General features: G+C 65.5%; 47 protein-coding genes and 1 pseudogene (1 of these 48 running past the window's edge). 27 read left to right on the top strand and 21 right to left on the bottom strand.

Annotated features, from left to right (window positions below):
- Nucleotides 1–303: pseudogene (locus ACUJB0_RS09180) on the bottom strand (TonB-dependent receptor); the annotation flags it as partial.
- 193 nt (nt 304–496) lie between these two features.
- Nucleotides 497–1,993, bottom strand: coding sequence for an AMP nucleosidase (locus ACUJB0_RS09175; RefSeq protein ID WP_161083279.1), 1,497 nt, complete (start codon nt 1,991–1,993; stop codon nt 497–499).
- 144 nt (nt 1,994–2,137) lie between these two features.
- Here ACUJB0_RS09175 and ACUJB0_RS09170 point away from each other — a divergent pair, with 144 nt between their 5' ends.
- Genes ACUJB0_RS09170 through ACUJB0_RS09160 form a run of 3 tightly spaced genes read left to right on the top strand, consistent with a single transcriptional unit; the run spans nt 2,138 to nt 7,571 of the window.
- Nucleotides 2,138–6,268 (top strand): Pls/PosA family non-ribosomal peptide synthetase, encoded by a 4,131-nt coding sequence (locus tag ACUJB0_RS09170; RefSeq protein WP_444844944.1) that lies wholly within the window; start codon nt 2,138–2,140, stop codon nt 6,266–6,268.
- Nucleotides 6,268–6,855, top strand: coding sequence for a 4'-phosphopantetheinyl transferase family protein (locus ACUJB0_RS09165; protein ID WP_444844943.1), 588 nt, complete (start codon nt 6,268–6,270; stop codon nt 6,853–6,855). The genes ACUJB0_RS09170 and ACUJB0_RS09165 overlap by 1 nt, the downstream gene beginning before the upstream one ends.
- Nucleotides 6,852–7,571, top strand: a complete 720-nt coding sequence (locus tag ACUJB0_RS09160; protein ID WP_444844942.1) for a polysaccharide deacetylase family protein — start codon at nt 6,852–6,854, stop codon at nt 7,569–7,571. The genes ACUJB0_RS09165 and ACUJB0_RS09160 overlap by 4 nt, the downstream gene beginning before the upstream one ends.
- Here ACUJB0_RS09160 and ACUJB0_RS09155 read toward each other — a convergent pair.
- Genes ACUJB0_RS09155 through bla form a run of 3 tightly spaced genes read right to left on the bottom strand, consistent with a single transcriptional unit; the run spans nt 7,568 to nt 9,815 of the window.
- Nucleotides 7,568–8,083, bottom strand: a complete 516-nt coding sequence (locus ACUJB0_RS09155; protein ID WP_444844941.1) for a hypothetical protein — start codon at nt 8,081–8,083, stop codon at nt 7,568–7,570. The genes ACUJB0_RS09160 and ACUJB0_RS09155 overlap by 4 nt on opposite strands.
- Nucleotides 8,084–8,112: 29 nt before the next feature.
- The gene (locus ACUJB0_RS09150; protein ID WP_444844940.1) at nt 8,113–8,934 is read right to left on the bottom strand and encodes a hypothetical protein; all 822 of its coding nucleotides are present in this window, start codon (nt 8,932–8,934) and stop codon (nt 8,113–8,115) included.
- Nucleotides 8,931–9,815 carry a class A beta-lactamase gene (bla, locus tag ACUJB0_RS09145; RefSeq protein WP_444844939.1) on the bottom strand — a complete coding sequence of 295 codons (885 nt, stop codon included), beginning with the start codon at nt 9,813–9,815 and terminating at the stop codon, nt 8,931–8,933. The genes ACUJB0_RS09150 and bla overlap by 4 nt, the downstream gene beginning before the upstream one ends.
- A 103-nt stretch (nt 9,816–9,918) precedes the next feature.
- Here bla and ACUJB0_RS09140 point away from each other — a divergent pair, with 103 nt between their 5' ends.
- From ACUJB0_RS09140 to ACUJB0_RS09125, 4 genes are all read left to right on the top strand, one after another.
- Complete coding sequence (locus ACUJB0_RS09140) at nt 9,919–11,448, top strand: FAD-dependent monooxygenase (protein ID WP_444844938.1); 1,530 nt, start codon at nt 9,919–9,921, stop codon at nt 11,446–11,448.
- 67 nt (nt 11,449–11,515) lie between these two features.
- Nucleotides 11,516–13,375, top strand: coding sequence for a DUF885 domain-containing protein (locus tag ACUJB0_RS09135; RefSeq protein WP_444844937.1), 1,860 nt, complete (start codon nt 11,516–11,518; stop codon nt 13,373–13,375).
- Nucleotides 13,376–13,568: 193 nt separating this feature from the next.
- Nucleotides 13,569–14,381, top strand: coding sequence for an alpha/beta fold hydrolase (locus tag ACUJB0_RS09130; RefSeq protein WP_444844936.1), 813 nt, complete (start codon nt 13,569–13,571; stop codon nt 14,379–14,381).
- Between the two features lie 173 nt (nt 14,382–14,554).
- Nucleotides 14,555–14,995, top strand: a complete 441-nt coding sequence (locus ACUJB0_RS09125; protein WP_444844935.1) for an acetyltransferase — start codon at nt 14,555–14,557, stop codon at nt 14,993–14,995.
- 31 nt (nt 14,996–15,026) lie between these two features.
- Here the strand turns inward: ACUJB0_RS09125 and ACUJB0_RS09120 are convergent, their stop codons facing one another.
- Both ACUJB0_RS09120 and ACUJB0_RS09115 read right to left on the bottom strand, forming a co-directional pair.
- Nucleotides 15,027–15,419, bottom strand: coding sequence for a hypothetical protein (locus ACUJB0_RS09120; RefSeq protein WP_444844934.1), 393 nt, complete (start codon nt 15,417–15,419; stop codon nt 15,027–15,029).
- 255 nt (nt 15,420–15,674) lie between these two features.
- Nucleotides 15,675–16,169 (bottom strand): hypothetical protein, encoded by a 495-nt coding sequence (locus ACUJB0_RS09115; RefSeq protein ID WP_444844933.1) that lies wholly within the window; start codon nt 16,167–16,169, stop codon nt 15,675–15,677.
- 195 nt (nt 16,170–16,364) lie between these two features.
- On the opposite strand from ACUJB0_RS09115, the gene ACUJB0_RS09110 reads away from it, so the two are divergent.
- Nucleotides 16,365–16,958 carry a YdeI/OmpD-associated family protein gene (locus ACUJB0_RS09110; RefSeq protein ID WP_444844932.1) on the top strand — a complete coding sequence of 198 codons (594 nt, stop codon included), beginning with the start codon at nt 16,365–16,367 and terminating at the stop codon, nt 16,956–16,958.
- A 3-nt stretch (nt 16,959–16,961) separates the two neighbouring features.
- On the opposite strand, the gene ACUJB0_RS09105 is transcribed toward ACUJB0_RS09110, so the two are convergent.
- Nucleotides 16,962–18,566 (bottom strand): Lcl domain-containing protein, encoded by a 1,605-nt coding sequence (locus ACUJB0_RS09105; protein WP_444844931.1) that lies wholly within the window; start codon nt 18,564–18,566, stop codon nt 16,962–16,964.
- Between the two features lie 121 nt (nt 18,567–18,687).
- Here ACUJB0_RS09105 and ACUJB0_RS09100 point away from each other — a divergent pair, with 121 nt between their 5' ends.
- Together ACUJB0_RS09100 and ACUJB0_RS09095 are read left to right on the top strand one after the other, a co-directional pair.
- Nucleotides 18,688–19,959, top strand: coding sequence for a D-amino acid dehydrogenase (locus ACUJB0_RS09100; protein WP_444844930.1), 1,272 nt, complete (start codon nt 18,688–18,690; stop codon nt 19,957–19,959).
- A 41-nt stretch (nt 19,960–20,000) separates the two neighbouring features.
- The gene (locus ACUJB0_RS09095; RefSeq protein WP_444844929.1) at nt 20,001–20,918 is read left to right on the top strand and encodes a tetratricopeptide repeat protein; all 918 of its coding nucleotides are present in this window, start codon (nt 20,001–20,003) and stop codon (nt 20,916–20,918) included.
- 7 nt (nt 20,919–20,925) lie between these two features.
- Here ACUJB0_RS09095 and ACUJB0_RS09090 read toward each other — a convergent pair whose 3' ends face one another.
- On the bottom strand, nt 20,926–21,897 hold the full coding sequence (locus ACUJB0_RS09090) for a LysR family transcriptional regulator (RefSeq protein ID WP_444844928.1): 972 nt from the start codon (nt 21,895–21,897) through the stop codon (nt 20,926–20,928).
- Nucleotides 21,898–22,009: 112 nt separating this feature from the next.
- On the opposite strand from ACUJB0_RS09090, the gene ACUJB0_RS09085 reads away from it, so the two are divergent.
- Together ACUJB0_RS09085 and ACUJB0_RS09080 are read left to right on the top strand one after the other, a co-directional pair.
- A complete protein-coding gene (locus ACUJB0_RS09085) occupies nt 22,010–22,963 on the top strand; it encodes an MBL fold metallo-hydrolase (protein WP_444844927.1) in 954 nt (317 codons plus the stop codon).
- A 10-nt stretch (nt 22,964–22,973) separates the two neighbouring features.
- Complete coding sequence (locus tag ACUJB0_RS09080; protein WP_444844926.1) at nt 22,974–23,612, top strand: response regulator; 639 nt, start codon at nt 22,974–22,976, stop codon at nt 23,610–23,612.
- A 19-nt stretch (nt 23,613–23,631) separates the two neighbouring features.
- Here ACUJB0_RS09080 and ACUJB0_RS09075 read toward each other — a convergent pair whose 3' ends face one another.
- The 5 genes from ACUJB0_RS09075 to ACUJB0_RS09055 all read right to left on the bottom strand — a co-directional run bounded on the left by ACUJB0_RS09075 (nt 23,632) and on the right by ACUJB0_RS09055 (nt 27,651).
- The gene (locus tag ACUJB0_RS09075) at nt 23,632–24,288 is read right to left on the bottom strand and encodes a YoaK family protein (RefSeq protein ID WP_444844966.1); all 657 of its coding nucleotides are present in this window, start codon (nt 24,286–24,288) and stop codon (nt 23,632–23,634) included.
- Nucleotides 24,288–24,692, bottom strand: a complete 405-nt coding sequence (locus ACUJB0_RS09070) for a DoxX family protein (RefSeq protein WP_161095659.1) — start codon at nt 24,690–24,692, stop codon at nt 24,288–24,290. Before ACUJB0_RS09070 ends, ACUJB0_RS09075 begins: the two co-directional genes overlap by 1 nt.
- Entirely contained in the window at nt 24,692–26,605 is a 1,914-nt protein-coding gene (locus ACUJB0_RS09065; RefSeq protein WP_444844925.1) for an amidohydrolase, read from the bottom strand. The genes ACUJB0_RS09070 and ACUJB0_RS09065 overlap by 1 nt, the downstream gene beginning before the upstream one ends.
- Nucleotides 26,602–26,871 carry a DUF1427 family protein gene (locus tag ACUJB0_RS09060; protein WP_117013781.1) on the bottom strand — a complete coding sequence of 90 codons (270 nt, stop codon included), beginning with the start codon at nt 26,869–26,871 and terminating at the stop codon, nt 26,602–26,604. Before ACUJB0_RS09060 ends, ACUJB0_RS09065 begins: the two co-directional genes overlap by 4 nt.
- Before the next feature lie 114 nt (nt 26,872–26,985).
- Nucleotides 26,986–27,651, bottom strand: a complete 666-nt coding sequence (locus ACUJB0_RS09055; RefSeq protein ID WP_444844924.1) for a response regulator — start codon at nt 27,649–27,651, stop codon at nt 26,986–26,988.
- A 177-nt stretch (nt 27,652–27,828) separates the two neighbouring features.
- Between ACUJB0_RS09055 and ACUJB0_RS09050 the strand changes: the two genes are divergently transcribed.
- The 11 genes from ACUJB0_RS09050 (at nt 27,829) to ACUJB0_RS09000 (ending at nt 39,586) form a co-directional block, all read left to right on the top strand.
- Nucleotides 27,829–28,515 carry a response regulator transcription factor gene (locus tag ACUJB0_RS09050; RefSeq protein WP_444844923.1) on the top strand — a complete coding sequence of 229 codons (687 nt, stop codon included), beginning with the start codon at nt 27,829–27,831 and terminating at the stop codon, nt 28,513–28,515.
- Nucleotides 28,516–28,633: 118 nt separating this feature from the next.
- Entirely contained in the window at nt 28,634–28,903 is a 270-nt protein-coding gene (locus tag ACUJB0_RS09045; protein ID WP_444844922.1) for a hypothetical protein, read from the top strand.
- 136 nt (nt 28,904–29,039) lie between these two features.
- The gene (locus ACUJB0_RS09040) at nt 29,040–31,211 is read left to right on the top strand and encodes a TonB-dependent receptor (RefSeq protein ID WP_444844921.1); all 2,172 of its coding nucleotides are present in this window, start codon (nt 29,040–29,042) and stop codon (nt 31,209–31,211) included.
- A gap of 50 nt (nt 31,212–31,261) precedes the next feature.
- The gene (locus tag ACUJB0_RS09035; protein ID WP_444844920.1) at nt 31,262–31,915 is read left to right on the top strand and encodes a MarR family winged helix-turn-helix transcriptional regulator; all 654 of its coding nucleotides are present in this window, start codon (nt 31,262–31,264) and stop codon (nt 31,913–31,915) included.
- A 78-nt stretch (nt 31,916–31,993) separates the two neighbouring features.
- Nucleotides 31,994–32,536: a carboxymuconolactone decarboxylase family protein gene (locus ACUJB0_RS09030; protein WP_444844919.1), complete on the top strand. Its 543-nt coding sequence runs from the start codon at nt 31,994–31,996 to the stop codon at nt 32,534–32,536.
- Nucleotides 32,537–32,648: 112 nt separating this feature from the next.
- Nucleotides 32,649–33,479 carry a rhombotarget lipoprotein gene (rhlP, locus tag ACUJB0_RS09025; RefSeq protein ID WP_444844918.1) on the top strand — a complete coding sequence of 277 codons (831 nt, stop codon included), beginning with the start codon at nt 32,649–32,651 and terminating at the stop codon, nt 33,477–33,479.
- Entirely contained in the window at nt 33,472–33,993 is a 522-nt protein-coding gene (gene rrtA / locus ACUJB0_RS09020) for a rhombosortase (protein WP_444844917.1), read from the top strand. The genes rhlP and rrtA overlap by 8 nt, the downstream gene beginning before the upstream one ends.
- Nucleotides 33,994–34,138: 145 nt before the next feature.
- Nucleotides 34,139–36,535 (top strand): TonB-dependent receptor, encoded by a 2,397-nt coding sequence (locus ACUJB0_RS09015; RefSeq protein WP_444844916.1) that lies wholly within the window; start codon nt 34,139–34,141, stop codon nt 36,533–36,535.
- Nucleotides 36,536–37,927 carry a serine hydrolase domain-containing protein gene (locus ACUJB0_RS09010; RefSeq protein WP_444844915.1) on the top strand — a complete coding sequence of 464 codons (1,392 nt, stop codon included), beginning with the start codon at nt 36,536–36,538 and terminating at the stop codon, nt 37,925–37,927.
- Nucleotides 37,924–38,946, top strand: a complete 1,023-nt coding sequence (locus ACUJB0_RS09005) for a MaoC family dehydratase (RefSeq protein ID WP_444844914.1) — start codon at nt 37,924–37,926, stop codon at nt 38,944–38,946. The genes ACUJB0_RS09010 and ACUJB0_RS09005 overlap by 4 nt, the downstream gene beginning before the upstream one ends.
- A gap of 64 nt (nt 38,947–39,010) precedes the next feature.
- Nucleotides 39,011–39,586 carry an NnrU family protein gene (locus ACUJB0_RS09000; protein WP_444844913.1) on the top strand — a complete coding sequence of 192 codons (576 nt, stop codon included), beginning with the start codon at nt 39,011–39,013 and terminating at the stop codon, nt 39,584–39,586.
- A gap of 4 nt (nt 39,587–39,590) precedes the next feature.
- On the opposite strand, the gene ACUJB0_RS08995 is transcribed toward ACUJB0_RS09000, so the two are convergent.
- Nucleotides 39,591–40,007, bottom strand: a complete 417-nt coding sequence (locus tag ACUJB0_RS08995; RefSeq protein ID WP_444844912.1) for a hypothetical protein — start codon at nt 40,005–40,007, stop codon at nt 39,591–39,593.
- Nucleotides 40,008–40,105: 98 nt separating this feature from the next.
- Here ACUJB0_RS08995 and ACUJB0_RS08990 point away from each other — a divergent pair, with 98 nt between their 5' ends.
- The gene (locus ACUJB0_RS08990; RefSeq protein ID WP_444844911.1) at nt 40,106–41,641 is read left to right on the top strand and encodes a methyltransferase regulatory domain-containing protein; all 1,536 of its coding nucleotides are present in this window, start codon (nt 40,106–40,108) and stop codon (nt 41,639–41,641) included.
- On the opposite strand, the gene ACUJB0_RS08985 is transcribed toward ACUJB0_RS08990, so the two are convergent.
- From ACUJB0_RS08985 to ACUJB0_RS08960, 6 genes are all read right to left on the bottom strand, one after another.
- Nucleotides 41,618–42,655, bottom strand: coding sequence for a GGDEF domain-containing protein (locus tag ACUJB0_RS08985; protein ID WP_444844910.1), 1,038 nt, complete (start codon nt 42,653–42,655; stop codon nt 41,618–41,620). The two genes, ACUJB0_RS08990 and ACUJB0_RS08985, sit on opposite strands and share 24 nt — an antisense overlap.
- 20 nt (nt 42,656–42,675) lie before the next feature.
- On the bottom strand, nt 42,676–45,789 hold the full coding sequence (locus ACUJB0_RS08980; protein WP_444844909.1) for an efflux RND transporter permease subunit: 3,114 nt from the start codon (nt 45,787–45,789) through the stop codon (nt 42,676–42,678).
- A gap of 13 nt (nt 45,790–45,802) precedes the next feature.
- Nucleotides 45,803–46,948: an efflux RND transporter periplasmic adaptor subunit gene (locus tag ACUJB0_RS08975; RefSeq protein ID WP_444844908.1), complete on the bottom strand. Its 1,146-nt coding sequence runs from the start codon at nt 46,946–46,948 to the stop codon at nt 45,803–45,805.
- Between the two features lie 37 nt (nt 46,949–46,985).
- Nucleotides 46,986–48,506 (bottom strand): efflux transporter outer membrane subunit, encoded by a 1,521-nt coding sequence (locus ACUJB0_RS08970; RefSeq protein ID WP_444844965.1) that lies wholly within the window; start codon nt 48,504–48,506, stop codon nt 46,986–46,988.
- A 208-nt stretch (nt 48,507–48,714) separates the two neighbouring features.
- The gene (locus tag ACUJB0_RS08965; RefSeq protein ID WP_444844907.1) at nt 48,715–49,326 is read right to left on the bottom strand and encodes an EF-hand domain-containing protein; all 612 of its coding nucleotides are present in this window, start codon (nt 49,324–49,326) and stop codon (nt 48,715–48,717) included.
- Between the two features lie 168 nt (nt 49,327–49,494).
- Nucleotides 49,495–51,060: a S53 family peptidase gene (locus tag ACUJB0_RS08960; protein ID WP_444844906.1), complete on the bottom strand. Its 1,566-nt coding sequence runs from the start codon at nt 51,058–51,060 to the stop codon at nt 49,495–49,497.
- 128 nt (nt 51,061–51,188) lie between these two features.
- On the opposite strand from ACUJB0_RS08960, the gene ACUJB0_RS08955 reads away from it, so the two are divergent.
- From ACUJB0_RS08955 to ACUJB0_RS08945, 3 genes are all read left to right on the top strand, one after another.
- Nucleotides 51,189–51,749 (top strand): helix-turn-helix domain-containing protein, encoded by a 561-nt coding sequence (locus ACUJB0_RS08955; protein ID WP_444844905.1) that lies wholly within the window; start codon nt 51,189–51,191, stop codon nt 51,747–51,749.
- Nucleotides 51,737–52,255 carry a GNAT family N-acetyltransferase gene (locus ACUJB0_RS08950; protein WP_444844904.1) on the top strand — a complete coding sequence of 173 codons (519 nt, stop codon included), beginning with the start codon at nt 51,737–51,739 and terminating at the stop codon, nt 52,253–52,255. Before ACUJB0_RS08955 ends, ACUJB0_RS08950 begins: the two co-directional genes overlap by 13 nt.
- A gap of 224 nt (nt 52,256–52,479) precedes the next feature.
- Nucleotides 52,480–52,804, top strand: partial view of a PEP-CTERM sorting domain-containing protein gene (locus ACUJB0_RS08945; RefSeq protein WP_444844903.1) — the 5' portion only. 260 nt of this gene lie beyond the right edge of the window; the window shows 325 of its 585 coding nt (coding positions 1–325); its start codon is at nt 52,480–52,482; its stop codon lies beyond the right edge, outside the window.

Raw genomic sequence — 52,804 nt, 5'->3', positions numbered from 1 at the left:
GACCTGGATGCCCGTCACGCGCTGCAGCGCTTCGACGACATTATTATCGGGGAGCTTGCCGATGTCTTCGGCGACGATCGATTCCACCACCTGGTCGCTGGTGCGCTTGATGGCCAGGCTCTTGATCAGCGACGCCTTCACGCCGGTGACCACCACGGTCGCGGCTTCGGCCGGTTCGGTCTTTGCGGCGGCCTCTTGCGCCCACACCGAGGCGCTGCTGAGCAGGCCGGCGGCGGCCAGCACGGCGACGCCGGTTTTCAGGGCAAAGCGGTGCTTCGCCTGGGACTCTACAGTCCCGGTCATTTGCTTGTTCATATGTCTCCAGTGTTATCTTTTTTATGGTTTTGCTGCTACCTCGGAATTCATCTTATGGGCTGGCAAAAAAACAAACCAATCAATTTTTTCCGGTTTTTGATATCAAAAAAGGTATCACCAAAGGCGGAGGAAACGAAAAAAAAGCCCGCACACGGCGGGCTTCATGCATTTTTTGCATGACTTACTGGAACGCGACCTCCGTGAAGCTGCGTAACTTGCGGCTGTGAAGCTTGTCCACGCCCAGCGCGCGCAGTAATTCCAGCGCCCGGATGCCGATGCGTAAATGCTGGTCAACACGCTCGCGATAAAACTGGTTAGCCATGCCGGGCAATTTGATCTCGCCGTGCATGGGCTTGTCGCTCACACACAACAAAGTCCCGTACGGCACGCGGAAACGGAAGCCGTTGGCGGCGATGGTGGCGCTTTCCATGTCCAGCGCGATCGCCCTGCTCTGGCTGAAACGGCGCTCAGGCGTGCGCTGCGGCAGCAGCTCCCAGTTGCGGTTGTCGGTGCTGGCGACGGTGCCGGTGCGCATCACACGTTTCAAATCGTGGCCGGTGAGCTGCGTGACCTCGGCCACGGCGGCCTCGATCGCCACCTGCACCTCGGCCAGCGGCGGGATCGGCACCCACAGCGGCAGGTCCTCGTCGAGCACGTGGTCCTCGCGCACATAGCCGTGCGCCAGCACGTAGTCGCCCAGCTGCTGGGTGTTGCGCAGGCCGGCGCAGTGGCCCAGCATCAGCCAGGCATGCGGGCGCAGCACGGCGATGTGGTCGGTGATGGTCTTGGCGTTGGCCGGGCCGACGCCGATGTTGACCATCGAAATGCCGGTGCCGTCGGCGCGGACCAGGTGGTAGCCCGGCATCTGCGGCAGGCGCGGCAGCGGCGCGCCGTGCGCGTCGGCCGCCTGCACCGCCTGGCCGACGCGGCGCGTGACCATATTGCCCGGCTCGATGAAGGCGATGTAGTCGTCGCCCGGCGCGCCGGACGCCTGGCCCATCAGCTCGTGGCCCAGCTTGACGAACTCGTCGATATAAAACTGGTAGTTGGTGAACAGCACAAACTTCTGGAAGTGTTCGCAGGAGGTGCCGGTGTAGTGGCGCAGGCGCTGCAGCGAATAGTCCACGCGCGGCGCCGTGAACAGCGACAGCGGCTGCGCCTCGCCCGGCGGCGGCTCGTGGGTGCCGTTGGCGATGCCGTCGTCCATCGCGGCAAGGTTGGGTAGATCAAAAACGTCGCGCATCAGCAGGCGCCGTTCCGCGCTCATATTGCCTTCGATGTGCTCGTGTTCGGCAAACGAGAAATGGATCGGGATCGGCTGCGAGCTGGTGCCCACCTCGATGCGCAGGTGGTGGCTGCCGTGGTTCTTCAGCAGCAGCTTGAACTGTTGCTGGTAGTAGCGCGCGAACAGGTCGGGCCGGGTCAGCGTGGTTTCGTAGGTGCCGGGGCCGGCCACGAAGCCGAACGCCAGCGTCGAATCGGCGCGCGCCACGGTGTCGGTATGGACCCGCACGAAGGGATAGCAGCCGCGCACGTGCTCGCCGACATCCTCGCCGGCCACAAAGCGTTTCATGGCGTCGCGCAGGTGGGCGACGTTGGCCTCGTAGATGGCCAAAACCTGTTCATAAGCGGCAATCGGATCGTCAAATTGCATGGGGGCGATAAACGGACGGTTCATTGACATGCGGCTCCTCTGTGACACAGGAAAATCTCCCTATATTTCCCATTGTAAAGGCTGGCAGCGGAACTTGCATTCTTCCTCTATTGGAACGCACATCCGTACCGTACAATGACACCCGCCAACACAAAATAAAGTACCAGCATGAACGACCCAGTATCGCCGCACATTCCGCAATCGCATCCGGACATCCTTTACGGGAAGCCGCAAGGGGAGCTGCTGCGCGAGGAAATCCTGGCGGACCTGCTGGAAGCAAGCGCCGCCCGCACTCCCGACCACACCGCACTGATCTTCGGCGCCCGCAGCCTCAGCTATAGCGAACTGAACGCCCAGGCCGACCTGGTGGCCGCTCGCCTGATCGACGCCGGCGTGCGGCCGGGCCAGATCGTCGGCCTGTGGCTGCCGCGCGGCATCGAGCTGCTGGTGCTGCAGGCCGGCATCGCCAAGGCCGGCGCGGCCTGGCTGCCGGTCGACGAGGACATCCCGGTCGAGCGCCTGCAAGTGTGCCTGGACGACGCCGACGGCGCCGGCGTGCTGACCTGCGCCGCCTTCGCGCCGCGCCTGGCCGCGCTGCCCACCTTCGGCCGTCCCGTGTGGACCGCCGAGGCGCTGCTGGCCGCGCCGCCGGCCGGCGCGACGCTGTCGCGCCGCGGCGCGGTCTCGCCCGACGTGCCGGCCTACGTCATCTACACCTCCGGCTCGACCGGCAAGCCGAAAGGCATCCTGATCACCCAGCGCAGCATCTGCCACTTCCTGCGCAGCGAGAACGCGGTGCTCGGCGTGACCGCGCAGGACAAGGTCTACCAGGGCTTCTCGGTGGCCTTCGACATGTCATTCGAAGAGATCTGGATCGCCTACCTGGTTGGCGCCACGCTGTGGATCGGCCCCAAGGAAATCAGCGGCGACCCCGAAACGCTGCCGCGCATGCTGGACGAGAACCAGGTCACGGTGCTGCACGCGGTCCCCACCCTGCTGGCGCTGTTCAATCAGGAAGTGCCCAGCCTGCGCCTGATCAACCTGGGCGGCGAGATGTGCCCGGAATCGCTGGTGGAGCGCTGGTCGCGCCCCGGCCGGCAGATGTTCAACACCTACGGCCCGACCGAGGCGACGGTGTCGGCCAGCCTGGCGCGTTTGCAGCCCGGCCATCCGGTCACCATCGGCACGCCGCTGCCCAACTACGGCCTGCTGGTGATCGACACCAGCACCGAACCGGCCATCGCGGCGGCAGCCGTCGCGCAGGGTCCCGACGCGCCGGCCGGCATCGACGCCGACAACCCGCTGGCGCAAGCGGCCGTGGCGCCGCACGAGCCGGCGCTGCGCCTGCTGCCGCGCGGCGAGATCGGTGAGCTGTGCATCACCGGCCCTGGCCTGGCGGCCGGCTACCTTGGCCGCCCCGACCTGACGGCGGAAAAATTCCTGGTCAATCCATGGTCCAGCGGCGCGCACGACGCACGCCTGTACCGCACCGGCGACCTGGCCCGCATCGACGCCGACGGCGAGGTGCTGTGCCTTGGCCGGGCCGACGACCAGGTGAAGATACGCGGCTTCCGCGTGGAGCTGGGCGAGATCGAAGCAGTGCTGGCGCAGCAGGAAGGCGTGGGCACGGTGGCCGTATTGCTGCGCAAGGACGACGGCATCGACCAGCTGGTGGCCTACATCGTGCCCGAAGCCGGCGCCACATTGGACGCCAAGACACTGCGCGCCAGCCTGGCCGCCACGCTGCCGCCGTACATGGTCCCCGGCCGCTACGAAATGCAGGAAGCCATGCCGCGCCTGACCTCTGGAAAAATCGACCGCAAGGCGCTGAAGGCCATGCCGCTGAGCGCCCCGCCGGCCGGCGGCAACGAGGAATCCGACCTGCCCGAAACCCCGGCCGAGGAAGCGCTGTTCGCCGCGCTGGCCGCGCTGTTCCCCGGCCAGCCGGTGCTGCGCCAGGCCGACTTCTTCACCGACCTTGGCGGCCACTCGTTCTTCGCGGCGCGCCTGGCCTCGGCCCTGCGCGCCGATCCGCGCTTCGCCCACGTCACCGTGCGCGACATCTACCAGCAGCGCCAGGTCGGCAAGATCGCCCTGGTGCTGGCCGACGCGCCCAAGGCCGCCGAGGCGGAAGCCGACTGGACGCCGCCCTCCTCGCTCAAGCGCTGGACCTGCGGCGCGGCGCAACTGGCCGCGATGCCGGCACTGGTGGCGCTGCGCATGGCGCAGTGGCTGGCGCCGTTCTTCACCTATCACTTCTTCACCGGCGATCCCGGCGACTCCGTGGCGCGCGCCATCACCGCCTCGGTCGGCGTGTTCCTGCTGGCGACGATCGGCGAATTCGGCATCGCCATCGCCGGCAAATGGCTGATCGCCGGCCGCCTGAAGGCTGGCGACTATCCGCTGTGGGGCATCACCTACTACCGCTGGTGGCTGGCCGACCGGCTGGTGGAAGCGGCGCCGGCCTACCTGCTGAGCGGCTCCTCGCTCAACGCCTGGTGGCTGCGCGCGCTGGGCGCCAAGGTGGGCAAGGACGTCATCATCGGCTCGATGACCCTGCGCTCACCGGACCTGCTCAGCATCGGCGACAACGTCAGCATCGGCAACGCCGTCAACTTCGAAAACGCCCGCGTGCAGCGCGGCCGCCTGCTGCTGGGCCAGATCACGCTGGAAGACGACACCTGCGTCAGCTCCTTCGCCGTCATAGAGGGCAATACGCATATCGAAGCGCTGGGCCACCTGGAAGGCCAGTCGGCGCTGGGCGACGGCGCGCGCGTGCCGGCCGGGCGCGTCTGGGCCGGCTCGCCGGCGCGCGACACCGGCGCCTTCGACACCACCCGCCTGCCACCGCGCCCACAAGCCAGCGCCGCGCGCAGCCTGGGCGAAGGCTTGTTCTTCGTCTTCGGCATCCTGCTGATCGTCACGCTGTTCTTCATGCCGGTGTTCCCGAGCTTCGTGCTGATCGACTGGTTCGATGAACAGGGCTGGCTGCCGTGGATACAGGGCGACGACGTGCGCATCCAGCTGCTGCGCTACTTCCTGCTGGCCTTCCCCGCCAGCACGGTGCTGATCGTGTTGACCGCACTGCTGTCGGCCGGCATCCGCTGGAGCGTGCTGCCACGCCTGCAGCCGGGCCGCTCGGCCATCCATAGCAATACCTACTGCGCCAAGTGGCTGGTGAGCCAGATCCAGGAATCGAGCCTCAACGTCCTGCATGGCATTTACGCCACCGTGTTCGCGCCGTACTGGTATCGCCTGCTGGGCGCCAAGGTCGGCAAGGACGCCGAGATCTCCACCGCGCTGGGCGTGGTACCGGACATGCTGACCCTGGGCGACGAAACCTTCATCGCCGACGCGGTCATGCTGGGCGACGAGGAGATCGACGGCGGCTGGATGATCATGAAGCCGACCGTGATTTCGCACCGCAGCTTCGTCGGCAACGGCGCCTACATCCCGGACGGCACGGTGCTGCCCGAGCATGTGCTGATCGGCGTGCACTCGCGCGCGCCGGACAACGAGCAAATGAAGAGCGGCGACACCTGGCTAGGCTCCCCGCCGATCAACCTGCCCGCGCGCGAGCAGACCAGCGGCTATCCTGAAAACCTGACCTTCCATCCGTCGCCCTTGCGCCGCCTGGGCCGCGGCCTGATCGAAGCGTTCCGCATCGTCGCGCCGCATGCGCTGGTGATCGCGGTCGGCTACACGCTGGTGCTGGCGGTGATGCCGGCCGCCGGCGCCGGGCGCTGGGCCGAGGTGACCTGGGACCTGACCTTGGCGGGCCTGGGCTACGGCATCGGCAACTACATCTTCGTGGTGCTGCTCAAATGGCTGCTGATAGGCCGTTACCGCAAACAGTCGGAGCCGATGTGGACACCGTTCGTGTGGCTGTCCGAAGGCGTGACCAATCTGTACGAAGGTATCGCCGTGCCGAACTTCATGCGCTACCTGCGCGGCACGCCGTGGCTGCCGCTGGCGTTCAACATGCTGGGTTCCCGCATCGGCAAGGGCGTCTACCTGGACACCACCGACATCACGGAATTCGACTGCGTCCACATCGGCGACCACAGCGAACTGAATGCGCTGACCTGCCCGCAGACCCACCTGTTCGAGGACCGCGTGATGAAGATCGACCGCGTCACCATCGGCAAGAACGTCTACATGGGACCGCGCAGCGCGGTGCTGTACAGCGCCGTCGTCGGCGACAACGCCCGCCTCGGCGCGCTGACGCTGGTGATGAAGGGCGAGCAGATTCCCGCCAATGGCTACTGGGCCGGCTGTCCCGCCGCGCCGGCGCGATGATGGAGCTGATCGTCCATCCCTGGCCAGGGCCCGTGCCGACGCCGCAGGACGGCGTCGTGGCGATATCCATAGCGGTCGCGCACGACATGCCGCGAGCGCACCAGCGGGCTGAAATCCGACATGCGATAGCTGACGTGCTGGCCGCGCTGACCGGCAAGCCAGCGGCAAGCTTCGGCATCCACTCGCTCCCTGGCCATCCGCTGAAAGTCGTCGTGGACGGACATGACAGCGATATCGGCTGCTCCTTCAGCCACGAGGATGGATGCTCTATCGCCGCCATCAACCTGCACGGTGCGGTCGGCGTCGACTTGATGCGCATTTATGAAGTATTCAACTGGCAGGCCGTGGCGCGCGACTATCTCGGCCCGGAGGCCTGCGCCGCGCTGGCCGCCACGCCCGCCGCCGACAGTACGCTGGCGTTCGTGCTGGCGTGGACCCGGCACGAGGCCACGCTCAAATGCCACGGCATTCAGCTTGTCGAATGGTCGGAGGATCTTGCGGTGCTGGCGACGGTCACGGCGTCCACCATGCTGCCGAATAATCTGGTAGCCTCGTTGGCACTCCCACTTCAGGATCAAGCACAATGAGAATCGCGATAGCAGGCCTGCTGGTCACGCTGACCGGCTTGGCCCATGCCGCCGACTGCGGCCCCGACAAGCTGGGTACCGCCCGCACCCTCACGCTCAAGCGCGAGGCCGCGCTGTACGGCGCGACGCAGCATGCGCCGCTGCCGCTGCAAAAGAACGAAATCGTACTGACCTTCGACGACGGCCCGCAGCCGGAAACCACGCCGCTGGTGCTCAAGGCGCTGGCGGATCAATGCGCGCGAGCCACGTTCTTCATGGTCGGCACCAATCTGGAGAAATCGCCCGAACTGGCGCGGCGCGTGGTGGCGGAAGGCCACTCGACCGGAGTGCACAGCCAGACGCACACGAACCTGACCACGATGAGCGAGCCGGCGCAGCTGGCCGATCTCCGCCAGGTGCAGGCGGCCTACCAGGCGGTCTTCGGAAAGGCCACGCCGGCCTACCGCTTCCCTTACCTGGCCGAGTCGCCAACCACGCTGGCCGCGCTCAAGGACGCCGGCATCACCGTGATGTCGATAGACCTCGGCATCAACGACTGGCTGCCGGAGGACACCACGGACATCCTGGTCGAACGCCTGGCCAAGAGCCTGGACACCACCGGCGGCGGCATCCTCCTCATGCACGACGTGAACGTGCCGACCGCAAAAGCGCTGCCGTCGCTGCTCAAACTACTCAAGCAGCGCGGCTACAGCATCGTCCATCTGGAGTGGAATTAGGCAGGAGCGTCAAGGAAGAAGATGGCGGTCAGCTTGGCCGGCGTCTTCTCGGTGGGCTTGTCGATCTGGACCTGCGCGCAATCCTCGGCCACCAGGCTGCGCCAGTTGCCGACGCCGGCGGCGGAGAAAATCGTATGCGCCTTGGAGCTCATGCTCATGTCGATCGCCAGGCGCGCATTGCGCTCGCCGGTCTTGGCGTAGTTCACGCCGCGCAGTTCGATGCCATAGGCCGCCAGCCAAGGCTCCCACAGGCCCGACTCCACACCCTGCACGATGCGGTTCAACATGACCTCCAGCGCCAGGCCCTTCTTGACCGTGGCGCGCAGCACCTGCAGCGAAGGCGCATGGCGCGCATCGGTACTCTGCTTGCCGGCGCCGCTCTCGGCGATCGCCTTCGCTTCCTTGGAAAAGGCCGCGTCGCGCTCCGTGTAGTCGCGCATGCGCGCATAGAAGTCGGCGTTCAGGAAAGGATTCGCTACCCGGCCCGCAGGCGCTTGTTTTTGGTTCGTCATGATCAGGCCTTAAAGTGTAAGGCCGTAGTTTAACACCCGCCAATGCGTTTCAATGAGCACCAGGCGACACACCAGGTATCGGTTTCGTGATTGCCCAACGTCGATTCATACATTCCAGGCTCAAGCCAAAGCCGTGCACCGCTACCGCTGGTGGCCATATCCAGCAATTTGCAGTCCCGCTCCGCGTTGAGAATGTCCTCATTCAGATCGTCCGCACTGTTCGGCGACCAGGCTACCACCACAGGCCCGCCGGAGATGCAGTAACGCTGACCCGATTCGCCGGACGAAAAAATCTGCGATTGCGCATATTGATAGCCATCCGCCACGGCCGCCTCGTCATCCGCGAATTCGACTTGCGCCAAGTGTACGAGTCCGCGCTGCGGATCGGTCGCGATACGAACCCAGCCCGGCGCAACGCTCCAGAAATAGGCCGAGCGGCCGTCAGCAAAGGCATGCACAGCTTCGTTATCGAGATGGCGTATCATCCGGTCGTACTCGCTGGACGGCGATAACTCCGCGTTCAGCTTACGGCCATCCGGGCGCGTGGCGACCCACGTGACGCCGCGACGGTCGATCGTCGTTTCCGGCCAAAGCGACTCGACCGTCTGCATCAGTTGGTCGCGCAATGCGGCGGGGTTGGCGCTGCTGATGTATTGATGCCCTGCCGGACCATCGGGCTGGAATTCCAGCGGCAGCTCGGACGTGAACTGCGACCAGTAATGCAGTTCGTTCGCCTGTTCGCAACCAAATGGTTCTGCGCCCCGCCACTGTAAGAAGTCCTCGACGTTCGCGACGACGACCGGGCCGCCTTCGCACTCTATCTCTTCCACCCAAGGGTTCATGACGATCAAGCCCTGAAGGCTTCGACGACGATCCTGGTCGCCTCGGCGATGACTTCGCTGCGCGCCTTGTCGTCCTTGCCCGGCTGGGTGAAGTAAACCACCAGCGCCACCGGCGCCTTACCCTGCAGCCAAATGACGCCGATATCGTTGGTGGTGCCGTAGTCGCCGGTGCCGGTTTTATCGGCCACCTGGCTGCCGGCCGGTACGCCGGCGCGAATGCGGGTGTCGCCGGTGGTGTTCCCCAGCATCCAGTCCTTGAGCTGCTTGCGCTGCACTGCGCCCAGGCCATCGCCCAGCACCAGCTTGTGCAGCGACTCCACCATCGACGCCGGCGTCGTGGTGTCGCGCGGATCGCCGGGCAGCGCGGTGTTGAGCTCCGTCTCCATGCGGTCCAGGCGGAATTCCATGTCGCCGATCGAGCGCGCGAACGCCGTCACCGCGGCCGGCCCGCCGATCTGCTTCATCAGCAGGTTGGCCGCCGTGTTGTCGCTGGTCTGGATGGTCGCCTCGCACAGCGCCGCGACGGTCATGCCCCGGCCGATATGCTTTTCGGTGACCGGAGAATAAGTCACCATGTCCGCCTTCGAATACCGCACGTGCTTCTTCAGCAGCGCCGGCCCCTTGGCCAGCACCGCCGCCGACAGCATCATCTTGAACGTGCTGCAGAACGGGAAGCGCTCATCGGCGCGATGCAGCAGGCGGCGGCCGTCGGCCGTGTTCATCGCGGCCACGCCCAGCCGGCCGCCGGAATCGGTCTCCAGCTTGGCCAACAACGCCGCCGCCGACAGCGGCATGGATGACGGCGCGTTGTCCAGCAGGTCGGCGGCGTTGGCGAAAGGAGTGACGGCAAGCGCCAGCAAGAGGGTACGGCGAGTGGCGGAAACGGTCATGGGCATAGGTGCAAGTTAAACAATATTTGCATCTTACCAGCCGTTTCTTAAGCCCGTATTCAATCGAACGCACCCCGTCCTGCGGCGGATGTAGACTCATTATATGGCTCCTCAAGTCCTCATCGTCGGCGCCGGTCCCACCGGCTTGGTGCTCGCCATCTGCCTGGCGCGGCATGGCGTCGCCCTGCGCATCATCGACAAGAACAGCGGCCCAGGCCAGGCTTCGCGCGCCATGGCGGTGCATGCGCGCACGCTGGAGTTCTACCGGCAGCTGGGCTTCGGCGATGTCGTCGTCAACCTCGGTATCAAGGTCGAAGCCATCCACCTGCGCGAAGGCGGCGAGGATGTGATCGAGCTGCCGTTCAAGGACATCGGCGCGGGGCTCAGCCCCTACCCCTTCGTGCTGGCCTTCCCGCAGGACGACCATGAACGCTTCCTGGTCGAGCAGCTGAAGGCGCTCGGCGTGGAGGTCGAATGGAACACCGCGCTGGTATCGTTCACGCAGGACGAATGGGGTGTGCGCGCCATGCTGGAGCGGGACGGTACTCATGTGGCCTGCAACAGCACCTACCTGTGCGGATGCGACGGCGCCCATAGCCGGGTGCGCGAATCGCTCAAGCTGGATTTCGCCGGCGGCACCTACGACCATCTGTACTACGTGGCCGACGTCAAGACCTCGGGTCCGGACAACCGCGACCTGGTCGGCCATATCAGCGCCAACACCTTCGCGCTGATGCTGCCGGTGCGCTCGCGCGGCATGCAGCGCCTGATCGGCATCATGCCGCCGCAGGCGGAGGCCACGGCGGAGCCGGGGTTCGAGGACGTCCGCCCGGTGCTGGAGCCGCTGCTCGGCATCAAGGTGGAACAGGTCAACTGGTTCTCCACCTACCGCGTGCATCATCGCGTGGCGTCGCAGTTCCATTCCGGCCGCTGCTTCCTGAGCGGCGACGCCGCCCACGTCCACAGCCCCGCCGGCGGCCAGGGCATGAACACCGGCATCGGCGACGCCATCAACCTGTCGTGGAAACTGGCCCAGGTGCTGCAAGCCCGCGCCGATCCCGCGCTGCTCGACACCTATCAGGCCGAACGCATCGTCTTCGCGCGCAAGCTGGTGGCGACCACCGACCGCGTGTTCCAGCTGGTGGTGTCGCAGGGCGCCAGCGGGCAGCTGCTGCGCAAATGGCTGGTGCCGCACCTGCTGCCCATGCTGGCCGGTTTTGCGGCCGCGCGCCGCACGGCGTTCAAGACCTTGTCGCAAGTGCAGATCCATTATCCCGACAGTCCCCTGAGCGCGGGCCGCGCCGGCGACGTGATCGGCGGCGACCGTCTGCCGTGGGTACCGCAGGCGGACGGCGGCGACAACTTCGAAGCGCTGCAATCGCTGGAGTGGCAGCTGCACGTCTACGGCACGGCCTCGCCCGCGCTGGACGCGACGGCATGCGGGCTGTCGCTGCCGCTGCACGTCTATCCGTGGACCGAGGCGGCCGCTGACGCCGGCCTGCTGCGCGACGCGGCCTACCTGATCCGGCCGGACATGCACGTGGCACTGGCCATGCCGCGCCAGGAACTCGACACCCTGCACGACGTGGCGGCGCGCCACCACTTGCGATTCGCCCACCGCAAAAATGATTGACACGCTTCCCGGCATCAGGCTAAGGTCGTCACCGCACGAATTTTTCGCCAGCCGATAAAAGGAAGCCATGAACCACCAGCCCCAGAATTTCTCCCGCCGCCAACTGCTGTTGTCCGCGCTGTCCGCCGCCACCGTCACCGCGCTGCCCGGCTTCGCGCTGGCGCAGGCCGCGCCGGCCGACGCCAAGTTCTCCACGCTGCTGGAGAACTTCGCCGACGAAATTCTGCGGCTGTCGCCGACCAGCGCCACCTCGCTGGGACTGGACAAGGACGCGCGCGCCGGCCTGAAATCGCGGCTGGACGACCTCTCGCCCGCCGGCGATGCCGCTTGGGCCGCGCAGGTCAAGTCCATGCTGGAGCGCCTGTCCACGCTGGACCGCGCCGCCCTCGGCGCCGACGCGCAACTGCGCTACGACACGGTGCGCTATGCCGCAAACGAAGGCGTGGCCGGCTTGCGCTTCCCGTTCGGCGGCGCCGCCAGCGGCTTCTTCGGCGGCACCGCCCCCTTCCCCGTCACCCAGCAGGACGGAGCGCTGACCCGCATCCCCGAATTCCTCGACTCGCAGCACCAGATCGCCAACGCCGCCGATGCCGAGGCCTATCTGGAACGCGTGGCCGGCATGGCGCGCATGCTGGACCAGGAGACCGCCCGCATCGTCGAACAGGCAGGCCACGGCATCATGCCGCCGGACTTCATCGCCCGCACTGCGCTGGGCCAGTTGAAAGACTACCGCAAGACCGCCGTCGCCGCGCAAAAGCTGGTGACGTCGATCAGCGAGCGCACCGCGAAACTGGGCATCGCCGGCGACTGGAACGCGCGCGCGGCCAAGCTGGTGGACGGCATGGTCTATCCGGCGTTGGACCGGCAGATCGCCGCCTTCGCCAAGGCCACCGCCAAGGCGACCAGCGTCGCCGGCGTGCACCGCCTGCCCGATGGCGCGGCGTACTACGAATGGGCGCTCAAGCTGGGTACCTCGACCAGCCATACCGCCAAAGAGATCCACGCGATCGGCCTGGAACAGAACAAGCAGCTGCAGGCGCGCATCGACACCATCCTCAAGGCGCAGGGCATCACGCACGGCACGGTGGGCGCGCGCCTGACGGCGCTGGCCAAGGACCCGAAGCGCTTCTATGCCGACAACGACCAGGGCCGCGAACAGCTGATCGCCTACTGCAATGAGCGCATCCAGGCCGTGCGCGGCCTGATGCCGAAGATCTCGCACATGGATTTGAAGGTGCCACTGCAGGTCAAGCGCGTGCCCGCCGATATCGAAGCGGGAGCGGCGCTGGGCTATATGAACTTCGCCTCGCTGGACGGCTCACGCCCTGCCATCTACTACATCAATTTGAAATCGACCAAGCTATGGCCGAAATCCGAGCTGGCCACGCTGACCGCGCACGAAGGCCTGCCGGGCCACGCCTTCCAGGGCGCCTACCTGGCCGAGCACCACGACGAGCTGCCGCTGATCGCATCGCTGATGGGCTTCAACGCCTTCGTCGAAGGCTGGGCGCTGTATGCGGAGCAGCTGGTCGACGAATTCGGGTTGTACGCCAACGATCCGTTCAGCGAGATCGGCTATCTCCAGGCGCAGCAGTTCCGTGCGTGCCGGCTGGTGGTCGATACCGGCATCCACGCGATGAAGTGGACGCGCCAGCAAGCGATCCGCTTCCTGGTCGAGAACACGGGTCGCGGCCTGCAGGCGATGACGAGCGAGATCGATCGCTATTGCGTGTCACCGGGCCAGGCGTGCGGCTACAAGATGGGCCACAACGAAATCCTGCGCCAGCGCGAACGCGCCAAGGCCGCGCTGGGCGGCAGCTTCGACTTGGCCGCATTCAACGATGCGCTGGTGCAAAGCTGCGGCGTGCCGCTGACCGTGCTGCCGACGGTGGTGGACCGCTACATGAACGGCGCGAAGAAGGCCTGAGTTGTAGTAGCTCAGGTTTGACTTCGAACCTGAATAAGGTAATGCGGCAGGCGTCGGTCACGCTCGTCGCTGTAACTGAGCGTTGACGCCGGGCGGTTTGGTTGATAGGATGTGGCTACTTTGAAAACGCCCTCCCGGTGACCCGGCGAGGGCGTTTTATTTTGGTTCCACTCACAACGAAAGGAACCATCATATGAAACTCGAAATCCAAGGCAGCACTGGCTCTGCGACTGTTCTCGGACACGTTCGCTACGGACGCGGGCCCGTCAACGTACTTGTTTTGCACGACTGGCTAGGCGATCACACCAACTACGACGAACTGATGCCGCTGCTGGATGGCAGCGCATTCACTTACGTGTTTGCCGATCTGCGGGGCTATGGCTTATCGATTGATTTGTCACCCACATGCACCGTCGATGAAATTGCGTCGGATTGTCTGCGACTCGCGGACACCCTAGCTTGGCGTCGTTTCCACGTTTTGGGCCATTCGATGACTGGAATGATTACCCAGCGTCTCGCTGCGGTAGCGCCTGGACGCATCGCTAGTGCGATCGCCGTTTGTCCCATCTCTGCCGCTGGGAACCGCTTAAGCACCGAGGCATTTGCGTTCTTTGCCGACACGACGCACAACGATAACGCCTTGTGGAGGCTGTTTCAATACGTCACAGGACTTGGAGCAGTATGGGCTGAGCGCAAGGTTAGGCAGAACCGCATGACGGTAGCGCCGGGTTGCAGGATGCGCTATCTCGACATGCTTGTGAATGCGGACTTTGTCGACCAGATACAAGGGCTTACCACGCCCTTCATGATACTCGTGGGCGATAAGGATCCGGGACTTGAAGCGTCGACCATGGAACGTACGTTCCTCGCGTGGCATCCGAACGCGACGCTGCACGTGATTGCCAACAGTGGGCATTACCCCATGCAAGAGTGCGCGCCGTATTTTGCCAAGGTAATTGAAGACTTCCTCAGCCGGCATGCCGACAAAACCTTCTCTGGTGCATAACAAACCTGACGGAGACGGTAAGGACGCTCACAGTTCTGGTATGGGGCAGGCCCGGATGGCGAAGTTTTGGGCTTCCGCCCCGTTGCCATCATTAACTTATGAGCTTTGCCGCTCTTGGGCGGCATTTCCGATGCTAGAATGTTCCCGCTTTTTCTAACGCCTACGTCTACATAATGACTACTATTCGACTTTCTCGTCCTGAAGAAGGCATGCGCGCTGTCGAAATCTGGCGCAGCGCAGTGGATGCCACACATGATTTCTTGACGCCAGAGGACCGCCAAGCCATTGAGGAACTGGTTTGCGATTTTCTCCCTAAAGCTGCGCTCTGGTTCGCAGTGGACGCTAACGATTATCCTCAAGCGTTCATGCTTATTGATAACGGCCACATGGAGGCACTATTCGTTGACGCTACCGTCAGAGGACTGGGCATTGGTGCGGCTCTAGTCCGTCACGGCCTAACGCTCCATCCCGCAATGACAACGGATGTCAATGAGCAGAACAGTCAAGCTATTGGATTTTACGAAAAAATGGGCTTCAACCGGACAGGCCGCTCTCCACTGGATGGACAGGGAAAACCTTATCCACTAATTCACTTGGCTCACAACAGTTTCTGAATGTCTGCTGTTGGGTGAATGTGCAGGCCATTTAGACTGGCGAGTACTCTGCGACCAAGGGCGACAATCCTTCGTCAGAAAGCAATGCAGCTGAAAATACCGCCAATCCGAAATATAAACCTGTGCTGCCCTCCCAAGATACGAACCAAGCAATTAAGCCTGCCATTGCCAAAACAACAAGTGCCACTAACGTAAAACCGTTTACCCATGCTGATGAATCAAAGACTGGAAATTTTTTCTTTCTCAGGCATGTAATTAAGAGTCTCGCGGTCTCCTTTCCGAACAGCGCATATGTGCCGATAAAGAATCCAGCAAGAAACTTATGCAGAGGAGAACCATTTGCGGCAATCACTGAATTTAGAAGCCCAATACATAGAAGAACAAGAGTCATATGGATAATGACAAACCAATAGGCACGTTTCATTTTTTATCCAATAGCAGGGTCAAATATATAATTAACGAGGTAGCACACCGACGCGTGCAGGCATCGATAGCGGTTAAAAAATGCGAATAAAGCACGCCAGTCCGTTGGATGTCTGCTTTTGGCCGTTTGCGACCGATTAGGAAAACGAACCCATACTCAGGCCTTCAATCTTTCATATCTTAAGCAGGGGCCGAGTGAATAGCTCTTCATTGCTGCCAACTGCTGCGAACAAGTTCCTGCGACTGCTGCTGGCGGTCATCGGCATTGTGCCTGGATATCCTGAGCGAAGCCGGGAAACTCGGCCCGAGCGTCTTGCAGCACCTGCGCAGCTGTGCGAGCGGGAGCGGAATTCCTCAAAGCAAACGCCTCCAATTTGGACTGTACTACACGCGGCGCATCCGGAAATAACGTCGCTTCGGAAGGCCCCAATCCCGCAGCAAGAAGCCAAAGGTAATCGTAGAAATTGCGAGCCAAGATTGCAGTCTCGCCTTCAGACCCCATGAACGCAATCGGTTGCGCCAACAAATCAGGAGTATCTCGCACGGTCCAAAATGCGGCGTAACCGCCGGAACCGTCCTGGCCAAACACACGGAATTTTGTTGCATCGGCGCTCGGATTACCGGTCCAAGCCTTGAACCAATGTGCCGTTTCGTCAGCAGATAGAAACTCGTCATACGGCTCGAAGTCAATGCCATCTCCATCGGCGTATTCATATGGCAGCTGATTTGCTTGCCTCACCAGCTCTGGCAAAGGTTCTCTAACACACGACGACATTTATGCTCCAGTTTAACTTGGGGGCTTTCGAGACCGCTTATGACGATAGCGGCATCAGAGCATAGCTGATCGTCACGTAAAAAAGTTCACACATTATCACCTCCCCCCATGCCCTTGGCGAAGAGCCGGGTATAATTATTTTTTTGCCACTGTTGACCAGCGAGGTACACCATGACAGAGAAGACTTTGAATTCGAAGGCTGATGCCTACGTCGACAAGCCTGGCCAATGGCAGGACGCATTCAAGAAGCTGCGCGCCATCGCGCTCGATTGCGACCTGACCGAGGAATTCAAATGGGGCCATCCCTGCTACACGCTGGACGGCCAGAACGTCGTGCTGATGCACGGCTTCAAGGAATACTGCGCGCTGCTGTTCTTCAAGGGCTCGTTGATGCAGGACCCGAAAGGCATCCTGGTCCAGCAGACCGAGAACGTGCAAGCAGGCCGCCAGATCCGCTTCACCAGCGCGGAAGAAATCACCAAAATGGCTTCGACGTTGAAGAGCTACATCCGCGAGGCCATCAAGGTGGAGAAGTCCGGCGCGCAGGTGGAGTTCAAGAAGACCGCCGAATTCGACATGCCGGAGGAATTCCTGAACAAGCTGGAGGAATCGCCCGCGCTGCAGGAAGCCTTCGCCGGCTTGACGCCAGGTCGGCAGCGCGGCTACCTGCTCCACTTCTCCTCCGCCAAACAAGCCAAGACCCGCGAGTCGCGTGTGGAGAAATGCATCCCTCACATCCTCAAAGGAAAAGGCTTGGATGACTAGGCCTCATCGAACCGCCAGCGCATAGCCGGCATTCCCCTTGGGGACGTTGTAGACGCCAAAGTCGCAGCTGAACACGCTCCACGCATCGCCGGGACTGGCCGCATCGGTGGTGGAAGTCCAATAGTATTTAAACTGCGCAAAATTGGAAAAGCTGGCGGGCTGGGAGGCGATACCGGCCGTGGAACTGTTGAACGACTCGTTAAAATAGTCGGCCATATTGCCCTGCCCACGATCCGCCAGGCTCTGCATCTCCTTCCGGTTCGGCATTCTCCACGCCCCCGCGACCGAGCCGTCCGTCAGGCCGCACTGACCGCTTGCGAGCGTGCTGATGGCGCCGATGGCCGCCGTCCAGTTCTGCTGGATGCAATCCGCCTTCTTCAACCAGATCAAGCCGGTGGCCGTGTCGGTTACCGTGCCGTTGCCGTTGTCGCGCATGCGCGGCGCGGGAAGCGGTGCGCCCTTCTCCAGCGAACCATCATCACCGTTGGCGTAGAAAACGTAGAACCCCGTTGCCTGCAACCTGCCCGCCCCGGTGCTGGTCCCCTTGACCGCCCACACCGCGTTCGTCGATGTCGTCTTGATGTTGAGATTAGAACTGGCGTTGTCGTTGATGTAGCGCCCGTCCTGCATACGGACCGCCCATGCGTTCGACGAGCCACCCTGCCCGCCGTAGTAGCTGGTCGATGTCCAGTAGATTCCCGCCGATACGGCAGTGAACGGGTGGCCGGCGGTGAGCGCCGGATTGGTGGCCGATACGTCGACCAGGCTTTCAAGCTCCACCAGGTTGGGCAGCCGCCAATCGCCGGCCTTGGAGCCATCTGACAATCCGCACGCTCCGCTCGCCAACTGGTTGGCCTCCGCCAGCGCGTTCGCCCATAGCGCCGGGCTGAGGCAACCGGCGTTCTTCAACCAAACCAGGCCGGTCAAGTTGTCGGTGACCGTGCCGTCCTGATTGTCGGTGTAACGCCTGCCCGGCCAGGCCACGCCTTTTTTCAGTGCCCCATCGTCACCGGCAACGTAGCTGCTCGATTGCCCCGTCGAGGCGATGCTCACCAGTGGATTGCTGCCGTCGTAGGCATTGAAGTTGGCGCCAGTGACGGAATTATTCGTTGTCGAAATCAAGTTAACGACGTTGAACATGATCCCGGAACCGCCATCGGGATTTGAAAACGAATCGTTGTATTCGCTCCGCGTAACGGAGGCGCCGCTGTTGACGTACCAATGCTTGCCCGAGGAGTCCCACAGGTAGCCGGCGCGGTCGCCCGCCACATTCGCCGCCATGAAGGGATTGAACGCGTATCCGGCTTTCGACGCGAAGAACTGGTAATCGATCGTGCAGGACATGGTGCAGGAAGTCCCCAGGCCGCTCACGCTGTAGTTCCCGTTGGCGTCGGTGGTGAGGCTCGCGAACACGCGGTGGGTATTGGTCTCGTAGACGGTCACGGTGGCGCCGGCCAGCGGCGCGCCTTTAAACATCACCGTGCCGGCGGCGGTATTGGTCGGCACAGGAACAAACGGTTGGGTATTGCCCCCTGAACCGCCGCCGCCTCCACCGCAAGCGTTGACCAGGCCGACACCAAGCACCAGCAGCAAACGGACGCGCCCCATGGGTTTCTCCCTGTTTCTTCTTAGTCTAGCCCGCTTCCAGGGCCGGCGCCACTTCAAACTGGTTTACCGACGTTTAGATGCTAAACTCTTGCCTCTACGCGGGAAAATTTTAGACATTTGGATGAAAACCATAGCCATCATCGGCGGCGGCATCACCGGCGTCACTACTGCCTACGCGCTTGCCAAACGCGGCTTCGCTGTCACGCTGCTGGAACGCCATCGCTACGCGGCGATGGAGACGTCGTTCGCCAACGGCGGCCAGCTGTCCGCCTCCAATGCCGAGGCGTGGAATCACAGGGACACCGTCGCCAAGGGCCTGAAGTGGATGTTGAGGAACGACGCGCCGCTGCTGGTCAATCCGAAACCCAGCTGGCATAAGCTGTCGTGGTTCGCGGAGTTCATCGCCGCCATTCCCCACTATCGCGACAACACCATCGCCACCGCCAAACTGGCCGTGGCCGCGCGCCGGCATCTGTTCAGCTGGGCCGAGGAGGAAGGCATAGACTTCGACCTCAAGCGCGAAGGCATCCTGCACATCCATCGCGACCGCGCCGACTTCGAACACGCGGCCGAGGTCTCGAAGCTGCTGGCGCAAGGCGGTCTGCCGCGCCGCGCCGTCACGCCGGACGAGATGCGCGCCATCGAACCGACATTGACCGGCCAGTTCTACGGCGGCCATTACACCGAGAGCGACAGCTCGGGCGATATCCACAAGTTCACCACCGGCCTGGCGCAAGCGGCGCAGCGCCTGGGCGTAGACCTGCGCTTCAACCAGCATGTGACCAGCGTCCGCGCCGATGCCACCGGCGCGCACGTCACCATCACGCATAACGACGCAGACGATACCCAGCGCTACGACGCGGTGGTGGTCTGCGCCGGCACGGCCAGCCGCGAGATCGCGGCCATGCTGGGCGACCGCGTCAACGTCTACCCGGTCAAGGGCTACTCGATCACCGTCCACCTGAACGACGCCGCCAGCCAGGCCGCCGCGCCCAACGTCAGCCTGGTGGACGACGCCACCAAGCTGGTCGCCAGCCGGCTCGGCGCGGACCGCCTGCGCGTGGCCGGCACGGCGGAGTTCAACGGCTACAACCGCGACATCCGCGCCGACCGCATCGCACCGCTGCTCGACTGGGTGCGGCAGTGCTTCCCCGGCGTCTCCACGCGCGAGGCGACGCCTTGGGCCGGCCTACGGCCGATGATGCCCAACCTGGTGCCGCGCGTGGGCCGGGGCAAGGCGCCCACGGTGTTCTACAACACCGGCCACGGCCACCTGGGCTGGACTTTATCGGCCGCCACGGCCGATATCATCGCCGACTCGGTGCTGGCCGCCCTGGGCGCGCCAAAGCTATCGGTTAGCCAGCGTACCGCGCAGGGCTTGAAAATGGCGTAAACTGCCACCATATCGAGCCTGTCCCTACAAGGAGATCTGACATGACGGCAAAATCTTTCGCACGTATGACCCTGCTGGCCAGCGCCCTGGCGCTGGCGGTGCCGGCGTTTGCGGCCGAACCCACGATACACGATGTTTATGTAGCCGCAGAAGCAGGCAAGTACACCGACGCACAAGCGCTGATGGACCAGGTCCTGAAAGCCCACCCGAACAGCGCCACCGCGCACTTCGTGGAGGCCGAACTGCTGGCCAAGCAAGGCAAGTTCGCCGCCGCGCAGGGCGAGCTGGCCACGGCCGAACGCCTGTCGCCCGGCCTGCCGAAGGTGAATCCAAGCGCGCTCGCGAAACTGCGCACGCTGCTGGCCGATGGCCAGAAGCCACGCGCCAACTACTCGCAGCAGCAGCCGGCCCGCAGCAACGCCGGCTACAGCAATGGCAACTACGGCGCTCCACAGAGCAGCGGCATCCCCTGGGGCACGGTCCTGATCCTGGGCGGCGGCCTGCTGGGCTTTATCTGGCTGGCGTCGCGCTTCATGTCGCGCCGTAACCAGCAGACCGACAGCTACAACAACCCGGCCGGCTTCAATCCCGGCGGCGGCGCGGCTCCCGGCTATGCGCCCGGCGCCTACCCGCAACAGGGCTATCCGCAGCCAGGCTACGGCCAGCCGCAAGGTAGCGGCATGGGCTCGCGCATCATGGGCGGCCTGGCGACCGGCGCGGCGGTGGGCGCGGGCATCGTGGCCGGCGAGGCGATCGCGCGCCAGTTCACCGGCGGCAATCACGATTCCGGCAGCCATGACCAGTCTCGCAACGACATCGTCTACGACGATCCGTCACGCGATGAACTGCTGCGCCGCGACGACATGGGCGGCAACGACTTCGGCGTCAGCGGCGGCTGGGACGATGGCGGCAGCAGTGGCGGCGACAGCGGCGGCGGTGGCGGCGGCGACTGGGACTAATCCCACCTCACGGGGCGCGGCGCTCGCCCGCCCCGGCAGCTTCCATCGCAAGATCCCAATACGGCGGATCGCCGAAATACTCCTTCAAATGACGTATCAGCAGCTGGGCCTTGGCCTGGTTGGAGCGGCCCGGCATGTGCACCGCGTGCACCGCCGACTCGTGCGGCTCGCGCCGGCCCGACGCGGCGCCGCGCTGCACCGGCGCCATCGGGAACACCGGCACCAGCTGGCCGGCCACGATGGCGTCGCTCACCAGCCAGTTCGCCAGATGCACCAGGCCTGCGCCGCCGATGGCCGCATGCAGCAGCGTGTCGGTGTCGTCGCAGCGCAGCTTGCCCTTGACGGCCAGCGGCTGGTTCTGGTTCACCCCCTCGAAACGCCACCAGCCGCGCGGCGCGGTGCGTCCGGTCACGGTCAGGCATTGGTGGTTGAGCAGGTCCATCGGCGTTTTCGGCCAGCCGTGGCGCTCCAGGTAGGCCGGACTGGCGCTGACCACGCGGTTCTGCAGTGCCAGGCGGGTCGCCACCAGACCACTGTCGGGCAGCACGCCGGCGCGCACCGCCACATCGACCCGGCGCGCTGACAGGTCGACGATGTCGTCGCTCACGTGCAGCTCCACCTCCAGCAGCGGGCAGTGCTGCAGGAAATCGGCGATCGCCGGCGCCACATGCAGCCGCCCGAACGCGGCGGGCGCCGTCACGGTCAACAGGCCGCGCGGTTCGCTGTCCAGCTCCTGCACGGCGGCCTTGCCTTCGGCCAGCTCGGCCAGGATGTTGCGGGCACGCGGCAGGAAGCGTTCGCCGGCGTCGGTCAGCAGCATCTGCCGCGAACTGCGCAACAGCAGGCGCGAGCCCACTTCCGCCTCCAACGCATCGAGCTTGCGCGACACCGACGACACCGCCATCTTCAACTCGGCCGCCGCACGCGAAAGGCTACCGTACTCCACCACCGCCAACAGGCACCTCAACCCTTCGATCATCACACTCTCCCGGCTTTGCAAACTACGCAAAATTAGTTTGCATTAATCCATATTGTGCCATTTTTTGCAAAGATGCATACTGCGTTTAGTAAATTCAACAAAAGGAACAATAATGCAACTGATCAAAAAACTGACCCCTCTTGCCGCCGCCCTGGCCTTCGCCGCCAGCGCACCCGCTTTCGCCGCCGCCCCGCTGGCCGGCACCAACGCCCCGGGTTTCTTCCGCGTGATGCTGGGCGACTTTGAAGTCACCGCCATCAGCGACGGCACCGTCGACCTGCCGATGAACAAATTCCTGCACCAGGCGCCCGCCAAGACCGACCAGGAACTGGCACGCTCCTTCCTGGCCAGCCCGGTCGAAACTTCGGTGACCGGCTACCTGGTCAACACCGGCACCAAGCTGGTGCTGATCGACACCGGCGCCGGCAACCTGTTCGGACCGACGCTGGGCAAGCTGCTGGCCAACCTGAAGGCCTCGGGCTATCAGCCGGAGCAGGTTGACGAAGTGCTGATCACCCACATGCATCCGGACCACGTCGGCGGCCTCGCGGCCAACGGCAAGGCGGCCTTCCCCAACGCCACCGTGCGCGCCGATCGTCACGACACCGAGTTCTGGCTCAGCCAGGCCAATATGGACAAGGCGCCCGCCGACAGCAAAAGCTTCTTCCAGGGTGCGATGGTATCGGTGGGCCCGTATGCCGCCAGCCAGCACCTGCAGCCGTTCGACGGCGCCACCGAGATCACGCCGGGCATCCGCGCGGTCGCCAGCTACGGCCACACGCCGGGCCACATCAGCTATATGGTGGAGAGCAAGGGCAAGAAGCTGCTGGTGGTGGGTGACCTGATCCACGCCGGCGCGGTGCAGTTCGACCATCCCGAAGTGACCATCGACTTCGACAGCGATCCGAAGGCCGCAGCCGCCGCACGCCGCCAGTTCTTCACCGCCGCCGCCAAGGACGGCACGCTGATCGGCGCGGCCCACCTGCCCTTCCCCGGCCTGGGCCACCTGCGCAGCAACGGCAAGGCGTACCAGTGGGTGGCGACCAACTACACCCAGCTGCGTTAAACTGAGCAGTATGGAACAGAGTCACACTCCTCGCCCCATCAACGTGCTAGTCGTTGACGACCACCCCTTGCTGCGCATGGGGTTGGGCGAAGCCATCGCCAGCCAGGCCGATATGTGCGTGGCCGGCGAGGCCTGCAACGGCCACGAAGCGGTCGAACAGTACGAGGCGCTGCGGCCGGACGTCGTCATCATGGACATCGTCATGCCCGGCATGTGCGGCGTCACCGCGCTGGAGGCGATCCGCGCGGCGCATCCGTCCGCGCGGATCGTCATGCTCACCACCTACAAGGGCGACGTGCAGATCCTGCGCGCCGTCCAGGGCGGCGCCGCCGGCTTTTTGTTGAAGAGTACCTTGCGCAAGGATTTGCTCGATACGATACGCGGCGTGCACCAGGGCCAGCGCCGCATCCCGCCGGAGATCGCGATGGAACTGGCCCAGCACATGGGCCAGGGGCCATTGAGCGCGCGCGAGACGGAGGTGCTGAGTCATGCGGCCAACGGCCAGTCCAACCGCCGCATCGCCGAGCAGCTGTCGATCTCGGAAGAGACGGTGAAGGCGCACATGAAGAATGTGCTGGCCAAGCTGGCCGCGAACGATCGCACCCACGCGGTGACGATCGCCCTCAAGCGCGGCATCATGTCGATCTAGTCGATCTAGCCTGCGCGATCTAGTCGTCGGCCGTGCAGGCCAGCCAAAGCAGCAGCGCGCAAGGCAGCAGCAGGCCGTTGAACCCGGCCTGCATGAAGGCCAGCGCGCCGCTGATGCATCCCACCGCGAACGCCACCACCGGCCACACCAGCTTCTTCAGGCGCGCACGCGCATCGGCGTCGCCGCGCAGCGTGTCCACCAGGTCGATCACCAGCTGCGTCACGTTGCCGGTCATGACCGTGGTGGCGGCCACCTTCCCCAACAGCAGCTTGCCGTAGGCGTTCTGCACCGCCATCGCGGCGGCGCACAGCATGCCGGTCAACAGCGTCAATGGCGCCTCGGGGGCCTCGATGGGCGCGGCGGCCCACGCGCTGGCGACGCTGCCCGCCATCAGCAATGTCTGCAGCAGAAAGCTGTTGCGCAGTTGGCGGCTGCCGGCGCGTTCCCAGCGCAGTATCAGCAGCCGCGCCAACGCCACCCCCAGCACGAAGACCGGGAACACCAGCAGCTTGAGCCAGATATCCTGCGCCGGCCGCGCCATCGCCCGGCCAAGCAGCACGAAGTTGCCGGTAACGTGGGCAGTGAATAATCCGAACAGGCCGATGAAGCCCAGCGTGTCGACATAACCGGCCAGGAAGCCCAGGGTCACGCTTTGTTTGCTATCGCCACGCTGCATCATGCTTCTTTCTTTTGAATGTCGTGCCATGCCACCAGCAGGAATGCGCCGGCCAGGCCGAGGTGCTCGAAGAAACCGTTGGCCATCATGAAGCGCTCCGGCCCCGCGATTTCCCAGAAGCGGTTGGCGACGAAGGTGGCCATCAACGTGAACGCGGCCAGGTAGCCGGCGCCCAGCCAGCGATAGTAGCCGGTCAGGATCATCAGCGACGCGCCCAATTCGCCGGCGATCACCAGCGCGGCCATCGGGCCGGCCGGCGACAGGCCGAAGTGATGCATCTCGCCGATGGCAGACTGGAAGTCCATCAGCTTGTTGATGCCGCCCTGCAGATAGGCGGCACAGATCAGCAACAGGCAGATCCAGCGCAGCCACGGCGCGCGCAGTGGTTTGAACAGTGCCTCCATCACATCGCCCAGCAGGCGCAACCCAGCGCGCCCCAGAAGCTCTTCAGGTCCGACGTGGGCAGCTTGCTGGCCCACGCGCTGGCGTGCTGGTGTCCGTGGACGTTGCACTGGTTGGCGCAGCCGCAGGCGGCCTGCTGCTGGCGCAGCTGCTGCTGTTGGCGCTTGCGCTGCTCCAGTTCCTTCAACGCGGCGCGGTTGTTACCGATTTGTTCGCCCCAGCCGGCGTAGCCGCCGAAGCGGCGCACCGGCGACCAATCCGGCATGGCCGGCGGCGGCGCCTCGTCGTAGCTGGCGAATTCGCCCGCCGCGTAGACGATCTTGCCGCCGACGATGGTCAGGCGCGAGGTCATGTCGGCGATCTCGCCTTCGGCGCAGGCGTAGAAGTCCTTGTCAGGCACGATCAGGTCTGCCAGCTGGCCCGCTTCGATGCGGCCTTTCTTGCCCACCTCATTCGAGAACCAGGTGGTGTTCTCGGTCCACATGCGCAGCGCCGTCTCCCGGTCCAGGCAATTGGCGCGCGGGTACATCTGCATGCCGCCCACGGTCTTGCCGGTGATGAGCCACGACAGCGATACCCATGGGTTGTACGAGGCCACACGGGTGGCGTCGGTGCCGGCGGAGACCTTCACGCCCGCCTCCAATATTTTCTTGACCGGTGGCGTGGCCTCGGCCGCGCCGTGGCCGTAGCGCTCGACGAAGTACTCGCCCTGGTAGGCCATGCGGTGCTGCACGGCGACGCCTCCACCCAGCGCGGCGATGCGGTCGATCGACTGGTCGGAGATGGTCTCGGCGTGGTCGAAGAACCAGTTCAGTCCCGTCAGCGGAATCTCCTGGTTGACGCGCTCGAACACGTCCAGCGCGCGGCTGATGGTTTCGTCGTAGGTCGCGTGCATGCGCCACGGCCAGCGGTTCTGCGCCAGCACGCGCACCACGCCTTCCAGGTCGTCCTCCATCGTCTCCGGCATGTCGGGGCGCGGCTGGCGGAAGTCTTCGAAGTCGGCCGCCGAGAAAGTCAGCATCTCGCCGGCGCCGTTGTGGCGGAAGTAGTCGTCGCCCTGCTGGTACTTGACGCTCTGCGTCCAGTTCAGGAAGTCTTCCTTCTCGTGCGCAGGCTTTTGCGTGAACAGGTTGTAGGCCAGGCGTATCGTCAGCTGCTTGGCGTCCGACAGCTGCTGGATCACCTGGTAGTCCTCGGGATAATTCTGGAAGCCGCCGCCGGCGTCGATGGCGCCGGTCACGCCGAGGCGATTGAGTTCGCGCATGAAGTGGCGGGTCGAGTTGACCTGGTATTCCAGCGGCAGCTTGGGGCCCTTCGACAGCGTCGAATACAGGATGGCCGCATTCGGCTTGGCCAGCAGCAGGCCGGTGGGATTGCCGGCGCCGTCGCGCAGGATCTGGCCGCCGTGCGGTTCCGGCGTGTCCTTGGTGTAGCCGACGGCGCGCAGCGCGGCGCCGTTGAGCAGCGCACGGTCATACAGGTGCAGGATGAACACCGGCGTATCCGGCGCCACCGCGTTCAGTTCCTCGATGGTCGGCAGGCGCTTCTCGGCGAATTGATGTTCGGTGAAGCCGCCCACCACGCGCACCCATTGCGGCGCCGGCGTGATCGCCACCTGCGCCTTCAGCATGCCCATCGCATCGGCCAGGCTGCGCACGCCGTCCCAGCGCAGCTCCAGGTTGAAATTCAGGCCGCCGCGGATGATGTGGCAATGGTTGTCGATCAAGCCTGGCAGCACGCGCTTGCCTTGCAGGTCGATGATCTTGGTCTGCGGGCCGGCCAGCGCCATGATCTCGTTGGCGCGGCCCACGTGTGTGAAGCGGCCGTCCTTGATGGCGACCGCCTCGGCGTGGGGATTGGAGCGGTCCAGCGTGGTGAACAGGCCGCGATGCAGGATCAGATCTGGATTCATCATGCGTTCCCCTTGGTTTCATCGTTCTTCTGCGCGGACGGCAGTTGGCCGAAGCAATGCGGCTTGACGTGGTCCTCGATCCACGAGACCTGCTTGGCCTCGGGCTGCCACAATTGGCGCAGCAGCGGCGGCAGCTGCTCGCCGAGCAGGATGCCCAGCAGGCCGACCAGCGCCACCACCGGCGGCGCCGGCGAACGCACGTTCAGGAAGCCATAGATTAATCCAACCAGCAGGCCAACGGCCAGCGACACGATATACATTTTGGACATGGGGATTTCCTCAGCTAAGGGTGGAACAACATGGTTCCAGTCTAGAGATCCGCGCCGCTTTTGCCATCACCGGTATTGATCGCCGTTTCCTCACCCTTTGGGGATAGACACCGGTCAGTATGGCCCGCCAACCTGGCCGCAGGCATGCAGGTCGATGATGCCTCGCTCGATTGCCCGCGTCACCGCGTGGGTGCGGTCGCTGGCATTGAGCTTGGCCAGGATGCTCTTCATGTGCACCTTGACGGTTTCCTCCGAAATCGCCAGGTGCATGCCGATACGCTTGTTGCTCTGGCCCGCGGCCACCAGCTGCAGCACCTCCACCTCGCGCTTGCTCAACGCGCTCTCGTGCCAGTGCTGGGCGATGCCGTTGGCCACCGCCGCCGGTATGCTGCGGCGGCCCTCATGCACATTGCGCACGGTCGCCAGCAGCTCCTTGCGCAGCATGCTTTTCAACAGATAACCGGCGGCGCCGGCGGCGATCGCGCGCCGCGCCAGGGCGTCGCCCTCATAGGTGGTCAGCACCACGATGCGCGCGTCGGGGAATTCGGCGCGGATGGCGATGGTGGCGTCGATGCCGTTCATGTCCGGCATCTGGATATCCATCAGCGCGACATCGGGCCGAAACTGGCGATAGCACTCGATGGCCTGCAGGCCGTTGCAGGCTTCGGCCACCAGCCGCATGTCCTCCTCGGCGGCGATCACACTGGCGATGCCCTCCCTGAGCATGGGATGATCGTCGACGCTTAGCACGGTAATCGGCGTTTTCTGGGCCGTTGTCATCGCGTTCTCACTAGTCGTACCGGAACCCGGCAGCATGCCACAAACGCGCCACTTCAACCATCACCCGATCGGGTTAGCGGGCGCACCCCGGATCGGGGCGTGGAGAAATCATTAAACCAGTTTACTCTTCTGCCGCAGGACAGCAACCGACAACGGAATCATTTGGGGAGAAACGAGATGCGACTGGATACCAGGAACTGGTCACACGCCGCTCACAGCGGCAATGGCATGGCGGCCGGCGGCGCCATCGACAACCATGAAAGCAAGGTGCGCGTGCTGATCGCGCACAGCGACGCCATCGTCAGCGCCGGCCTGGCCGCGCTGCTCGGCGCGGAGTGCGACATGGAGCTGGACGAAACCCAGGCGGCGACGGCGGACGTCATCATCCTCGATTACAAAGGCGCGCTGGAACACATGCGCCAGCGGGCCAACGCGCCGCAGCACGGCGAGGCGCAGGCGCGCGTGCTGATCGTGACCCAGATGGAGCGCGAATGGGAAGTGCGCACCGCGATGATGGCCGGCATACACGGCTATCTGCTGCAGAACTGCGCCGCCGACCAGCTGCTGACGGCGGTGCGCACGCTGAGCCGCGGCATGCGCTACCTGAGCGCGGACCTGAGCCGCTGCGTGGCCGACAGCTTCACCCGCATCAACCTGACCAGCCGCGAGACCGACGTGCTGCAGCTGCTGGCGCAAGGCCAGTGCAACAAGTCCATCGCGCGCGAATTGGGAATCGGCGTCGGCACCGTCAAGACCCACGTCAAGGGCCTGTTCGACAAACTGGGTGCCACCGCGCGCACCCACGCGGTGGTGCTGGCGACGCGGCGCGGTCTGGTGGGCGAAGGCTCCGCCAGCCGGCATTGACCGCCTTACGAGAATGTCATTGGCGTATCTTGCGGAAGCCCTGTAAAATCCGGGCATGCAAGCACATACACTCTCCGTAGGCACCTCACATCGGCAAACGCGCATCCAGCGCGTCCTGATGCTGTTCGTGCTGGTGTTCCTGTCGCTGCAGCTGATCGGGGCGAGCTCGCACAAGCACGCCTATACCGACACCCAAAACGATTGCGCGGCTTGCGTGATCGCGCACATGCCGGCCGGTGTTCCGCCGCCGGCGGTTGTGGTGGTGCCGGTGGCGATGCTGGTCTCCCTGCCCGCCCTCGTCCCGCAGCGTTCCATCCGGCCCCGCCGGATCGACTTCCTCACCCCGCCCTCGCACGCGCCGCCCGGCGTGGCCCCTTTCTCCGCCTGACCCGCTTTTTTCGTTACGTTTTTTAATGACGTCCAACACGGCCGCATATTTGCGTCCCGTGCGCGCAGCCGCGCGCCTGCCCGACACGATCGCGCAGGCCGGAGGCTAGCCACGCCCGAACATTCGAGGATTTACCATGCAACACACGCCACAACTCCGCACCCTGCCACTGCTGCTGGCAGCCGCCTTCTACGCCCACCATGCCAGCGCCGCCGACGATGCCGCCGCCAGCCCCGCCGCGCCGGCCAACGCCGACGGCAGCCCGATGCAGCAGGTGGAAGTGACCGCCGCCCATCTGAAAAGCGCCCGCATCGACCTGTCGCCGAATGTCGGCACCACCGTCTATTCGATCGACCGCCACATGATCGAGCAGCTGGGCCGTGGCGACAACACGCCGTTCAATGAAGTGCTGCTGCGCCTTCCGGGCGTGAGCCAGGATTCGAAGGGCTCGGGCTCCATCCACGTGCGCGACGACCACGCCAACGTGCAGTATCGCGTCAACGGCGTGCAGCTGCCGGAGAGTATCAGCGGCTTCGGGCAGTCGATCGACACCCGCTTCGTCCAGCAGACCGACTTCATCACCGGCGCGCTGCCGGCGCAATTCGGCTTGCGCACTTCGGGCATCGTCGACATCCAGACCAAGGAAGGCACGGTCAAATCCGGCGGCCGCGTTGGCGTTCTGGTGGGCGGCAACGATTACGTCGAGCCGAGCGCGGAATTCTTCGGCACCCAGGGCGCCTTCAACTACTACCTGTCCGGCAGCTACCTGTCGAACGCGCAGGGCATCGAGAATCCGCTGCCGGCCCGCAGCGCCCTGCATGACCGCACCAAACAAAGCAAATCGTTCGGTGCCCTGTCGTGGTTCCTGGACGACCAGACCCGATTGGGCCTGATGTTCGGCACCTACAACGGCCGCTTCCAGATCCCGAACAACCCCGGCCAGGCGCCCGGCTTCTCGCTCACCGGCCAGAGCGACGCCGTTGCCGGCACCAGCAAGCTGCCGTCGTCGCAGTTGAACGAAAACCAGCGCGAAGTGAATCGCTTCCTGGTGCTGTCGCTGCAAAAGAGCATGGGCGACCTGAATTACCAGGTCTCGGCCTTCCACCAGTATTCGGAGCTGCACTACATGCCGGACGCGCTGGGAGACTTGATCTACAACGGCGTCGCCTCCGACACGCTACGCTCCAACTCCGCCAGCGGCGCGCAGTTCGACGGCAGCTACAAACTGAACGCAGGCCATACCGTGCGCGCCGGTCTGGCGTACTCGCGCCAGAACACCCACAGCGACAACGCGGTGGCGGTGTTCGACACCGTCGACGGCGCGCAATCGGGCACCGATCCGCGCACCATCATCGACAACAGCAGCAAGACCGGTAAGCTGTCCAGCTTCTACCTGCAGGACGAATGGCATATCGCCGCGCCGCTGACGCTGAACTACGGCGTGCGCTTCGACAAGGTCTCGGCCTTCGTCGATGAGCAGCAATGGAGCCCGCGCGTCAACCTGGCGTACCAGGTGGCCAAGGGCACGGCGCTGCACGCCGGCTATTCGCGCTACTTCACCCCACCGCCGCAGGAACTGGCCGCGCAATCGAGCATCGACAAATACGCCAACACCTCCAACGCGCCGCAGGTGCCGGTGTCGGACAACGTCAAGGCCGAGCGAACCAACTACTACGACATCGGCGTGAGCCACCAGTTCAACGAGCAGCTGACCGTCACCGCCGACGCCTACTACAAGAAGATCCGCAACATGCTGGACGAGGGCCAGTTCGGCCAGGCGCTGATCCTGTCGCCGTTCAACTACGACCGTGGCTACGCCAAGGGACTGGAACTGTCGGCCGTGTACAACCAGTCCAACTGGGGCGGCTTCCTCAACCTGACCACGCAACAGGCCAAGGGACAGAACATCATCTCCGGCCAGTCGCTGTTCGGGCCCGACGAACTGGCCTACATCGCCAACCACTACATCTACGTCGACCACGACCAGACCTACACGGTATCGGGCGGCGCCCACTACCACTGGGGCGAGACGAAGCTGAGCGGCGACTTCCTGTACGGCAGCGGCTTGCGCATGACGCCCGACGGCGCCGCGCCCAACTCCGGCACGCTGCCGCACTACACCACCGTCAACCTGTCGCTGACGCACAACTGGAAGAACACGCCGGTCGGCAATGTCGAAGGCCGCCTCGCGCTGGTCAACGCCTTCGACAAGAGCTATCTGCTGCGCGACGGCTCCGGCGTCGGCGTGGGCGCGCCGCAGTACGGCGCCCGCCGCACCTTGTACGCCGGCCTTTCGGTGGGATTCTGATTTAGTTAGGAGTCCTTGTTAAATTGAAATCCCTGTGTATAATGCACAGCATGGACACCAAAGCAGACAAACCGTGGAAGGATACGCCTGACGTTTCAGCGCGCATCATCACCGCTATCGGACGCATCGCCAGTGTGATGCGCTCCGGTATGTGGGAGTTCGCCACGGCCGAAAACCTGAATCCGGCGCAGGCCGAGATCCTGCAGCTGCTGCAAGGCCGCAAGCAGGGTGTGCGCCTGTCCTGGCTGGCGTCGCAGCTGTCGATCAGCGCGGCCAGCGCCAGCGATTCGGTGTCTGCGCTGGTGTCCAAGGGATTGCTGTACAAGGCCAGGGCGGAGGATGACGGCCGCGCCACCGCACTGTTCCTGACCGACGAAGGCGCCGCCACGGCGGCCCGCATCGGCGACGCGCTGAGCTTCGCGGAAAACGCGGCGGCCGCCCTACCCTCGGCCCAGCAGACCGAATTGCTGGCTGGCCTGTTCAAGCTGATCGCCCAGCTGCAAAAGACCGAACGCTTCCCCGAGATGCGCGCCTGCCTGTCGTGCCAGTATTTCGAAGCGAACCGCCATCCCGGCAAGCCGGCGCCGCATCACTGTGGACTGGTGAACGCGCCGCTGTCGGTGGCGCTGTTGCGCATGGACTGCCCGGAACAGGTGCCGGCCGATCCCGCCACGCGCCAGCGCAACTGGAAGGTATTCGCCTGAGATTTTTTTTGGCCACAATAGTTAGGACTCCTATTTGTTTTTTACCGCAGTGCTTTTTTAACCTTGAAAGGAAATACCATGAACCGCATCTCCCTCGTCTCCCCTGCCGACACCACCGGCGAACGCCAACAACTGCTGGCGCAAATCCAGGGCGCGTTCGGCGCCACGCCGAACATGTTCAAGGCCGTCGCCAATTCCACCGCCGCGTTGAAAAGCATGTGGGGCGCGTTCGGCGCGCTGGGCGGCGGCGTAATTGACGCCAAGCTGGGCGAACAGATCGCCGTCGCCATCGCCGACCGCAATGCATGCGAATACTGCCTGGCCGCGCACTCCGTCCTGGGACGCAAGGCCGGCGCCAGCGCCGAGGAGATGAGCGAGGCCCAAGCCGGCCACTCCAGCGATCCGAAGACCGCCGCCGCGCTGCGCTTCGCCATCGCGGTCGTCAGCAACCGCGCGCAGATCGGCGACGAGGATGTGGAAGCGCTGCGCGCGGTTGGCTTCAACGACGAGGCCATCGTCGAGATCATGGCCCACGTCGCGCTGAACCTGTTCACCAACTACGTGAACGTCGCGTTCAAGGTGCCGGTCGACTTCCCGGCGGTGAAGCTGCGCGCGAAATAAGACCGGGGTGTAATGCGGCGATACCGCCCGTAGCATCAGGCGGTACTCGCGCGGCGGCGCTTTCAGCCCGGAGATTCGGGAACGCATAATCCGCGATCACCGGAGAATCCCCATGCGTATCCTGAATATCCTGCTCATCGCGTTGGCCGCCGCCTTGCTGTCCAGCTGCGCCTTCATGACCAGTGGCCGCAGCGTCAAGCAGACCGGCAGCATGGTCGACTATCTCTACCCCGACGCCAAGGATGCGCCGGCCATGACGCCCACCGTCACGCGACTGCGGCCGCCGGTGCGGGTCGGCATCGCCTTCGTGCCGGGCGCCGGCTGGGGCAACGGCCTGCCGGAAACGGCCCGCATGAAATTGCTGGAGCGCGTGCGCGACTCCTTCGCCAAACGCCCGTACATCGGCAAGATCGAAATCATCCCGACCCAGTACATGCGCGCCAGGGGCGGCTTCACCAACCTGGAACAGGTGGCGCGCATGTTCGACGTCGAAGTGGTGGCGCTGCTGTCCTACGACCAGGTGCAGTTCAACGATTCCAATGCGCTGTCGATGCTGTACTGGACCATCATCGGTGCCTACGTGGTGCACGGCGACCAGTACGACGTGCAGACCATGCTCGACGCGTCGGTGTTCGATGTGCAGAGCCACAAGCTGCTGTTCCGCGCGCCCGGCACCAGCCAGGTCAAGGGCAGCGCCAGCATGGCGGGCTTCAGCGAAAAATCGCGCGCCGCGCAGACCGAGGGCTACAACGCCGCCGTCGACCAGCTGATCCCCAACCTGCAGGCGGAGCTGGACAACTTCCGCGAACGGATCAAGCACGACGCCAACTACCAGGTCGAAAACAAGCAAGGCTACAAGGGCGGCGGCGCGATGGATTGGGCCAGCCTGGCGTTGGTGGCGCTGCTGGCCGGGTTGGCATGGCGGTTGCGCCGCCGTGGTTGAGCTGCTGGAGTTCGACCGCCATGCGCTGCTCGCCGGCGAGATCTGGCGGCTGTGGACCGGCCATCTGGTCCACTACTCGCCGCAGCATGCGCTGATCGACTTTGCCGTGGTGCTGGCCGCCGCCGTGATCGTGGTGCAGCTGAGCGCCTCGCCGGCCGACGGCATGCGCCGCCTGATGCTGGCGGTGGGACTGGGCGCGCCCTTCATCTCGCTGGGCATGCTGCTGATCGCGCCGCACTGCCTGTACTACCGCGGCGCGTCCGCCATCGCGGCCATGCTGGTGGTGATGGCCGGCGGCGCGCTGTGGCCGCGCGCCACACGCTCCATGCGCGCGGCCCTGTTGCTGATGGCCGCCACGCTGGTCGCCAAGATCGCCGCCGAAGCGGCCGGCGCGGTCCACGGCTGGTCCAACCTGCCGCTGGACGTGGTGGTCGCATGGCAGGCGCACCTGCTCGGCGTGATCGCCGGCGCCCTCACCCTGCCGTTCAGGAAGCCCAGGCTGCAACTGGATTAACTATTGGATTAACTATCGATGTGAATCCGACCGGTTTGTGTTTCACAAGCCTCAACGTTGCCGTTAATTCTTGTGTATATAGCATGGATGTAGGCATAATCGTCTGCACCGCCCAGGTGGCCGCTGTTTTCCAATGGAGGACGATTTGAGCATCCCTGCCCGCACCGTAATTTCCGCCAGCCTCGCCGCAGCCTTCTTCATCCCGCCCGCGTGGGCCGTCGACGAGATCCCGTCGGTCGTGGTCACCGCGCAGTCCCGCAAGCAGTTCGTGCAGGACGTGCCGATGACCATCCAGGTATTGACCAACAAGGATCTCGACGCCATCGGCGCCAAGGACCTGGGCGACCTGAATGGCTACGTTCCGGGCCTGGTGGTCGACGCGTCCGAGCCGACGCAGCCCGGCTTCGGCATACGCGGCGTGCAGACGGGCGACTTCGGCATCGCCACCGATTCGCCGGTGGGGATCTATGTCGACGGCGTCTACACCGGCAAGACGGGCGGCGCGCTGATGAACTTCATCGACGTCCAGCGCATCGAAGTGATCAAGGGCCCGCAAGGCACGCTGTTCGGCCGTAACAGCGCGGCCGGCGCCATCGCCATCACCACCAATGAACCGGGCAAGGAGCTTGACGCTTCGGGCCACGTCAAGCTGGGTAAATATGGCCGCGCCAACGCCGACGCGATGCTGAACATCCCGATCACCGACACCTTCGCCGCGCGGCTGGTGGCGGTGCGTTCGGGCAGCGAGGGCTGGATCGACAACACCGCCACCGGCAAGAAATCCGGCGGCGACAAGGACTGGGCCACGCGCCTGACGCTGCGCAAGGACTTCGACGCGGCCAAGCTGGTGTTCGCGTGGGAGCACGAGAACATGGAGCAGTATGGCCGTCCGGCGTTCGGCGTCATCAAGGACCCCAGGCTGCCGCTGGGCGGCTACACCGGCGTCTATGACGCGGCCTACACCGCCAACTTCGTCAATCCCTTCAACGCGCCGCTGCAGAACGACGACCAGGGCAGCGAGGGACGAATGTTCGACGGCGCCACGCTGCGCTTCGAAACGCCGCTGGCCGGCATGAACTTCACGTCCACCACCGCCTATCGCCGCTTCAGCACCCACAACATCACCGACAACGACGGCGGCGCGCGGCCCGACCTGTACCTGACCACGCTGGACGCCAAGCGCGCCCACAGCTTCCAGCAGGAGTTCAAGCTGTCGGGTAAAAACGATAAGCTGGACTGGATCGCGGGCCTGAGCTTCTACCACAACAACGAGCACCAGGACGCCGGCGCCTTCGTCACCACCGGCACGCTCGATACCCTGAGCCAGTTCGCCGGCGGTCAGCCGAATTTCGCCATGCTGTTCGGCGGCCTGGGCGCGGCGGGCCTGCCGGGCATCGGCGCGGACACGGTGTTCAGCTGGGACGAGACGCACTACAGCGACGTCCGGACCAAATCGGCTTCGCTCTACGGCGACACCATCTGGCACGTGACGCCGTCCACCAACGTCACCGCCGGCCTGCGCTACACGCAGGACAAGAAGCGCATGACGTGGTACGTGCCGGGCCGCGTGTCGCCGAAGCTGGATACCTTCCTCAACAGCTTCGGGCCGCTGGCCGGGCTGGACGCGTCGGCCTTCCCTTCCAACGTGATCTTCAGCACGGCGGCGCAGCTGGCGGGAACGCCGGTCACCCGCGAGAAGGATTGGACCGACTGGAGTCCGCGCCTGGTGGTGGACCATAAGCTGAACAAGGACACGCTGTTGTTCACGTCCCTGTCGCGCGGCTACCAGGCCGGCGGCTTCAATATCTTCACGCCGCCCAATCCCGCCGCGCCGGCCGCCGCCGGGCAGGACCCGAGCTTCGCGCCCGAGAAGATGACCAACTTCGAGGCCGGCATGAAGCTCGCCCTGCCCGAGTGGCGCGCCACGGTCAACGCCTCGCTGTTCGCCTACAAGTTCAAGAACCTGCAGGACATCCAGCTGTACAGCGTGGGCACGGTGCCGACCTATAACGTGGTGTCCAGCGACCAGAAGGCGCATGGCCTGGACCTCGATGGCCGCATGCGCATCACGCCGCGCGTGACGGTGTTCGGCGGCATGGAGTATATCGACCAGACCTACACGCGCTACCAGCGCCTCGACGCCGCCGGCCATGTCACGCTGGACCTGGGCGGCCAGCCGGTGGGCACGCCGCGCATGACGGCGATGGCGGGCGTGAACGTCAACTGGGAAACGATGGGTGGCCGAAGCAGCCTGAATTTCCAGGGCACGCATTCGACCGCGCAGCGCTGCAACAACGACACCGCCAGGCTTCAGTGCCTGAGCACCGCGCAGCTGAAGACCGGCGGCGCCATCAGCAAATACGATCTGCGCCTGGGTTGGGACAGCCCGAGCTCCCGCTATGGCGTGGCGCTGTTGGTCAACAATGTGTTCGACCAGCGCTACATCACCAGCCTGGGTGGACAAACGGAACAATACGGCGCGCCCTATGCCTACCTGACGCCGCCGCGCACGATCGCGGTGGAATTCCGGGCCAGCCTGTAGATGGCCAAGTGGTTGAAGCTCGCCGCCGTGGCAGCCGTGGCGCTGGCCGGCGGCGTGCTTGCGCTGGTGCTGCATCCGCCGGAGCTGCTGCGCGTCGGCGCGAACTACGGCGCCAAGATGGTGTGTTCCAATGTGTTCATCGCGGGCCGCGATGCGCAGGCCGTACTGGCCGACGATGTGCAGGCGCCCGGCCATCCCATACTCAAGCTGTTGAAGGTGCGCGTCGACAGTGAGCGCAAGGTGGTGCGCGCCGACCTGCTGGGCTTTGTCGGCAATGGCTTGGCCGTGTACCGGCCCGGCACCGGTTGCGCCGTGGTGCCGGATGGTGATATCGAGAAGGCCGCACAATACACGTTCTCTCCCTTTAAGATCTGGGCGCCGTCGGCCACCGTGCCTTGGCCGACAGGCTCTCTGCCGCTGACCATGCCGGCGGTGCAGGCCTTGCTGGACCAGGATGCGCTGGCCGGTCCCGGCTTGCGCGGGGTGGCTGTGATCCATCACGGCCGGCTGGTGGCGCAGCGCTATGGCGATAGCTTCAATGCAGGCACTCCGTTGCTGGGGTGGTCGATGACCAAGACCGTCACCGCCGCGCTGGTCGGCATTCAGATCGCCGACGGCAAGCTCGCGCCGCAGCAGAGCGGCTTCTGGCCCGACGCCGCCGATCCGCGCGCCGCCATCACGCTGGCGCAGCTGATGGCGATGAGCAGCGGCCTGCAATTCAACGAGGGCTATGGCGATGTCTCGGACGTGACGCGCATGCTGTACCTGGAGCCGGACATGGCGGCCTACAGCGCCGCCAGGCCGCTGGCGCAACCGCCGGGCAGCGCGTGGAACTACTCCAGCGGCACCACGCTGCTGCTGTCGCGGATCGTGCAGCGCGCGGCGGCGGCCGGCGGCAAGCAGGCGCCGACGTCGGCGGCCGTGCTGGCGCTGCCGCATGAGCGCCTGTTCGAGCCGCTGGGCATGAGCAGCGCCGTGATGGAGGCCGACGCGCGCGGTAATCTGGTTGGCTCCAGCTATATGTATGCGACCACGCAGGACTGGGCGCGCTTCGGCCAGTTCCTGCTGCAGGACGGCGTCTGGCAGGGCAAGCGCCTGCTGCCGGAAGGCTTTGTGGCTGGCATGCAGCTGGTGGCGCCGGCTTCCGGCGGACAGTATGGACAAGGCCAGGTTTGGCGCTGGGGGCCGTCCGGCACCACGCCGGATGGGCAGGACCCGGACCCGCCATTCAAGCTGCCCGCCGATACCTACTGGCTGGAAGGCCATGACGGGCAGACCATCACCGTCGTGCCATCGAAGGATCTGGTGGTGGTGCGGCTGGGATTGACGCCGGACCGCCTGCACTATCAACCGCAGGCGCTGGTGGCGGCCGTGATCAAGGCGCTGGAATGACGGCGGACTGCGTGGTCCCTTACAGCCTGCTGCGCCACCAGGGGCCGATGCTGCGGGCCAGCGCTGCCATGCTGCTGCAGGCTGCCGGCCGGGTGCTGCTGCCACCGCGCCAAGAGGTGGCCGACCGTATGCAGCCTCCCGGCGCGTCAGCGCACGGCACGCCGGCGCCGGGCGCGTCGCCGCCTGGCACGCGGGCGCTTGGCGCATCGGCGCATGGCACGCCAGCGCATGACGCGCCGCCGCCTGGCACGCAGCGGCATGCCATAGCGCCCATCGAGCGCCGCATCGATGCTCCGCCGGAGCAGCTGGTCGGCCATTACATCCGCTGGTGCGGCGCGGCGGGCCGTTATGACGGCGAGCTGCCGCCGCACATGGTCTCGCAATGGAGCCTGCCGCTGGTGAGCGCGCTGCTGATGCAACTGCCCTACCGCCTCACCGGCATCATCAACCAGGGCGTGTCGATGACGGTGCACGGGCCGCTGCCGCGCGCCACGCCGCTGGTGCTGCGCGCGTCGGTCGAGCAGATTACGCATGCGGATGGCTGGGCCAGGATCGTGATCGCCGTCGTCACCGGAACGGCGTTGCAGGCATGTCTGGTGGAGACGCGGCTGCACTTGCGCGTGCGCCTGCCCGGTGCGCGTGGCGCCGGCGCGCCTGCGGCGCGGCCGCCCGATCCCGAGTGGCGGACAGCGGGCACGTGGCGCGCTGAAGCCGGCGACGGCCTGCGCTTCGCGCTGCTGACCGGCGACTTCAATCCCATCCACTGGTGCGGGCCGCTGGCGCGCCGGTCGCTGTTCGGCGGCCTGGTGCTACACGGCTTCGGCAGCCTGGCGCGCAGCGTCGAGACGCTGGCGCCGGGCAGCTACACGCAGCTCGATGTGCGCTTCCTGCGTCCGGTCGCGCTGCCCAGTGGTGCGCTGTCGGTGCAGTTGGCGCAGCAGGCCGACTCCGACGGCTGGCGCGCACTGCGGCTGACCGGCATTGACGACGCGCTCCACTTGGCCGGCCGCCTGCGTTGACGTTGCGTGCTGCCGCCGGCCGGTGTATCGTCTGCGCAGTTCAACCAACACCAAGGATGCGACGATGACGCTAATGATATTGGGCCTGCTGATATTCCTCGGATTGCATTCGGTCCGCATCTTCGCCGACGACTGGCGCACCGCCATGCGCGCGCGCCTGGGCGAGAACGGCTGGAAGGGACTGTATTCGCTGGTGTCGCTGGCCGGCTTCGGGCTGCTGGTGTGGGGTTATGGGCTGGCGCGCCAGCAGCCGGTGGTGGTGTGGTCGCCGCCGGTGTTCATGCGGCACATCGCGGCGCCGCTGATGGTGCTGTCCTTCATCCTGCTGGTGGCCGCCTACGTGCCGCGCAACGGCATCAAGGCGCGCCTGCATCATCCAATGACGCTGGCCGTCAAGGTCTGGGCGCTGGCCCACCTGCTGGCCAACGGCACGCTGCACGACATCATCCTGTTCGGCAGCTTCCTGGTGTGGTCGGTGCTGCTGTTCCGCTCTGCCCGCAAGCGCGACGCCGCCGCCGGCACCGTCTACCCGCCCGGCAAGGGCGTGGCGACGGCGGTCACGGTGGTGGCGGGGTTCGCGGTGTCGGTGCTGTTCGCCCACTGGCTGCACCGGATGCTGATCGGCGTGAGCCCGTTCTGACGGCTCAGCGGCATTTACCCTGTATTACCGCCGCGATCACCCATGGCAGCGAGTACGGCCCCACCACCGCGACCGGCCCGATGTGGGCCGGCTGCAGCTTGAGCGCGTCCTCATGCAGGCAGTCGGGCACCTTGGCCTGCTCGAAGGCGGCGCTCATCCTGTCGTGCACGCTGGGCGTGGTCGTGCCGTAGACCCCGGCTGTGGCCTTGGCCGGATCGACCGGATGCGGGTCCTCCGCGATGGTGTCGCGCACGGCCTTGCGTATCAATTCGTCGGACAGCGCCGGCGGCTGACTCAAGTCGCCCGCGACCGGCTCGGCCGGCTTCACCACCGGCCTGGGCGCGCTGTCCGGCGCCTCCGGCAGCGACCAGGCGGCCAGCGGCATGACCATCATGCAGCCAGCAACAACGATTCCCTTCATTCCGGCTCCAATCCCGCACACGATAAGGCTCTAAACCTGCTCATCATAACAAAAAAGCATTAAAATCGGCAGACCATATTCATAGCGAAGGATGGATTATGACGGACTGGACCAGCGGCTACGTCGCGGACATCGGCTATACCTACGGCTACTATGATGCGCTCAATCCGCTGCGGGCCAATCTGGCGCTGCTGAAGGAGGGCCTGGCGCCACCGCAAGTCGCCACCGCGTGCGAACTGGGCTTCGGCCAGGGACTCAGCATCAACGTCCACGGCGCCGCCTCGGACGTCCAGTGGTACGGCACCGACTTCAATCCGGCGCAGGCCGGCTACGCGCAGGAACTGGCCGCCGGCATTGACGGAGGCCCTCGCCTGTTCGACCAGTCCTTCGCCGAATTCTGCAGCCGCGCCGACCTGCCGGACTTCGACTTCATCGGCGTACACGGCATCTGGAGCTGGATCTCGGACGAGAACCGCGCCGTCATCGTCGACTTCGTGCGGCGCAAGCTCAGGGCCGGCGGCATGCTGTACATCAGCTACAACACCCAGCCCGGCTTTGCCGCCATGGTCCCCGTGCGCGACCTGATGACGCGGCATGCCGCCACGCTGACGCCACCGGGCGCCGGCGTGCTGGCCAAGGTCGATGGCGCCCTCGCCTTCGCCAACCGGCTGATGGCCACCAACCCCTTGTTTGCGCGCGCCAATCCGCAGGTCGTGGAGCGCCTGAAGTCGCTGGAAACCCTCGACCGCCACTACCTGGCCCACGAGTACTTCAACCGCGACTGGCTGCCGATGTCGTTTGCCGACATGGCGCAGCGGCTGTCCGCGGCCAAGCTGGACTTCGCCTGCCCGGCCACCTTCACCGACCTGGTCCCGGCGCTCAACCTGACGCCGGAGCAGCAGGCGCTGCTCAAGGAACTGGGCGACCCGACGTTCCGCGAAAGCGTCTACGATTTCATGATTTGCCAGCAGTTCCGCCGCGACTACTGGGTCAAGGGCAAGCGCCGGCTGCGGCCGGTCGAGTGCGCCGAACAGGTGCGCGCCCAGCGCGTGGTGCTGTGCGAGGCGCCAGAATCGGTCACCCTCACCATCAAGGGCGCGCTGGGCGAAGGCACGCTGACCGAGGCCATCTACGCACCCATCGTCAAGCTGTTGAGCGATCACGTGGTGCGGACCCTCGGCGACATCGAGGCGTCGCTGCACAGCGAGGGGATCACGCTTGGCCAGCTGCACGAGGCCTGCCTGCTGCTGGCGCACAAGGGCATGCTGGCCAGCGCCCAGGACCCGGCCGTCGCCAACGCGCGTCGTCCGCAAACCGACCGCCTGAACCGGCGCCTGCTACGGCAGGCGCGCTGTGGCGGCGAGGTGTCCACGCTGGCCAGCCCGGTGACCGGCTCCGGCATCCCGGTCGGCCGCTTCCAGCAGCTGTTCGTCAGCGCCATCCTGCAGGGCAAGCAGCAGCCGTCGGAATGGGCGCATCACGCGTGGCAGGTGCTCAAGGCGTCGCAGCAGACCATCGCCAAGGAAGGCGTCATGCTGGTCGGCGACGAACAGAACCTGAGCGAACTGAGCACCCAGGCCACCGACTTCCGCGAACGCCGGCTGCCGCTGCTACGCGCGATGGGCATAGTCTGACGGCGGCTCGACCGCCGCCACGCGGACGGTGTCGCGGCCGCCCTGCTTGGCCGCGTACAGCATGGTGTCAGCCTGCTTGAGCCAGCCGGCCGGCGTGCCGCGCTTGTCCATGAAGGCCACGCCGATCGACACCGTCAGCGCATGGCCGTCGATCAAGGTGGCGCCGGCCACGGCGGCCCGCAGGTTCTCGGCCAGCCGGCTGGCCGCGTCCAGCTCGGCGCCGTTGGCGATCACCGCGAACTCCTCGCCGCCGTAGCGGAACAGGCGGTCGCTCGAACGCGTGTGCAGGCGCATCACCTCGGCAAGCCGCCGCAGCGCCTGGTCGCCGGCCGCGTGGCCGTGGGTGTCGTTGACCTGCTTGAAATGATCCAGGTCCAGCAACAGCAGGCAGGCCGGCAGGTGCGGACGGCGCTCGTCGGCGTGCTCGGCCAGCCTGCGGTCCAGCGCGCGGCGGTTGCCGATGCCGGTCAGGAAGTCCAGCTCGACCTCGGTGTGCAGCGCCTTGTTCTGCTCGCCCGTGCGGTAGGCGAAGATGTAGGCGAACAGGTTGACCAGGCCGATGGTGACGACGATGGTCAGCAGGTTCAGCACCGCCATCTGCGACACCAGGATGGCCACCAGCGCCACCAGCGTGACGCTGTTGATCGCCACCGCCACCCGCGGCCGCAACACGAAGTAGCAGGCGATCATGGTCGGATAGACCCAGTAGATCAGCGATGTGCCGCGCAGGTACACGGTGGCCAGCAGGCCGGCCGAGTAGAACAGCGTGACGCAAAAGCCGGCGACGCGGTGGCGGCCGGTGCGCCACACGTGCACGATCACCGCCAACATGGCCAGCACCAGCGCCATGTCGACCGCCGCCGACATCCATTGGCGCTGCACCAGGCGGTACACGCCGAACGGCAGGATGCTGGGGATGGACAGCGCGCACAGCAGCATCAGGATCACTTCCTCGATGCTGCGCTTGCGCTGGCCGCGCAGCCAGCCGAAGCGGCGGCCCGCGCCCTGGTTCATGCCGGACACCTCCCGCGGCTTCAGGTCGGCTGGCCGGCGGGGGCCGGTGCTGCGCCGCCGTGGCCGGCGTTATGCGGATCGACATGCGGATCGGCATGCGGCTCGGCCTGCGGATCGGCCTTGTGCTGGCCGGACAGGAACATATACATGGCCGGCACCACGAACAGCGTGAACAGCGTGCCGATCGACAGGCCGGTGAAGATCACCAGGCCCATCGCGTGGCGCCCTGCCGCGCCGGCGCCGGAGGCGACCACCAGCGGCACCACGCCGAACACCATCGCGGCCGTGGTCATCAGGATGGGGCGCAGGCGGGTGGCGGCCGCCTCCTCGATGGCCTCGCGCTTGCTCTTGCCGGCCATGCGCAGGTGGTTGGCCACCTCGACGATCAGGATGCCGTGCTTGGAGATCAGCCCCATCAGCGTCACCAGTCCGACCTGGGTGTAGATGTTGATCGAGGCGAAGCCGAGGAAGATGAAGGTCATCGCACCGAACAGCGCCATCGGCACCGAGAACAGGATCACGATCGGATCGCGGAAGCTCTCGAACTGCGCCGCCAGCGCCAGGAACACGATGATGACGGCGAACGCCATCGTCACCACGAAGCCGCCCGACTCGCTCATGTACTGGCGCGAGCCGCCCGAGTAGTCGACCGTGTAGCCGGTCGGCGCCACTTCCTTGACGGTGTTGCGCAGGTATTCCAGGATCTCGCCCTGCGAGGCGCCGGTCACGCCGGAGATGGTGGCCGAGTTCAGCTGCTGGAAGCGGGTCACCGATTCCGGCTGCACGCTGTACTTGATGCTGGCCACGGTGCTGGCCGGGATCATGGCGCCGCTCGGGGTCTTGATGTAGAAGTCCAGCACGTCGGCCGGGTTCAGGCGGTCGACCTGCTGCACCTGCGGGATCACCTTGTACGAGCGGCCCGAGATCGAGAAGTAGTTGACGTAGCCGCCGCCCAGCGCCGCGCCCATGGCGTTGCCGAAGTCCTGCTGCGTCAGGCCCAGTGTGGCCAGCTTGTCGCGGTCGACCTCGACGCGCGCCTGCGGCGAATCGATCTTCAGGTCGACGTCGGCGAAGTAGAATTTATTGTCCTTGCGCGCCTTGTCCAGCACCGCCTGCGCCACCGTGTTGAGGTTCTCGAACGGCTCGGTGGTGGTGATGACGAACTGCACCGGCAAGCCCGAGCTGCCCGGCAGCGCCGGGAACTGGAACGCCGCCACGCGCCCGCCCGCCACGTTGTTCCACTTCTGCTGCAGCTCCTGCTGGATCTCGTGCGCCGAGCGCGAACGCTTGTCCCACGACTTGAACAGCACGCCGCCGATGCCGGCGTTGGTGGTCGGCACGCCGGTGATCTGGAACATCTGCTCGTACTCGGGCAGCGAGTGGGCGATGTCGAAGATCTGCTTGGCGTAGGCCTGCATCTGGTCCGAGGTGGCGGTCGGCGCGCCGACCACCTGCGACAGCACGATGCCCTGGTCCTCCTCCGGCGCCAGCTCGGACTGCGACATCTTGAACATCAGCCCCAGCAGCAGGCTGAGGATCACGCCCATGACGATCAGCACCGGCCAGGTGTTGAGCAGGCTGTGCAGCAAGCGCAGGTAGCCGTTGTGGACCTTCTCGAACACCTTGTCGATGGCCTTGACGAAGCGGCCCTCGTCCTGCTTGGCGTCGAAGAAGTGGCCGCACATCATCGGCGACAAGGTCAGCGCGACGATGCCCGACACCGCCACCGCGCCGGCCAGCGTGAAGGCGAACTCGGTGAACAGCGCGCCGGTCAGGCCGCCCTGGAAGCCGATCGGCACGTACACGGCGATCAGCACCACCGTCATCGCCAGGATCGGACTGCCCAGCTCGCGCGCGGCGATGATGGCGGCGTCGAACGGCTTGATGCCCTCCTTCATGTGGCGGTCGACGTTCTCCACCACGATGATGGCGTCGTCCACCACCAGGCCGATGGCCAGCACGATGGCCAGCAGCGTCAGCAAGTTGATCGAGTAGCCCAGCATCAGCATCACGAAGAAGGTGCCCACCAGCGACAGCGGCATGGCGATCACCGGCACGATCACCGCGCGGAAGCTGCCCAGGAACAGGTAGATGACGATCGTGACGATGATCAGCGCTTCGATCAGGGTCTTGACCACCTCGTCGATGGAGGTGTTGATGAACTCGGTCGAGTCGTAGACGATCTCGCCGGTCAGGCCGTTCGGCAGCTGCTCCTTGATCGGCGGGAAGGCTTCGCGCACGCGCTTGGCCACGTCCAGGATGTTGGCCTCCGGCGCCACCTTGATGCCGATGAACACCGAGCGCACGCCGCTGAAGGCGACGTTGAAGTCATAGTTCTCCGAGCCCAGCGTGACGGTGGCGATGTCCTCCAGGTGGACGATGGCGCCGCCCACCTGCTTGACGGCCAGCGCCTTGAACTCGTCCACCGTGTGCAGGTCGGTGCCGGCGGTCAGCGGCACGGTCACCATCTGGCCCTTGGAGGCGCCCAGCCCGGTCAGATAGTTGTTCTGCGCCAGCGCCGTGCTGACGTCGGTCGCGGTGACGCCGTGCGCCGCCATCTTGCCGGCGTCCAGCCAGGCGCGCAGCGCGAACTGGCGCGCGCCCAGCAGCTCGGCGGTCTGCACGCCCTGGATCGAATCCAGCTTGGGCTTGACCACGCGCGCCAGGAAGTCGGTCACGTTGTTGGTCGGCAGCGTGTCGCTGTAGAAGCCCATGTACATGGCGTCGGTGGTCTGGCCGGTCTGCACCGTCAGCACCGGCTGCTGCGCCTGCTGCGGCAGCTGGTTACGCACCGAGTTGACCTGGGTGGTGATCTCGGTCAGCGCGCGGTTGGAATCGTAGTTCAGCCGCAAGGTGGCGGTGATCACCGACACGCCGCTGTTGGACGACGAGGACAGGTAGTCGATGCCCTGCGCCTGCGCGATGGCCGATTCCAGCGGCTGCGTGATGAAGCCGGCAACGGTGGCGGCGTCGGCGCCGTAGTAGGTGGTGGAGATGGTCACCACCGCGTTCTGCGTCTTCGGATACTGGTTGATCGGCAGGCTGAACAGCGAGCGCAGGCCCAGCACGACGATCAGCAGGCTGACCACGCTGGCCAGCACCGGCCGCTTGATGAAGATATCGGTGAAATTCATGGCGCCCCTTCCCTTAGTGTTCCTGCGGCGTCGGATTCGGGTTGTTGGCCGGCTGGACCTTGTTGTCGATCACGGCCGGCGTGCCGTTCTTGAGTTTCAGCTGGCCGCTGGTGACCACGGTCTGGCCTTCCTTCAGGCCGGTGAGGATGGCGACCTGGTCGCCGCGCGTCGGGCCGGTGGTGACGAACACCTGCTGCGCCACCAGGTGGGCGTTGCCCTTGTCATCCTTGAGCGTGTCCTTGGCGTTGGCCGGCGGCGGCGCCAGCACGAACACGGTCGAGCCGTACGGGTTGTAGGTGATGGCGGTCTGCGGCAGGGTCAGGTATTTCTTCTTGTCGCCCTGGTCCAGGCTGACGTTGGCGAACATGCCCGGCAGCAGCTGGCGCTTGGCGTTGGGCACGGTGGCCTCGACCTGCACGTTGCGGGTGGCGGCATCAACCTTCGGGCTGATCGAGGTGACCTTGCCGGGGAAGGCCACGCCCGGATAGGCGTCGGCGCTCAGGTTGAGCTTCTGGCCGATGGACAGGCCGGCCAGCTGTTTCTGCGGCACGAAGAAATCGACATAAACAGTATCGATGGTTTGCAGTGTGACCAGCTTGTCGCCCGGATTGAGGTACTGGCCCGGATTGACGGCGGTGATGCCCAGCTTGCCCGCGAACGGCGCGCGGATGGTCTTCTTGTCGACCACGGCCTGCTGCTGCGCGGCCAGCGCCTTGCGGCTCTTGAGGTCGGCCTCGTCGTTGTCGAGCTGGGCCTGGCTGATGGCCTGGGCGGCGAACTGCAGCTTGTCTCGCTTGAGCGTGGTGGCCGACAGGTCGGCGGCGGCCTGCAGCGCGCGCAGCTGGGCGATATCGGCGTCGGCGTTCATCTCGAACAGCACCTGGCCGGCCTTGACCTCGTCGCCGGACTTGAAGTGCACCTGGCGCACCAGGCCGGCGATCTCGGAAGTGACGTCGACGCCGCGCACCGGCACCAGCGTGCCGACCGACGTGAGTTGCGGCTGCCATTCCGACACCTCGGCCTTGATCGCCGTGACGGTCTGCGCGCCGGGCTTGGGCGAGCTGGCGATCAGCTTCTTGATCTGCAAAAATTTGCCGAACGCCAGCACGGCGATCAGGACAAGGACGGCGCCTATCATGATGAACATACGCTTGGTCATGTATCGTTCTCCTGCTTTTTAATGTTGTTTGATGTGCTTACTTGGCGCTGCCATACGGCGCGGCCGCCGAGACCGCCGTGGCGGCCGGTACGCCGCCTGCGCGGTTCCACCAGCCTCCGCCCAGCGCCTGGAACAGCGCGGCCGTGTCGGCGTAGCGGGCCGCCTGCGCCTGCACCAGCGCCACATGGGCCTGCTGGTAGCTGCGCTGCGCGTCCAGCAGCGCCAGGTAGCTGATGCCGCCCAGCTTGTACTGCTGGGTGGCCAGCGCCAGCGATTCGGCCGCCAGCGATTCGGCCTCGGCCTGCGCCTTCAGCGCGGCGGCGTCGGAGTCCAGCGCGCGCAGGCTGTCGGCCACGTTCTGGAAGGCGTTCAGCACGGTGGCGCGGTACTGGGCCGCGGCCACGTCGTAGGCCGCCTCGGCCGCGCGCTTCTTCGCGCTCAGCGCGCCGCCGTTGAAGATGGGCGCGGTCAGGCCGGCGGCCAGGTTCCAGGCCGTGGTCTCGGCGTCGAACAGCTTGCTGAAGGTCTGGGCCGAGGAGCCGTAGCTGCCGCTCAGCGTGAACTGCGGATACTGCGCCGCGGTCGCCACGCCGATCGCCGCGCTGGCCGCGTGCAGCTGCTCCTCGCTGGCGCGGATGTCGGGCCGCTGGCGCACCAACGCCGACGGCAGCGACACCGGCAGCGCATCCGGCAGGGTCAGCGATTCCAGCGCGAACTCGGGCATGCCGGCCTCGCTCGGCAGCTTGCCGGCCAGCACGGACAATTGATGCCGGCTTTGCGCCAGCGCCTTTTCCAGCGGCGGCAAGGTGGCGGCGATTTGCGCGGCCTGGTTGCGCTGGCTGAGCAGGGTGTTGCGCGGCACGGCGCCCAGCTGGAATTGTTTGTCGATCACGCCCAGCTGCTGGTTGAGCGCGTCCAGCACTTCGCGGGTGGCCTTCAGTTGCGCGCGCAGCGAGGCTTCGCGGATGGCGGTGGTGACCACGTTGGCGCTCAGCGTCAGATAGGTGGCCTCGACCTGGAAGCGCTGGTAGTCCACCTGCGCCTGCGCGCCTTCCAGCGTGCGCCGCGTGGAGCCGAACACGTCCGGCGTGTAGGCCACGTTGACCGAGGCGTTGTACAGGTTGAAGACGCCGCCCCTGCCGCCGCTGGCGTCCGAGACTTTCTGGCGGGCCACGCCGAGCTGGCCGTTGACCGAGGGATAGACCAGGCTGCCGGCCTGGGCGTTATAGCTTTCCTGCGCCTGGCGCAGCGATGCTTCGGCCGCCGCCATGTTCGGGTTTTGCGCCAGCGCGCCACGGATCAGCTGGTCCAGCGCGGGCGAGCGGAATACCGTCCACCATTGCGCGGGGATGTCCTGCCCCTCCACGAACTGCTGGGCGCCGCCGGCCGCGCCGGGCGACGATACAGTCGTGGACGCCAGCGGCGTGGGGGTGTAGCTGTCACCGGCAGCGGCCGGCACAGCCGGGGTCTTGAAGTCGGGACCGAGCGCGCAGCCGCCCAATCCCGCGGCGACCAGCGCCGCCACGCCGGCACGCATGGCATGCCGCCGGAATTGCATGAAGTTTTGATTTCTCACAAAAAAACTCCCACCTGAGCTTGACGCCCGACCAAAAGGTTAACTGAACTGCACTTTTGCTCGACATATTCGCACTTTTTTTGTGCTGAGTGTGCTTTTTTATATGGGGTGCGCGTTCGGAAACTTGCTGGACGAAAAAAAACGGGCTCCGCCGTCAAGGCGAAGCCCGCTTCCGGATGGGGGGGCGGGATCAGGCTGCTTCAGCGGTGGCCACCACGCCGTAGGCGCGGTTGGCTTCGGTCAGGGAGAAGGCCGATGGGCCGTTCACCACGGAATCGGTCGCACGCTCGCTGCTGCGGTAGGTGATCGGCATCAGGTAGCGGCGCAGTTCCTCGGGACTGATCTTGCCGTCCTTGTTGGTGTCGGCCACGGCCAGGTCGACCTTGCCGCTGCCCAGGACGCCGTTTTCATCGACGCCCGGCAGCGGTTCCGGCGACACCAGCTTGGCGTTGTCGTCCGCGCCGGCGTCCAGGCCGAACTTGGCGTGGAAAAACTGGGTCTCGGGACGCTGCACCAGGCGCTTCAAGCCTTCGTCGAATTGCTTCAACGCCAGCTTCATGCCATCGTCGTCCGATTCCGCCACCGCCTTGACCACCGCGCTGGCGCGGTCGGCGGCATTGACCGAGTGCGAGGGATCGGTTTGCAGCGGGGCGTTAAAGCCCGGCAGCGACAGGTAGGCGGCGACCGAGGCGTTCAGGTCGGCGTCGGCGACAGGCGAGGCGACTTTTTTGGGCTCAAGCGTCTTCTCCGCAGCCGTGGCCGCGTTGAGGGTGGCACCACCAATGTTGTTCACCATAATCATAATCGACTCCTGTTTGACGACGCGTGAAGCGGCCGAACAATAAAAACTTCTACCCCATCATTCTATCAAGGAATTGGCAACAATCACCATTTTTGGCGGCCTCACAGGCTAAAAAATGTCTTTTTCCCATGCGAAACTTGCACTTAAGAATTATTCCAATTTGCGAAATTAATTACTTAGCGCCTGCAATAGTTTTTCCCCATCAGGGCAGCCCCAACCGGTGCAAGCATCCCAGCCGGCGGTCGCCTGTTGCGCGCCGTTGTTGCCGTTCGTAACGTCCCGGGTCACGCCCTTGCCTTGCAGGGAACCGTACAGCAGCGGATTGAGGAAGCCGACCGGATGGCCCAGGCGCTGGTTGATCAGCGCCAGCAGTCCGGCCCACAGCGGCGCCACCGCGCTGGTGCCGCCGAACACCAGGTTCTGGCCATCCACCCTCACCTTGTAGCCGCTGGCCGGATCGGCGTCAGCGGCCACGTCGGGCACGCCGCGCTTGGCTTGGCCGTCCGCCACGCCCAGCTGATAGTCCGGCCGGCTGAAGAAGTTGCTGTAGCCGCCGCCGGTGGCGCTGTTGGGGCCGCTGTTCCAGACCGTTTCAACCGCCGGACCGCCGTCCTGCAGCGCCACGCGGGTGCCGCCGCAGGCCAGCGCGTGCGGCGCCGAGGCCGGGAAGTCCACGTGCTGGGCGCCGTCGCTCACGCCGTCGGTGGAGCCGTTATCGCCGGCCGCGCACAGGATGGTCACACCCATCGCGGCGGCGTCGGTGAAGGCTTGCTCGAAGGCGGTCATGGCTTGCCCGGTCCAGGCCGATTCGGGCGCGCCCCAGCTGATCGAGATCACCGACGGCTGGTTGACCTCGTCGTGCACGGCGGCGGTGATGGCGTCCAGGAAGCCGCGCTCGGTGTTGGGGGCGTAGTACACCGCGATGGTCGCGCCCGGCGCCACCGAGGCCGCCACTTCGATGTCGAGCATCACTTCACCGTCGGCGCTGTTGGCGGTGGTGGGACGGTTCTTGGCGTGGTCGATGCTGACCGTCTTGACGCAGGGCGGCTTCAGGCCCAGTTCGTGGAAGTAGATCTTGAGGTCGCGCGGCCGGCTGCCGCCGCCCAGCTCGATGATGCCGATGCACTGGCCGCTGCCGTCCAGCCCTTGCGGGAAGTTGTACAGGCTGGCCAGCTGCGGCGGCGAGAACGAGATGTTGGCCGCCGCCGCCGAGGCGAAGCCGTCCGCCTGCAGGCGCTGGAACTTGGGCGTGGCCACCGGCCGGTCGTCCAGACCGAACACGCCCTCGACCACGCCGGCCAGCTCGTCCGGCACGCTGAGCTCGCCGACCCGGCCGCGGTAGCTGCCGTCCGGGTATTCATATTCCTCCAGCTGGACGCCGAAGGCGCTGCACATCTGGGCGGCGGTGCCGGCCAGCACCACGCGCCGCTGGGCCGCGTTGCTGCTGATGACCGCCATGCCGCGCTGGGCCGCGAACTCCTCGACCTTGGCGATGTCGGCGTCGCTGGCGCCGTGCGCCTGGGCGAACTGCTCGCGGCTCAGGTACTGGCGCGCGAGCGGCCGGGTGTCGGCCGCGGCGGCCTGCAGATCCAGCTGCGCGCGCTCGGGCGCGTGGCGCAGCCGCACCGTGATCTCGATGGTCTGCTCGTCCGCCACCGGACCCAGCGCGACCGCGCCCTGCAGCGCCAGCTGGCCGCTGCCGGGGATGATGTTGGGATGGGAAGTCGTTGCCATGGTCGTCTCCTTTGGTATCGGTTGTTCTCAGACGATACTGGCCGCGATGGCGGTGCGATTGATGCAGCGCAGAGGTGTCGCTGATTGCACACTTGCAGAGATCTCATATTCGAGATACATTCCCATTTATGAGAAATGATATCGAATCCCGCCTGGCCCAGCGCCTGGCCGCGCTGCGCGAGGAGCGCGCCCTGTCGCTGGATGAGTTGGCCGCCGCCAGCGGCATCAGCCGCGCCACGCTGTCGCGCATGGAGCGCGGCGAAACCAGCCCCACCGCCGCCCTGCTGGGCAAGCTGTGCGCCGTGTTCGGCCTGCCCATGTCGCGCCTGGTGGCCGAGGCCGAGGCCCAGCCTGGCGAACTGCTGCGCACCGCCGACCAGGCCTTGTGGCAGGATCCCGCCACCGGTTTCAGGCGCCGCATGGTGTCGCCGCCGGCGCGCGGCTACGCGGTCGAGCTGGTGGAAGGCTGGCTGCCCCCCGGCGCCCGCATCGATTACGAGCGCGCGCCGGTGACCGGCATGGAGCAGCACCTGTGGATGCTCGACGGCGCGCTGGAATATACCCTCGACGGCGTGGTCCACCGGCTGGAGGCAGGCGACTGCCTGCGCTTCCACCTGTTCGGCGCCACCGCCTTTTATTGTCCAGGGCCATCGCCGGCCCGCTACCTGATCGCCCTATGCCCACCATAATCCAACTCGACGCCGCCGGCCTGCGCCGCCACGCGACCGACCTGGCGCACGTGCTGCGCGACTGCGTGCTGAACGGCGCCAGCGTCGGCTTCCTGCTGCCCTGCCCACTGGAGGAAGCGCGGGCATTCTGGGCGGCGCTGGCGCCGCAGGTCGAGCGCGGCGAACGCCTGCTGTACGCCGCATTCGACGAGGACGGCGCGCTGTGCGGCACGGTGCAACTGGTGTTGGGCGGCCTGCCCAACAGCCGCCATCGGGCCGAGATTTCCAAGATGCTGGTGCATTCCTCGGCGCGCCGGCAGGGCATCGCGCAGGCGCTGATGCGGCATGCCCTCGATCGGGCCCGCGCGCTCGGCTGCACGCTGGTCGTGCTCGACACCTGCACCGGCTTCCCGGCGCAAACCATGTACGAGAAACTGGGCTTCGCCGTCACCGGCATCGTACCCGACTACGCCGCCATGCCCGACGGCACGCTGGGCCCGACCACCTTCATGCACCTTCAATTGTGACAGTTACGCCACCATATTGGACAGTCCACCTTGATTAACTGGTCAGGCCACCGTAGAATTGGCCGACCAGTTAAAGCATTCTCTTCCCGCATTACACAGATTTTTGACCAACCGCGAGCCCGGCGTTCCCCACGCCTTCCTCCCGGTGGCACGGCATACGCGAGGTGTGCCGACCGGCGACCGGCGCAGACCGGCGTTGTCCAACTCAATATCTGGAGACTTCAATGCACCTCACCTTACGTCAAGCCGTGGCGGCCGCCACGAGCGCCGCCAGCATCGCCCTCGCCGGCGGCGCGCAAGCGGCGGCCGATCCGCTGCACAACGCCATCATCAGCGCCAGCTACAACGGCGACGCCGCCGGCATGCTGGGCCTGGACCACGGCTTCAACGCCGAGCCGGGCAGCAACGTCAGCGGCCTCGATCCCAACAATCCCGGCGCCGAGTTCCTCAGCGCCGACTACCTGCTGGCCTTCGACTTCGCGGCCAACGGCAGCCTGACCATCTACAACAACGGCCCGGTCGACGCCGGCATCCACAGCGCGCGCTTCG

The organism is Duganella caerulea (assembly GCF_040362985.1).
GTDB lineage: Bacteria > Pseudomonadota > Gammaproteobacteria > Burkholderiales > Burkholderiaceae_D > Rugamonas > Rugamonas vulcania.
The sequence above is the reverse complement of the archived record's forward strand: the minus strand, read 5'-3'. Positions and strand labels throughout refer to the sequence as shown.

Coding starts and splice junctions, on each gene's coding strand:
- ACUJB0_RS09065 (WP_444844925.1), bottom strand. CDS start 26,605: ATGATGAATCCAGATCTGATCCTGCATCGCGGCCTGTTCACCACGCTG.
- ACUJB0_RS09040 (WP_444844921.1), top strand. CDS start 29,040: ATGCAACACACGCCACAACTCCGCACCCTGCCACTGCTGCTGGCAGCC.
- ACUJB0_RS08965 (WP_444844907.1), bottom strand. CDS start 49,326: ATGATTATGGTGAACAACATTGGTGGTGCCACCCTCAACGCGGCCACG.
- ACUJB0_RS09005 (WP_444844914.1), top strand. CDS start 37,924: ATGACGGCGGACTGCGTGGTCCCTTACAGCCTGCTGCGCCACCAGGGG.
- ACUJB0_RS09170 (WP_444844944.1), top strand. CDS start 2,138: ATGAACGACCCAGTATCGCCGCACATTCCGCAATCGCATCCGGACATC.
- ACUJB0_RS09140 (WP_444844938.1), top strand. CDS start 9,919: ATGGCTCCTCAAGTCCTCATCGTCGGCGCCGGTCCCACCGGCTTGGTG.
- ACUJB0_RS09080 (WP_444844926.1), top strand. CDS start 22,974: ATGGAACAGAGTCACACTCCTCGCCCCATCAACGTGCTAGTCGTTGAC.
- ACUJB0_RS09130 (WP_444844936.1), top strand. CDS start 13,569: ATGAAACTCGAAATCCAAGGCAGCACTGGCTCTGCGACTGTTCTCGGA.
- ACUJB0_RS09110 (WP_444844932.1), top strand. CDS start 16,365: ATGACAGAGAAGACTTTGAATTCGAAGGCTGATGCCTACGTCGACAAG.
- ACUJB0_RS09095 (WP_444844929.1), top strand. CDS start 20,001: ATGACGGCAAAATCTTTCGCACGTATGACCCTGCTGGCCAGCGCCCTG.
- rhlP (WP_444844918.1), top strand. CDS start 32,649: ATGCGTATCCTGAATATCCTGCTCATCGCGTTGGCCGCCGCCTTGCTG.
- ACUJB0_RS09100 (WP_444844930.1), top strand. CDS start 18,688: ATGAAAACCATAGCCATCATCGGCGGCGGCATCACCGGCGTCACTACT.
- ACUJB0_RS09075 (WP_444844966.1), bottom strand. CDS start 24,288: ATGCAGCGTGGCGATAGCAAACAAAGCGTGACCCTGGGCTTCCTGGCC.
- ACUJB0_RS09160 (WP_444844942.1), top strand. CDS start 6,852: ATGAGAATCGCGATAGCAGGCCTGCTGGTCACGCTGACCGGCTTGGCC.
- ACUJB0_RS09060 (WP_117013781.1), bottom strand. CDS start 26,871: ATGTCCAAAATGTATATCGTGTCGCTGGCCGTTGGCCTGCTGGTTGGA.
- ACUJB0_RS08990 (WP_444844911.1), top strand. CDS start 40,106: ATGACGGACTGGACCAGCGGCTACGTCGCGGACATCGGCTATACCTAC.
- bla (WP_444844939.1), bottom strand. CDS start 9,815: ATGACCGTTTCCGCCACTCGCCGTACCCTCTTGCTGGCGCTTGCCGTC.
- ACUJB0_RS09090 (WP_444844928.1), bottom strand. CDS start 21,897: ATGATCGAAGGGTTGAGGTGCCTGTTGGCGGTGGTGGAGTACGGTAGC.
- ACUJB0_RS08960 (WP_444844906.1), bottom strand. CDS start 51,060: ATGGCAACGACTTCCCATCCCAACATCATCCCCGGCAGCGGCCAGCTG.
- ACUJB0_RS08975 (WP_444844908.1), bottom strand. CDS start 46,948: ATGACCAAGCGTATGTTCATCATGATAGGCGCCGTCCTTGTCCTGATC.
- ACUJB0_RS08955 (WP_444844905.1), top strand. CDS start 51,189: ATGAGAAATGATATCGAATCCCGCCTGGCCCAGCGCCTGGCCGCGCTG.
- ACUJB0_RS09105 (WP_444844931.1), bottom strand. CDS start 18,566: ATGGGGCGCGTCCGTTTGCTGCTGGTGCTTGGTGTCGGCCTGGTCAAC.
- ACUJB0_RS08950 (WP_444844904.1), top strand. CDS start 51,737: ATGCCCACCATAATCCAACTCGACGCCGCCGGCCTGCGCCGCCACGCG.
- ACUJB0_RS09125 (WP_444844935.1), top strand. CDS start 14,555: ATGACTACTATTCGACTTTCTCGTCCTGAAGAAGGCATGCGCGCTGTC.
- ACUJB0_RS09035 (WP_444844920.1), top strand. CDS start 31,262: ATGGACACCAAAGCAGACAAACCGTGGAAGGATACGCCTGACGTTTCA.
- ACUJB0_RS08995 (WP_444844912.1), bottom strand. CDS start 40,007: ATGAAGGGAATCGTTGTTGCTGGCTGCATGATGGTCATGCCGCTGGCC.
- ACUJB0_RS09050 (WP_444844923.1), top strand. CDS start 27,829: ATGCGACTGGATACCAGGAACTGGTCACACGCCGCTCACAGCGGCAAT.
- ACUJB0_RS09135 (WP_444844937.1), top strand. CDS start 11,516: ATGAACCACCAGCCCCAGAATTTCTCCCGCCGCCAACTGCTGTTGTCC.
- ACUJB0_RS08985 (WP_444844910.1), bottom strand. CDS start 42,655: ATGAACCAGGGCGCGGGCCGCCGCTTCGGCTGGCTGCGCGGCCAGCGC.
- ACUJB0_RS08970 (WP_444844965.1), bottom strand. CDS start 48,506: ATGCAATTCCGGCGGCATGCCATGCGTGCCGGCGTGGCGGCGCTGGTC.
- ACUJB0_RS09085 (WP_444844927.1), top strand. CDS start 22,010: ATGCAACTGATCAAAAAACTGACCCCTCTTGCCGCCGCCCTGGCCTTC.
- ACUJB0_RS09155 (WP_444844941.1), bottom strand. CDS start 8,083: ATGACGAACCAAAAACAAGCGCCTGCGGGCCGGGTAGCGAATCCTTTC.
- ACUJB0_RS09055 (WP_444844924.1), bottom strand. CDS start 27,651: ATGACAACGGCCCAGAAAACGCCGATTACCGTGCTAAGCGTCGACGAT.
- ACUJB0_RS09000 (WP_444844913.1), top strand. CDS start 39,011: ATGACGCTAATGATATTGGGCCTGCTGATATTCCTCGGATTGCATTCG.
- ACUJB0_RS09045 (WP_444844922.1), top strand. CDS start 28,634: ATGCTGTTCGTGCTGGTGTTCCTGTCGCTGCAGCTGATCGGGGCGAGC.
- ACUJB0_RS09165 (WP_444844943.1), top strand. CDS start 6,268: ATGGAGCTGATCGTCCATCCCTGGCCAGGGCCCGTGCCGACGCCGCAG.
- ACUJB0_RS09030 (WP_444844919.1), top strand. CDS start 31,994: ATGAACCGCATCTCCCTCGTCTCCCCTGCCGACACCACCGGCGAACGC.
- ACUJB0_RS09120 (WP_444844934.1), bottom strand. CDS start 15,419: ATGAAACGTGCCTATTGGTTTGTCATTATCCATATGACTCTTGTTCTT.
- ACUJB0_RS08980 (WP_444844909.1), bottom strand. CDS start 45,789: ATGAATTTCACCGATATCTTCATCAAGCGGCCGGTGCTGGCCAGCGTG.
- ACUJB0_RS09010 (WP_444844915.1), top strand. CDS start 36,536: ATGGCCAAGTGGTTGAAGCTCGCCGCCGTGGCAGCCGTGGCGCTGGCC.
- ACUJB0_RS09175 (WP_161083279.1), bottom strand. CDS start 1,993: ATGAACCGTCCGTTTATCGCCCCCATGCAATTTGACGATCCGATTGCC.
- ACUJB0_RS09070 (WP_161095659.1), bottom strand. CDS start 24,692: ATGGAGGCACTGTTCAAACCACTGCGCGCGCCGTGGCTGCGCTGGATC.